This is a genomic window from Nocardia takedensis NBRC 100417, from assembly GCF_000308695.1.
Taxonomy (GTDB): domain Bacteria; phylum Actinomycetota; class Actinomycetes; order Mycobacteriales; family Mycobacteriaceae; genus Nocardia; species Nocardia takedensis.
Map to the genome: position 1 here is coordinate 113,101 of NZ_BAGG01000021.1, position 56,051 is coordinate 169,151.

Genomic DNA, 56,051 nt, shown 5'->3' on the forward strand with positions numbered 1-56,051 from the left:
CCGCCTCGGCGAGATCACCGTCTACGACCTCTCGGTCCCACCCACCACCCCGTGACACCCATCGTCGCCCGCCACTTCGAAGTCGATGTTCCGTCCAGCGAATCCGGATCAGTACCCCAGGGAATCCGCAGATACGCAGCCGCTCGACGGTTAGGGGTATCGCAAACGTGGATTCGGGTGGTTCACGTTGTGTGAGAATGTTTTGGGGTACGTGCCGCGAGGGCGTCGAGGGGGAGCGGATGTCGAGTTTCGATGATCGTATGGACTTGGCGGTCGATTGGTTCGGCCGTAGTCAGCTGTCCGACGGTTCCGGTGGCGCGGGGTGGGGCTGGGTAGCGGATGTCCCTCCGAATCCGCAGAATACGGCCGAGGTGGTGTGCGCGCTCAAAGCGGCCGACCGGGAAGTTCCCAGGGCGGCGGAAGTATTGAGATTGCTTCGACGGTCGGTGGTCGGTCGGCAGGGCGGGAGTGCGTGGGCTTTCGAGGCCCCGGTCGATATCGCGTGGCGGTTGCGGGCCTTGCGATGGCTGGGTGTTCGGGACGACGATCATGATGTCGTCACCTGTATCGAAGCACTGCTCGCCGCTCAGGACGCCGAGTCGGGAGGATGGCGGATGTCGGGCCGGGCGGGGCCGACTTCGATCACCGCGACCGCGGCGGCGCTGCACGCCCTGGGGGAGCTCGCGGTGGCGGAGGAGCGAGTTGCGCAGGTCGTCCTGCGTGGGGTGAGCTTCTTGGCGATGTCGATGGTCTCCGAGGATGTTCGGGCGCAGCCGATGTACGCGGCCGCGCATATCGCGGCCGTGTTGGCACGACCGGAGTTCGTGTCGGTGGGTGGTAGGAGGAGTCGACGTGCGACCGAACTCGCGGTCAGGCGACTGCTGGACGGACTGGCACGTGAGGAGGACAAGGTCGAGGAGGAACCGTTTCGACGCGGTGAGGTTTCCGATACCTGGCGGCACCTGAGTCTGCATCTGTCGGTGGGGGCCGTAGTGGCGGCCGACAGCGCTTCGATATTCACCCCGGCGATGCGCAAGTCCCTCGCCGAATTGCTCGACTTGCAGGAGATGACGCCCCGGCACGCGCACCGAGGTGGTTTCCGGACTTCGGCGGAGGGTTTCGTCACGTCGTACGCGACCACGCAGGCGCTGGAGGCGATGGCACAAGCCCGGCTCGCGGTCCACGAGAGCATCAATCCAGGGAGGGTGTTCGACATCATCTGCTCGATCGAGGGGCCCACCACAGCGATGGGCAGATCGTGCTCGGGTGGGGACGTAAGGCGGTGGTGATGAACAGCTACGCGGGGGCTGCCCTGCTCGCAATCGCCGCTCTTGCCGGGACGACCATCGCGACGTTGGCGGTCGCCTTCGCCGACGACTTGGGAAAGCCGGGCAGTCGAGCCCTGGTTGTCTGGGGGACATTGATCGTGGCGGTGGGAGCGCTCACGAGCCTGACCACCCGGTTCCCGTCGGTGTCGACCGCGCGGATCTCGGCGGGAGTATTCGCGGGGTTCACCGCGGTGGTGCTCCCCGTGATCACTTTCCTGCTGTCATGACGACCATCGGCCCGATCGGTCTGTTGGTCACGGTGACCCTGCTCTGGGGACTGTCGAGTGCCGCGCTCTCGACGCTGGAAGGAGCGCTCACCTCCATCGCGCTGGTCCCTGCCGGTGGCAGCGCGATGTTGCTGATCCTGGCGGTTGTTCGAGGTGACGATCCGAGGCGGATATTCGCGGCGTCGCCGCGCTTCTATCTGCGGTTGGGTGGTCTGGAAGCCGCGAATCTCGTTCTCTTCGTCGCGGCATTGCGAATCGGTCCGCTGCCCATGGTGGTCGCGTTGCATCTGACCGCACCGCTGTTGCTGATAGCCGCGCGGATAGTGCGCCGAGAAAGAAAGCTCACTGTCCTCGTCGTCTTCGAGATGTTTCTGGTCGGAGCCGCCATCTGGCTCGCCGCGGCGTGGCGTCCGACCGCCGTCGAACCGGAGAAGATCGTGCTCGGCTGCGTGCTGGCGGTCGGGAGCGCGGTGTGTGTCGCGATGTTGGTTTCGCTGGTCGCCCGGGAATCCGCGGTTCGTACCACGATCGCATCGGCGGGTCTGCAACTGCTGATCGCGAGCATGCTGAGCAGTGCGCTGATGGTGACCGCGCCGCCGCGTGCGGCGGTCGTCGGGTGGCTGTTGTTGATCGGAGCCACGCTGCTGGGTCCTGGTTTCGCCCTGTACTGGTATGCGATGCGGCGGTTGGACGCGACGACCGCGAGCATCGTCGGGTTGAACGAGGCCGTGATCGCTTCCATCGCCGGGGCGATCTTCACCGACAAGGGGATAACTCTCGGCGCCCTCGCCGCAGGTGTACTCGTGCTCAGTGCGGTAGCGATCGAGATGTGGTCGAGACGGGAGAGTCGTGTGCGGTAGCGACGAAGTCCCGGCAGGCTCGTGCGGCTTTGTTTCCCTCGGCGTCTTCGACGCCGCTGTTGACGTCGACAGCGAACGGGTGGACTTCGGCGATCGCGGTGCCGACATTCTCGGCGTTCAAGCCGCCTGCGAGTACCACGGGGCAGCCGACGCCCGCCAACGACGCCACGATCCGGGCGCTGATGGACCAGTCGTGGGTCAGACCGGTTCCGCCGAGTCGATCGTCCGTGCGGGAATCCAGTAGCACCGCGTCGCAATGTTCCGCGGCCGCTTCCGCTGCTTCGAGGGCATCGGGACCTGTCACGTGGACTGCGCGCAATACTTTGCGACCACCGGCCGCGGCCCGCACCGCGCCGACGGTCTCCAGCGCGACCAAGCCGTGGACCTGTATCGCATCGACCCCGATCTCGTCTGCCAGGTCGACGATGGCCGCCGCGTCCTCGAGATGGGTGACCAAAACCCGCGTGACGAACGGTGGGACCAAAGCGGAGAGTCGAGTCGCTTCGGGGCCGCTGAGACTGTCCTCGCTGAAGTGGGTCGTGCCGGAGATGAATCCGACCGCGTCGGCGCCCGCGGCCACGGCAAGTCGGAGATCGGAATCGGACCGGATTCCGCAGATCTTCGCTCGGACTGTCATCGAGACGACAGTACCGGTGACACGGGTTCCAGGCCCCACCCCCGCTGACCGGCGGCTATTGAAACGGCTGCGCTTTACTGCGCGGAAGGGGCGGAGTAGTGTTCCAGCACACAGTTATGTGAATCACAATTCTGCTGCCGTCGGCCCCGATCGATCCGGATGAGACCCGGGTCGCACGGTGGGTGTGCCGGGCGCGGGAACAGGACGGACGCGCCTCGGCCCGGCGCGATCCGCGGGAAGGACCATGGGAATCATGCAGCTTTCGGAGCGGCAGCGCGCGGCGCTCGAGTTGATCTGCGACACGTTCGTGCCCGGTGACGGGCTCGCGGCGCCTTCGGCAAGTGAACTGAACGTCGCGGATGTCGTGCTGCGACTGCTGGACCGCAACCCTCGGGAAGCCGACCGTAAACAGGTCGCCACGTTGCTCGGAATCTGGGACACCCCGCTCATGGGGTTGCTCGCCGGCGTGGGGCCGCGGCGCTTCTCGCAGCGTTCGCAGGCGGACCGGGAGAAGTTCCTGCTGGCGCTCGGCGAGTCCAAGGTGGCCGCCAAGCGCGCGATCTTCCAGGCGCTGAAATCCGCCGCGCTGCTGTCCTACTACACGACCCCCGGCCCGGACGGCGCGAGCCCGATCTGGAAGGAGATGGGCTACCCGGCCCCGCCCGGCGCGTCGGCCTCGGCCCCGCGTCCCGCGCTCAGCCCGAAGCGCGTGACCGAGGACGAGACACTGGACTGCGACGTCGTGGTGGTCGGTTCGGGCGCGGGCGGCGGCACGGCGGCCGCGGTGCTCGCGGAAGCCGGCCTGAACGTGGTGGTGCTGGAACGCGGCGGCTACTACGACGACGTCGATTTCGGCACCGACGAACTCGACAGTCTCACCAAGCTCTACGCGGCGGGCCCGCAGGCCACGGCGGAAGGGCAGCTCACCCTGGTCGCGGGCGGCTGTCTGGGCGGCGGCACCGTCGTCAACTGGACGACGTCGCTGCGCACGCCCGACAATGTGCGCGCCGAATGGGCGGGTATCGGCGCGCGGCAGTTCGCCGAGCAGGAGTTCACCGACGCCTTGGACGCGGTGGTGGAGCGCATCGGCGTGCGCGGTGACCGGTCGCCGCTCTCGGGCCGCGACGGCGTTCTGGAACGCGGTGTGCGGGCCCTCGGCTGGGATCTGGACACGTTGCCGCGCAACGTCTCCGAGATCTGCGACGCCGGACCCGAGTGCGGCCGGTGCGGTTACGGCTGCCGGTTGGGGGCCAAGCAGTCGGTCACCAAGACCTGGCTCGCCGACGCCGCCGCGAAGGGCGCGACCTTGGTCGTCGACGTCGACGTGCGTCGCATCGAGGTCCGCGCGGGTCGCGCCGAAGCCGTCGAGGCGGTCACCGCCGACGGCCGGAAGCTGCGGGTCACCGCGCGCGCGGTGGTCGTCGCGGCGGGCGCGATCCAGACCCCCGCGCTGCTGCGGCGCTCTGGGCTGAAGAACAAGAACATCGGCAACTACCTGCGTCTGCATCCGGCTTCGGCGGTGTTCGGCACGTTCGACGACGAGGTGCGTCCGTGGGAGGGCGCGCTCCAGGCGCGGATCTCCCGTCAGCACAGCGACCTGGCCGACGGCTACGGCGTCATCTACGAGACCGGCCCGTTGCATCCGGGCATGATGATCGGTTTCATGAATTGGCGTGGCGCGCAGCACAATCGCGAGGCGATGCTGGCGCTGGCCAATACGGCGGCGGTCGGTGTGATCACCCGCGACCGCGATCACGGCACCGTGGAGATCGCCCGTGACGGCGAGGCCGTGGTGAAGTACCGCATCTCCGAGCGCGACGCCGCGAGCATGCATCAGGGCATCGTGGGCGCGGCCCAGATCCTGGAGGCCGCGGGCGCGAAGCGCATCTTCTCCGGTCACCAGTCCGGGGCCGAATACGAACCCGGCGTGCGGGGTTCGCACGCCGAGTTCGCCGCCGCCGCGAAGAAGGCGGGTTACGCGCCCGCGCGGGTCGGCATGGGCGCGCTGCACATCATGGGCTCGGCGCGCATGGGCGGCTCCCGCACCGATTCGGCCACCGACCCCGACGGCGCGACCTGGGACGTGCCCAACATCGTCGTCGCGGACGCCTCCTGCTTCCCCACCTCGTCCGGGGTCAACCCGATGGTGTCGATCGAGGCGATCGCGTACATGAACGCCAAGCGCCTCGCGGACCGACTGACGTGATGACTCAGATGGCCTGAATGCCCTTGAGGACCGCGCGCAGCAGTTGGGTGTTGCGCGCGGGCGACTCCTGCACCGGCTCCGGCGAACGGTATTTCAGCAGACCGTCGTCGATCAGGTCGCCGACCAGGATCTTGGTGGAGGTCAGCGGCAGGTTCAGCTGCGCGGCCAGTTCCGCCACCGACAGGGCCGACCGGCTCAGCCACAGGATCCGCGCGTACTCCGGCTCCGGACGGCGCGGCTGCACGCCCACACCGGCGTTCACCACGAGGGTGAGCATGTCGAGTTTGTGGCGTGCGCCCCCGGAACGCCCCCTCGTGACGGCGTAGAGCCGCACGAGGGGACCCGCGTCCTCGTCGTACCAGGACTCGCGTGGGTCGTTCATGGCCGTCGGGTGCCGGCTTGGTCGAACGCGGGACGCGGATCGACCGACAGATGGTGCCCGACGCGTTGCACGGTCTGGTTCATCTCGTAGGCCACCATCCCCAGGTTCGCCGATTCGGAGGTCAACAGGGCGAGGCAGGCGTTGTCGCCCGCGGCGGTGATGAACAGCACGGCCAGGTCGAGTTCGACCACCGTCTGACAGACGCCGCCCGCCTTGAAATGCGCGCCCGCGCTGCGCGCGACGCCGTGCAGGGTCGAGGCCATCGCGCCGAAGCGTTCGGCGTCCGAGCGCGGCATCGCGGTGCAGTGGCCCAGCAGCAGGCCGTCGGTGGACAGCACCACGGCGAACTGGACGTCGGGCAGGCGTTCGATCAGGTCGTCGAGCAACCAGTCGAGGCTACGAGGTTTGGAAGTCGTCACCGGCACCTTCTTGTCGATCGTATTGCTGAGTGGGGTAGTCGCTCTCGACCCGGTTGAGTCGTCCCTGTCGCGTGCCGTTCTCGATCGCCGACATCAGGCTGCGCGCCTCGTCGGCCGAGCGCTGCCGCGGCATCCCCGTGGAGGTGGGATGTTCCTCGACCGCTTCGGGGGCGGTGCGGCGGCGACGCGGCAGCGCGGGCTTGTCCGGCGCGGCGGGCGCCGCGGGCGCGGGCGGCGGTGTCGGTGCGTAGGACTGCGGCGCGTAGGACTGCTGCTGCGGCGGATAGGACTGGGTCGGCGGCGGAGGCGCCTGCGGCGGGGCGGCCGCGGGCGGGGAGCCAGGCTCGACAGCGGGGTCCGGTGCGGCAGCGGCGCGGGCGGCGGTTCCAGGGCGGGCGGCGGCGGCGCGGCGGTGACGGCGGCGGCCATCGCCGGGCGCGGCGCGTAGTCGGTGCTCTCCCGGATCGGGTCCATCTGCTGCTGCGCGCCGTCGTCGGCGATCAGCGTGGTCGGCACCAGCACGATCGCGCGGACGCCGCCGTAATCCGATTCCGAGAGCCGCACCGAGATCCCGTGGCGCTGAGCCAGTTTGCCGACCACGAACAGTCCCAGGCGCGCGTCGCTGGACAGCGCCGCCACGCTGAAGTCCGGCGGGTCGGCCAGGATCGCGTTGCGTTCGATGAGCTCCTCGTGCGACATGCCGAGACCTTGGTCGGAGATCTGGATCGCCACACCCTTGCCGACGACGTTGCCGGACAGTTCCACCCGCGATTCCGGCGGCGAGAACGCGGTCGCGTTGTCGGTCAGCTCGGCGAGCAGGTGGATGAGGTCGGCCACGGCGCTTCCGGTGATCCGCAGTTCCGGCAGCTTGCCGGTCTGGATCCTGGTGTAGTCGAGGCTTTCGGCCACGGCGCTGCGCACCACGTCCATCAGCGGCACGGGATTGCGCCAGCGTCGGCCGGGCTTCTCGCCGCCGAGGATGATGAGGTTCTCGGCGTTGCGGCGCGCGCGGGTGGCGAGGTGGTCGAGCTGGAACAGCGTGTCCAGCTTGCCCGGGTTCTCCTCTTCGCGTTCGGCGCGGTCGAGCAGCGCGAGTTGCCGGTGCACCATGACCTGGCTGCGGTGGGCGATGTTGAGGAAGACCGCGTTGACGCCTTCGCGGGTCTTGGATTCGGCGACGGCGGCGTTGACGGCGGCGGTGTGCGCGCGGTTGAACGCGTCGGCGACCTGGCCGATCTCGTCGGAGCCGAAGTCCAGCGGGGCCAGGTCGGCCTGGTCGAGTTCCTTGCCCTGACCCAGCTTGCGGATCGTCTCCGGCAGGCGCTGGTCGGCCAGTTCCAAGGTCTGGGCCCGCAGTTTGCGCATCCGGCCGATGAGCCGGTTGGCCAGGAACAGCGCCGCCAGGAAGGCCAGCACGGTGATGCCGCCGATGGCCGCACCGCCCCACGCCGAATTCGACGCGGTCTGTTCGCCGTCGGCCTTGGCGTCGGCCTGGGTGTCGCGGCACAGGTCCAGCCACAGTTGCACCATCGCGGTCTGCACCTCGGTGCCCGCGGCCTGCCATTCGGCGGCCGTCATCGGCAGCGTCTCGGTCGGTGACTGGGTGCGCCGGTTCGCGCCGGTGGTCGCGCGCGAGGCGGAACTCGACGACGCATCCGAGCTCGACTCCTCGGATTCCACCACGCCGCGGCGCAGGAACGCGTCCTCCATCGCCACGATCCTGCGGTAGGCGTCGCTGTCGAGGATCGCCTTGTACTGGGCCACGCGCGGACCGGTCAGCACGGTCGACACGTGGGCGATCTCACCGCGGCCGTCGCCGACGTTGCGCGCGAATTCCACGAACTGGTCGCCGGAGATCTGTCCGGTCAGCAGGGCGGTCGCGCCGATGGTCGACGCGCGGGCCACCGATTCGCTGATCCGCAGCGTGTTCAGGGCCTTGTAGAGGTCGACGGCGGTCCCCGAGTCCGGCGCGACCTCCGCCGCGAGCAGCGAGGCGCCGACGATGGTGTCGATGACCGTCGAGTAGATCGTGAAGACCTGCGTGGCGGGGATGGCCCGCGCGTCGATGCCCGCGCGCAGCGGCGGCATCTGGTCGTAGAGCTGTTGGTAGCCGTCGATGGCGTTGGCCAGGTCGGGGCGCAGCGCCGCGGCCGCGTCGCCTTGGGCGCGCACGCCGACCAGCGCGGTGTCGGAGTTCTTGCGTGTCGGCGCGAGATTGGCGGTCGCGGTGGCGTCACCGGCCAGGTGCAGGATCGAGGCGGTCCGCTCGGCCTGGAAGGCTTCGATCATGTCCTTGGCGGGCTGGGTGGTGGCGCTGGCCAATTCGGCCCAGTCGGTGGCCTTGCGTCCGTCGTTCACCAAGTAGATCGAGGCGCCGACGCCGATCCCGAGCAGGGTGATGCTGGGGATGAGCACGATCGCGAGCAGGCGGGTCCTGACTCCTACCGGTCCGCGCCACCTCCATTTCGTCAAGGTGGTCTGCAAAGAGCTGATGAACTTGCTGCCATACACCGGTGATCGAGCCTACCTCTGGGAATTCCCACCCACATACACCCGGTCGCCGTAGACCGGAGACCGGTGCCGCACCGGTTGTGTTCCGTGTCACCTTAATGAGTGAAATCCCAGTTACGCAATATGGTTGCCCACCCCAAAACCTACGCAGGGCCGACGCTGAGAGCCGTCGGCTATCGCGCGGGCGCACGACTCTCATGATCAGAATCGTCAGTCAGTTATTGGCACACCGTCATTGCCTCAGGTCCGGACCTCGCGCGCGCCCGCGCGGCCGAAATGCGGTCCCGCGCAGTGCCACTTCCGCTATCAGTTGCTTGCCGCCGCGGTGTCGGAGACGGCGTGACCGATTCCCCTCTCGGCGACCGCGGAGGGGAGATCGTCCGCGCCGCAACGGTTAACGGACAGGTAGCCAGTGGCCGGTTCGTCACTCGCGCGGACGGCGCTCCGCCGAATCGCCTCGACGGAGCGCCGCTACGCGACGAGCGCGCGCCGGTTTACATCTGTGCCCACACCGTCTTGGTCTGGAGGTAGGTGTCCAGGCCTGCCTTGCCCGCCTCGTGGCCCCACCCGGACTGCTTGTAGCCGCCGAAGGGCATCGAGTGGTCGAACACCATCTGGCAGTTCAGCGACACCGTGCCCGCCTGGAGTTGCTTGGCCAGTCGGTGCGCGCGACCCAGATCCTTGGTCCACACCGTGGCGGCCAAGCCGTAGGTGGAGTCGTTGGCCAGCGCGACCGCCTCCTCCTCGGTGTCGAAGGGCAGCACGGTGACCACGGGACCGAAGATCTCCTCCTGGAACAGGCGGCTGGTCGCGGGGTCGACGTTGGTGACCACGGTCGGATGCACGAAATACCCCGTGCGGTCGAGGCGGTGACCGCCCGTGACCAGCTCGTTGCCGTCGGACTTGCCCTGGTCGATGTAGCCGAGAACCCGGTTGAGCTGCTTGGCCGAGATGAGCGGCCCGATCATCGAGCCCTCTTCCTTGGGGCCGCCGAGCTTGAGATTGTCGGCGATGTTGGCGATGCCCGCCACGACCTTGTCGTAGACCTTGCGGTGCGCCAGAATTCGCGACCCGCACACGCACGCCTGACCCGAGTGCACGAATGTTCCGAACCCGGCCATGGTGATCGCCATGTCCAGGTCGGCGTCGTCGAAGATCACCACCGGCGACTTGCCGCCCAGTTCGAGGGTGATCTTGTTGAGGTTGCTGAGCGCGGAGGCTTTGACGATCTCCCGCCCGACCTCGGTCGAACCGGTGAAAGCGACCTTGTCCACATCGGGGTGCGCGGTGATCGCCGCGCCGGAGGTGTGCCCGTAGCCGTTGATCAGATTGACCACACCGTCCGGGACACCCGCCTCCCGGACCAGACGGTCCAGCACCAGCGCCGACAGCGGTGTCTCCTCGGCGGGTTTGACCACCGTCGAGCATCCCGCGGCCAGCGCCGGGGCCAGCTTGGCGCAGTAGTTGAAGACCGGCCCGTTCCACGGGAAGATCAGCCCGACCACCGGATACGGCTCGCGCAGCGTGTAGACGTGCTGGTGCGATTCCACACCGGTGAGCCCGCCCGCGTTCACATCGTGGGCGATCCCGTCGATCTTGGTGCACCAGCCCGCGTAGTAGCGGAACCATTCCGAGCCGACCCCCACGATCAGCTCGGCCTGGTTCTGCGGGATGCCCGCGTTCAACGATTCGAGTTCGGCCAGGACGGTGGCGTTCTCATCGATCAGATCGGCGATCTTCCACAGCACCTTGGCCTTCTGGCTGCCCGCCAGGTTCTTCCACGTCCCCGCCTCGGAGGCGGCTTTGGCGGCGGCGACCGCGGCGTCGACGGCATCGGGGCCGCCGTCGGTGAACTCGGTGATCTGCTCCTCGGTCACCGGGTCGATGATCGGGATCACCGCACCGCTGCCGGGGCGCTCGCGGATCTCGTCCAACACTGACTGCACCGTCATGCTTTTCACTCCTCGCGCGTCTGCGACGTGCCCGTCCCGCGCGGTCCGGGAGTCCGCGCGAGCAGCGAGCGTTCGACCGCCCGGACGGCTCGCCCGGGACATCGGGGGTATGTGGCGATCTCCCCACCCGCGACGGTCACTCGTGCGCCGGGCCGGCGGGAGACTGATGAGAATCTTACTCTCATTTCAGTGCAATCAGAATATCTCTATCGGGAAATGGCGAAACCGCAGCGTGGCGGGCAGGGGGCATCTCGGCTCGACCGGACGCTCCCGCCGAGACGGTGTGCATCGGACGGCTGTGCATCGGACCGGCCGGTCGCGCACGGCTGAAGGTCGGCCGGAATCCTCGACAGTCGCCGGAATGAGGGCTACCGCCCGGTGCGCGCTAAGGGCGGGGGCTGCCCGGGTGCGGGGGATGCGGTGCGGCCCAGCGGCGCAGGTAGTCGCGCAGCGCGGCGCCGGAGCGGGGTGGCTGGCCCGGGTCGAGGATGAACGATTGCAGGGTGCGCAGCATGTGCTCGGTCAACTGGTCGAGATCCGCGCCGCCCCATCCGTGGCTCGCCCAGTCGACGTCGAAGCGTTCCACGATGTGCCGCCCGGCCTGCACGGCCGCCTCCGAGGTGACTTCGAGTACGAATCGGCCGTCCCCGGAATGCTGGAACAGCAGGGCGAAGCGCGGATTGGCGCGCAACCGCTCCAAGGTGACGGCGATGCCTTCGACCACGGCTTCGGTGGGGTCGGTGATCCCGCGCAGCGCGTCGGCCAAGCCGTCGAGGAATTCGGCGGTCGTGTCGTTGGCGGCGGCTTTGAGCAGCGCGTCGGTGCTGGGGAAGTAGCGGTAGACGGTCTGCCTGGTCACCCCGAGTCGTCCGGCGACCTTGGAGATCGACAGGTCCCGTTCGTCGGCGTCGATGATCGCGCAGGCGGCGCGCACGATGCGGGCGACGGCCTCGGTGTCGTCGGCCGGTGTGTCGCCCGCCCATCCGTGTGTCCGCACGCGCTCCCTCTGCCCTGGTGTCCTCGCTGTTCGTGACGAGCGTAGCCGGGGCGGCGCGGGTCCGATCAGACGTGCACGGTCAGCAGCACGATGGCCGCATGCCGCCGCACCACCGGCCACGGCGAGGACAGCGCGCGTCGAGCGGTGTCGATGTCGTCGCCGCGGATGGCGAACATGCTTGTGGGGGAGAGTTTTTCGAACAGGGCGTCGTGCAGGTCGCAGAACGTCGTCGGACAGACAGCGCGTGACGAGGTCCGCCGACTCGTCGATCGCCACCGCGACGAAACGCGGATCGACCCGTCCCGCGTCGACCAGTTCCCTCGTGGCGCGCCGGCACGCCGCCACGACCACGTCGAGGAAGCGCCGCACCGTCTCCGTCCAGCGCGGACCGCCGGTACCCGCCCGGGTGGTGAGCAGACCGGCCCACGTGTCGCCCGCGGGGGTGGGGTCGCGGTGCCACCGCCACGTCTCCGGACGCCAATCCTCGCCCCGCAGGTCGGCTCCGGTCGCGACGCTGATCGTCGGCCACAGGATCAACATGTTCGCGGCGTGGAAATCCGTGATCGCGACGGCGACCACCGCGTCCCCGTGCGGCGACCCGTCGACCGCCGCCGCGATCTCCGCCACGACGAAATCCGCCAGCGCGACCCAGTCCAGCACCGGTTCGGACCGACGGGACGCCGGAACCGTCGTCATCCGAGCGCGACGCCGAGTTTGTCGGCCATGACCCGGATCATGTGCTGCACACCGAGTTCGTTGCGTCCGATGACCATGTGCTCGTGCTGACCGTGCCGCACACCTTGACCGCACTGCGGCAGCATCGCGAAATCCTCGTCGCGCACCGCGGCGTGCACCTGCGCGAAGATCCCGTCGTACAACTCGGTCTGTTCGGGGGTGGTGGCCGGGTAGCGCGCCATCCAACTGTGTCGCACGCGGCACCGGGTCGCCGATTTCTCCGGCAATATGTCGATGACCTCCACCCCGACCGGGCTGTTGGCCAGGATGAGATTCGGATAGACCCAGTAGATGATGCCCATCTGCTGCACCGGATCCCAATTCTCCGCGGGTTCGGTGCCCGCCAGATCGGTGATCCAGTTGAACGGGAATCCGATCCGGTGGTGCGGGCCGAATTCGTCGTAGACGTGGGTGTTGGCCAGCGTGTTCATGCCGATGACGCTCTGCCCGTGCACGAACGGGAAGTGATATCCCTCCGCGAACGCCTCCAGCGCGCCTTTCCAGCTCACCTCCGATTCCAGCATGCGCTCGCCGTGATATCCGAAGTCCCGGTAATTCCACTGCTCGAGTTCCGCGCCGAGCGGGCCCAGGTGGGCGTCGAGATCGAACGGGGCGTCCGCCGTGAGAACCGCCCAGATGAATCCGTGCCGTTCCTCGTTGGGCAATTCCACCAGGCCGTAGCGGGAACGATCGATGTCGTCGAATCCGGCCTTGCCGGGAATCCCTTTGAGCTCGCCCTTCGTGTCGTAGACCCAGGCGTGATACGGACAGGTGAACCGTTTGGTGTTGCCCGCGCCGCAGGCGGGCATCGCCCCGCGGTGACGGCAATAGTTCAGGAACACATGGGCTTTCCCGTCCCGGTCCCGGGTGATCAGCAATGAATCCCCGATCACCTCACGCACCACGTAGTCGTGCGGGTCGGGCACCTGCGCGCTCGCCAGGACCGCGATCGGCGTCCGTCGCAGGATCGTCGCCTCCTCCACGGCGGCGAGGTCGTCGTCGCGGTAGTACCGCAGTGGCACCTTCAAGGTGCTCGCCGCCATATCGGTGTCCTTGGCCAGCGCCAAGGTCAACGCTCGTCGCGTCAGTTCCTCGTTCAGCGGAGTCGGCGCGTCGGTGCCGAGAGTCGAGGTCATCTGTCTGCCTTTCCTGACCGCGCCCACCCTCGTGCCGGGCGCGATCGGGCTGGATCGTCCGCCGGGGCAGGCTGTCGCGGCGTGCCGCCGCTCACCTAGACCATACAGAACGTGTTCCAAGTGTCTACCCGTGTTCGGCGGGTCGCGTCTTCGAACGCGGCCGGGGCCGGGGCCGGGGCCGGAGAGATCGTGATCTCTCCGGCCCCGGGTCTCGTGCCGGCGTTCTCGGCGCTCGACCACGCCGTGCCATGACGGCGGGGATGGTCGGCGGAAGCCGTCCCGACCTGGCGGTGGTCACCTGGTCCGGTGGTGCGCCAAGTCCGGTGGTGGGCCTGGTCCGGTGGTGGGCCTGGTCCGGTGGTGGTCACCTGGTCCGGCGCTGATCTGGTCTGGTGCCGGCGACTCGGTCCGGCAATGGCGGGGCCGTGCGGGCTTTGCGGTCGCCACGGCCAGGTGTCCGGTCAGTGCAGGTACTTCACCAGGTTGTCGGCGATCCCGACCGTCGAGGAGCAGGGATCGGCCAGCGCGTCCTTCTGCAAATTCCGTGTGACGAACAGGACGGAGCCGAAAGGCACCCGCAGGCCGACATAGCAGCCGATCCGATTCGTGTCCTGGAGCGCGCGGAACTGGAAGCCCGTCCGGCTGCCCATCGACACCGGCGTGAATTCCTGGTACTTACCGGTGGCCTGGATGCCTTCCACCGATGTCCGGGTCGACACGATCGTCAATTCCCAAGTGTCCGAGGGCGAGACCCACCGGCAGTTCCGGTCGTCCGTGGGGCCGGTGATCTCCGTCTCGCTCTCGGGGCGCAGACCCTGCGCGCCGATGTCCGCGGCCGAAATCGAGCAGGGATCCCAGAGCACCGGGGCCGGCTGCGACGGTTCGGTGACCCCGCACGGTGTGGCGCCGCAGGTGTCGGTGCCGCCGGGCGCGGGCGTGTCCGTGACCCCGCACGGGGTAGCGCCACAGGTGTCGGTACCACCCGGGGCGTTGGTCTGCGCACCTCCCGTTCCCGGTGTCCCGGCGCCGCCTCCGGCGTCCGAATCACCTCCGCCGCCCGGACTTCCGGGCGCCTGGGTCTGACCGCCACCCGACGGCGCGGTGGTGGCAGGTGCTTTCGAGACGCTGCTCGCGGTAGCCGCCGCCGTGCCGCCGGCCGCAGGCCCGGAACTCTCGTTCTCGACCGTGCACCCGGTCACGATCAACAACGGCGCGACGATGCCCAGCATCAGCCCGACGCCACCCCGACGTCCATATCCCAACTTCTGCGTGAACCGCATGTCTCCCCCTCGGTGTGTCCGCGTCCCTGCCCGAAACAGGCAGGTGCACAACGGATCCAGTTGTTTCGGACGGAGTCCGCCATCCCGACCCGGGAATGGTGAACACTCATGTTCACTGTCGGATGCCCCCTACGCCCCGTTACAACAATCTTCGCGACACACCGCCGCCGCGCCGAGGCAGCTCGACATCCGCTCGTCGGGCGCCCGAAGCGCGTCCCAGGAGAGGGCCGACCGAGTCTCCGCCGGCAGGGAGGTGTCGTCGACACGGCTCGTCCGACATACGAAGGCACAAACCGCTACAGAAGGAGTCCCATATGACCACGTCCAGCGCGCGTGAGTTCGATCACGACCCCGATGCCACCGAGCGGGCGGCGGCCGAAAGCCCGGCTGTCACGGATCGAGCCGAGCCCGCCGATCTTCTACTCTCACCCGCCGATACCAGCGGTCCGCGTGACAGTCGACGCCTGGCCGACGTGCTCAGAACGGACGAAGACATCGACTTCGAACCCGTGGTGTCGCGCGATCCCCCCGAGCAGCGGAGCTGTGAGCTGTCTGCTCGATCCGCCCACCGCGCTCGTCCACGGCCTCACTGTCGCCACTCGCAACATCCGAGATCTCGCGCTGCCCGTGATCAATCTGTGGCTCCTGTGGCCCACGCTGCTCGTGCCGGAGCGTCGCTGACGACAGCGTTGGCTTCACTCGTGCAGGTGATGGAAACTATCGCGGAACTGCGAAGATCTCTCCGTGGCCGATCGGGTCGCGACCATCGGCGACGTTCGATCGGAGTCCACGTCATCCGGGCTCGACGATCTTGCACAACGCCATCTCGGCTTCTCTCGACGGCAGCCCGTTCCACGCATGTTCTCGAAAATTCTCATCGGTGAGCAGAGTTCGATACTTCGGCCTTGGTGTTCCCCAATTGTTGACGTCCACGATCGCCGTTCGTGGGCCGAACTGGGTCTTCTTGATGACTTGTGCGATGTCGGTAGCCTCTGGGCGGAGATCATTCGGGCTGGTCGAGTCCGCCACATCCAGGTGCACTGTTATGTGCAACTTGTTCGGGTCGTCGCGTGCGTTGCCGATACTGACCACGAACAAGCAGCTGCCAGGAGGAAGCTGCAATTTCCCTATTGCCGCGGTCAAGGACTTCTCGTCGGATGGCTGCGATTCGGCGAACGGGGTGAGAGCACACGCAGGCGGGTGTGTCGTCACCACTGCGGGCGAGCTGGTTTCCGTCACCGCCGAATCGAATCTACCCGAATCGCACGCCGCCAGAAGTAGCGCGGCCGCCAAGGCCGCGGCGAGTCTCGGAACCGCGTGCACGGTGTCGAGCGCGCGCGGCGTGGGTTTCACTCATCAGGTCACTCCGTTCTGTTTCCAGATCTCTTTGACGTCGGGCTCATCGTCCACGCCACTGAGGTGATCTCACTCGGGCACAACTTCGTCCCAGTGCACGATCTTCGCGAAACACCACTGATGCGCCGGAGCATCACGAGAGATTGTCCACCAGAGGCGGAGTCACTGTCCGATTGCGCTGGTCGGTCCCGAACGGCCTCGTGCGCGGGCACTTGCGACTACCCTCATCTGAGGTCATTCGTGCCGACTCCGGTCTGCACGCGGTGGCGGCCAGGCGGGGGCGAAAGCGTGGAGGCGGCATCCGCGGACGTGGCCCGTCCAGCCGACCATCGGGTCGACGAACCATGAAAGCCACGGTGACCGATCTCGACCGATAGTGATGTCGCGGGGGTGGACAGTTGAATACGACCAGCGTTGACAGGAAGCGTCGCGCCACACTGCTCCAGGTGGCGCTGACCGGAATGATCACGAGCGCAGGCTTGGGACTGGGCGGCTTTCTCGCCGCAGAAGTCGAAGGCTCGCTGATCGCGGTCGCGATGGCGGTGACATTCGCGATCCAACTCGGTGGACTGGCGATCGGCTGGAGCAGACCGCCCTCGGGGGCCGTGCGCGGAGCGGTGTGCGGCGCATTCCTCGTGGTCGGGGTCGCGAATCTGGGGCTGCTGGGCGCCCTGTGGTCGACCGACGTCGGTCAGTTGTTGTCGCCCTTGTATCTCGGCAACCTCGTCTTCCTCCTCTTGCAGGGCTATCACTGCCTCTGGCGAGGGCGTGCGTGACTGTCCGAGTAGGCGCGGAAGGGCGGAGTCTTGCTGCGATGGTCTTCGCCCAGACTTCGAGTTCGACGCCAATCTGATATCCGTGGTTGCTTGATACCTCGCCATTCGCGTAATGAGCGGCGCGTCGGCCAACACCGTACGGAGCGCGATTCGGTATCGACAATCTTCCACAGCGCCATATCGGATTCCTGGGAGGGAATCCCGGCCCACGAATTCTTCTGAAAGTTCTCGTCCGTCAGGAGAGAGCGATAAGGTGACGTCGGTGCGCCCCAATTGGTGACGTCCAAAATTGATATGCGGGACGACGAGCCCGACGACTTGAGGATGTAAGCTATGTCGGTTGCCGCCTGCCGGAGGTCATTCGGACTCTTCGATGCGGGTGTATTGAGATCTATTGTGACAGAGAAGTTTCCGGGCTCGGCAACCAGCTCTATGACGTCAACCATGAACAGGCAGATGCCGATGGGAAGCGCAGCTTTCGTGATCGCCTCGGCTATGAGTTTCTCGTTCGGATCATCGCCGTAGTTCGTTGCGGGGCATACGGGCGCCGCCGCTTTCGTGACAGTCGACGAGCTAGATTCCGCGGTTGGTATGACGAAATCTCCGGTGCCGCAAGCTGTCGCAGCCACCATGATGGTTGCCATGGCGAGCATCGGTTTGGCACGTTCGAGGATAGTCGATAGTTTCGGGCCGGTGCTCGACCGTGCTGCGCCCATTCTTCGGCCCCGTCCTGCTTTCCAGTCGTCCGCACTGTCGTCGAACTGATCTCCCTGAGCCTTTGTAGCGGGGACAGGATTTGAACCTGCGACCTCTGGGTTATCACGGACCACGATGCACCTGCCTGCGATGCCTCCCTTTATGTGGGCGTCCGCAGCCAACCATTGGACCTCGCACCAATATAGGGCGGAGGTGCTCGAAGCTGCGGAGGGCTGACAGTCTACTCGGAGAACAAGATCGGCCGCAATGATCGAACAATTGTCAGGAAGCAAACGGGCCGGCCTACGCGAGTATTGAGCAGTTGGGGCTGGTCACGGGTCGGGACTCTCATGCGTGAATCGGAATCATGCGCCGACTTCAGATGGTGTGGATTCGACCTCTGCGGTAGGGATCACATCGTGTGGCACGATTTGCACATACGGTCAGCGATGCAGTTCGGAGCGCGGATTGGCGCTTGAGTTCACTGCTCAGTCGAGCCGATGAGTCGTTTGTGGCGCGGCGACATGAACTTCGACCGAGACTAGCCGGCGCGAATACTGTCGATTATCGGTCCGAGTTCGGCGTTCTGCACGAACGCCTCGATGCGGTCACCGGAAGGGGGGAGGTAGGGGCGGTATTCCGCGACGGCGAGGACATAGGTCCATGCTCGCAACCGAATCGAATCGAGGAGTGGATAGGCGGCGAGTTCCTCCAATCGCTGCTCGATCGTGGACGGCCCGTCTTGAATCGCCACCCAGAGTGCGGCTTCCGCGTTCAGGTCACCGACGGCGCCCAGGGGATCGATGGTCTGCCAGTGCGCCTCTCCTCGGAGGATGTTCTTGGCTTGTAGGTCTGCGTGTAAGACGACAGGTGTTCGCGTGGTCGCGAGAAGCAGTTCGAGGATGTGCTGTGCCTCGGCCAGTCGTTCGGGCGCACCGAAACGGGCCATCGCTGTCGCGTAGCGAGGATCGATGAAGCGTTCTCGCGCCCAATTCATTCGCATGGCTGCCACCTCGGACAGATCACGCAACTCAGGTAGATCGGAAAGACCGCCGCGATGAAGTCGATCGAGCAGTTCGCCGAATCGGACGGACTCGATGTCTGCCCCGCCGGGCCATGCGATATCGCCGGGTTCGATCCTGGTCATGAGGAAGACGCCGCTGTCGGGGTTTCGTTCGAGGATGGACGGTGTCGCACCCGTCTGTCCCCATCGCTCCAGCAGACGCATTTCCGTGGTGCCTGATTGTTCGTCAACGGGAATCTTGAGGACGGCGGCTATTCCTTCGCTGGTCGTGCAGTACACGCAGCACGACATAGCTCCGCTGTCGGCGACGCGATCCAGTTCGAGCTTCCACCGTTGCGCATAGCGAGTCAGGCGTTCGGGCAGTGCGTCGAGCCAGGCTCGGCCGTCCCGGTCACCTCGGAGGAAAATGATGGCCTTCTCGAGGCGGTCAGGGATGGGCGGGGCGATCATCGGCTGGGCACCTCCGCGAGTCGGTCCATGAGTCGATCAATGTCGTTGTGGTCGTTGTAGGTGTGCGTGGATATCCGTAGCAGAGTTCGGCCCGATGGTGCGGTTCCGACCCACACTCGTATCCCGGCGGGGCCGAGGATCGACTTCACGTCGGCGACGGTCGCGCGGTCGAAGAGGAAAGACCGCATCCTCGGTGCCCTGTATTCGGATTCCGCTACGGGACGCAGATCGAGTTCGACCAGCGCCGAGGTGAACTCGTCGGCGAGCGAGAGGCAGAAGTCCCATCGCCCGTTGTCGTGCCATCGGCTCCATTGCTCGATTGCCGCGGCTACGCACAGTCGAGGGGCAGGATCGAAGGTGCCGGGCCAAGAGAATCGCTCGACGAGACCTTGGCAGTGCCATGTGAGCGAGACCTCGGGCGGGCGAACCAACTCGATCAGTTCGGGTGCAAGCCAGAGGAATCCGATCGGCCGCGCGGTCGGTAGCCATTTGTGCAGAGTCCCGAACGCAGCGACGACTCCGGCCAATGCGGGTGCCATATCGAGGTGGCCTGGCCCGTGTGCCGCGTCCAGGACAACCTGTCCTCCCCTGGTCCTCGCCCATGCCGAAATCGGGTCGACAGGTATGCGCAATGCCGCCGACGAGGAGACCAAGCTCATCTGGAGATACCGGATATCGGTCGTTATTCGGGCGTCCAATTCGCCGAGGAGTTCCTCGACTCCGGGAAAAGGTAGCGGGACCTCCACGACATGAAGGCACGCGCCGACACGAGCGCATGCCACCCTCCATACCTCGACCACTGACGAGTACTCGGTATCGAGCACGACGACCGTGTCCGTGGGCCGTAGTGGCAGGGAAGCGATGATCGCTGTGGCACCGGACGTGGCGTTCGAGCACAGGGCGATCTGTTGTAGATCGAGCCCCAGGAACGTCGCCACCTCCGCGACGCTGAATCGGAGCTTGTCACGCAGTTCTGTTCCGAGGAATCTGGTCGGATCGGATTCGATGTGCCGCCGTACCGTCTCGGCCTCGGTCGCGACCCGGCGCGAGGTTACGCCGTAGGAGGCGTGGTTGAGTTGCACCAGATCCGGATCGAGGAGGAAATCCTCGTAGGCGTGGGGATTCACGATGCGACGCCGTCATTGCTTCGTATCGCCCGCAACTGCGGCAGGCTCGGAACGTCGAATCGGAAGATCGCGTCGGCGGCATGCGCGTCCTCGGGAGTCACATGGAATTCGGTGATGGCGAATACCACTGGATCCCAGCCACGCAACCTGCCGTCCAACACCCGCAGGTTGTTCGCGAGCCGCGTTCGTCGCTCCGGCGACAGAAACTCCGTCAGGCACACATCCCGAAGGTGCGCGAGCAATCGCTCTCCGGCGAGCGTGCCGTGCACTGTTTCCAGTTCGTGGATCTGACAAGCCAGAGTGGCTTCGGCCCGTCCCAGCGAACCGGGGATGACGAGGTCGACATATTGCGCGAAAGCCTCGGCGGCTTCGACGTATTGGTGTTGTAGAGCATGCACTCTGCTCGAATCACGCAGATGAGGCGGATTCTCGCTGGCGACTCCACTGTTACCCGACATGTGAGCCAATTCATCGAGCAGTTGCCGGGATCGGCCCAGTTCCAGGCACGCCATGGTCTTCTTGCTCAACCAGTGCAGTGCCTCGTACTCGGCGTACGGGTGTCCGGTCGAGCGAGCGGCTTCGATCGACCGAATGAGCCACTGCTCGGCGCTCACCGAATCGTAGGCCGCCAGATGGGCCAGGCCTCGATGTCCGAACGCCCTGGATCGCACTTCCGCGTTGACGGTGAGTGTCGCGACTCTCTCGCACAGGTCGATGCATCGCGCGGCGTCCTGCACCGGACCGCAGAGTGCGACCTCGGCTCGCAGCATGGTCGCTTCCGCGAGAATCTCATCGGCGCCGACATAGGTCGCCACGAGTTGATCCAGCACGTCGACGGTTTCGCCCCAACGGCCGGTCATGCGCAGGTTGCGCGCCCACAGCAGTCGGAAACGCGCTTCGTCTTCACCGGTGGCCGAGGCTGATGCGAGGTGGGTCAGGGCCGCAGCGCAGGCGTCGGTGGCGCCCAGGTGTTCCCCCTGGGCGGACAGGGATTCGGCCAGCAACGCGAAGTTCTCGAACGAAGGCGCGTGCTCTACCGCGATCCTGGCAAGGTCACATGCTTTGGACACCGCACCGAGCGCGAATTGCCGACGCGCCGCGACCGAGGCCAACATCCCAGCTTTGCCCCTGTCCTGCGCGGCTGCGGCGACCGCGGCCGCGCGGACATGCATCTCTTCGTCCCAATCAGGTTCGGCTTCGAGAATTTCCAGCAGACGAGCGTGGTGGCGCCGCCACCTCGGCGCGTTCGATGCGCCGCGTTCACGCAGGATCTGCGCGAACAGGGGGTGGTGTATCAGATATCGGTCGTGAGTCCCGCGTGGATCGGCTGGGCGGACCAGCCGGTGTTCCTCGAACAGCACATGCAAGCGGTCGTACACGTCATCAACGTCTACGCGGGCGAGGCGGGCGAGGTACTCGACTTCGAAGCTGTATCCGACCAGTGCCGCGATCTCCAGCAATCGCTGATCCGCGCCGTCGAGATAGGAAAGCCGTTCCTCCAGAACGGCGGTGATCTGCTGTGGAGCCTTGCCTTGCGCCCGATCACCCAATCGCACCAACGATTCGGCGAACAACGGATTACCCGCGCTCAGCCGCACGATTCTCGACACGATGTGCGGGGCCACGAGACCTTCCCCAGCAGCCTGGCGGATCAGCTGCTCGGTGTCGGCGTTCGACAGCCGAGGAAGGTCGATCAGCACCGTCTCGGGCCGGTATCGGCACAGCCGCAACACAGCACGCTGCAAGGGATGTGTTTGTTCGACCGAATGCAGATGGTCCGGGCGATAGGCCAGCACCATGATCAACGGCCCGTCGATGCGCAGCGCCATGGTGGTCAACAGGTCGATCGTCGCCGTATCGGCCCAGTGCAAGTCATCGAGCACGAGCAGGACTGGCCCGGCAGTCACGAGATCCTCGACGAGACGGAGCAATTGATCGAGCCTGCTGTCGATCTCGGAGGAATCCTGCCCTGACGCCGCGTAAGCCTGACCGGTCCGCAACCCTGCGGCGAGGAGGTGCCCCACTACGGGAACCGACTCGATCCAATCCGGGGCATGTTGTCGAAACGATGACGCCACCCGCCCCAGCCGCCCCGCTCCCGAGCGCTCCGCCGACGAGGTCAACGATCGCAGACACTCGCGAACAGCCTGAAATGAGTCCGAGGCAAGCGAATTCAACATCGCCTGCCCATATCCCGACAGCAATCCGATCTCATGGTGGCGTTGAACCGCTCGATGCGCGAAGTTCTGAAGCAGGCTCGTCTTGCCGACCCCCGCCTCGCCTCGCAGAACGAACACCGCCCCGCTCCCCGTTGCTACAGCGCCGTCGACATGCTCGAGCAACATCGCCAGCTCGTCGATCCTATCGACCAGCGCGGGTGGCTCAACCAACCGTGACACGTATCCCCCTACCGACATCGGTTGTGCAGTATGAGAATTTTAGATGACCGGCTCCAAGGGCGATGGTGCTCTTTGGGGGCTGCGGCCCCTCGCACATTGGACTGCATCGACGGTAGCGTCGCATCCGGATGCGCTCGGCCGCTGGTCGCAGGTGCAGCCGGAGATCAGCTGCAACAGAGATACCGCGTCTGGCTGCCGCCAGCCGTGCTGCGACGCTGCCCGGAGTTGGTCACCTCCACTCGCCAGGATGCCGCGTTCTCCGCACAAAACCCCTGAAGGACGACAAGCACGAAATGGCTCAGGCCCGAGAGGGAAACTCTCGGGCCTGAGCTTTGTAGCGGGGACAGGATTTGAACCTGCGACCTCTGGGTTATGAGCCCAGCGAGCTACCGAGCTGCTCCACCCCGCGTCGGTGATTCCAACAGTACACGCGGGATGGTCCGCACTCCTAATCGCCTGGTCAGGCTGGGTTCAGGCGAAGGTGATGCCTTGGGCGAGGGGGAGTTCGGCGGAGTAGTTGACGGTGTTGGTGGCGCGGCGCATGTAGGTCTTCCAGGAGTCGGAGCCGGATTCGCGGCCGCCGCCGGTGTGTTTCTCGCCGCCGAACGCGCCGCCGATCTCGGCTCCTGAGGTGCCGATGTTGACGTTGGCGATACCGCAGTCGGAGCCGTCGGCGGCCAGGAAGCGTTCGGCTTCGCGCTGGTCGGTGGTGAAGATCGAGGACGAGAGTCCTTGCGGCACCGCGTTGTGCAGGTCGATGGCGTGGTCGAGGTCGCGGTAGGTGAGGACGTAGAGCAAGGGGGCGAAGGTTTCCTCGCGCACGATCTCGGTCTGGGCGGGCATCCGCACGAGGGCGGGGCGCACGTAGTAGGCGTCGGGCCCGCCGACGGGGACGCGTTCGCCGCCGCAGAGCAGTTCGCCGCCGTCGTTTCGCGCGCGTTCGATCGCCGCGTCGAGGGCGGTGTGCGCGCGGGCGTCGATCAGCGGGCCGACGAGGACGCCTTCGTCCAGCGGGTTGCCGACGGGGAGTTGTTCGAAGGCGTGCCGCACCCGCTCGATCAGGAGATCGACGACGTCGGCGTGCACGATGAGGCGGCGCAGGGTGGTGCAGCGTTGGCCCGCGGTGCCCGCGGCGGCGAAAACGATGGCGCGCGCGGCCAATTCGAGGTCGGCGGACGGGGTGACGACGGCGGCGTTGTTGCCGCCGAGTTCGAGCAGGCACCGGCCGAAGCGGGCGGCGACCCGCGGTGCGACCTGACGGCCCATGCGCACCGAACCGGTCGCGCTGACGAGCGCGACCCGTTCGTCTTCGACCAGTCGCGCGCCGATCTCGGCTCCGCCTTGGATCAGTTGGTGCACTTCGGGATCCGCGTCGACGGCGGCCGCCGCGCGGCGCAGCAGCGTGTGGCAGGCCAAGGCGGTCAGCGGGGTGGTCTCCGACGGCTTCCAGACGACGGTGTCGCCGCAGACCAGGGCCACGGCGGTATTCCACGCCCACACCGCGACGGGGAAGTTGAACGCCGAGATCACCCCGACGACGCCGAGCGGATGCCAGGTTTCCATGAGCCGGTGGCCGGGCCGCTCGGAGGGCATGGTGCGCCCGTAGAGCTGACGGGACAGGCCGATCGCGAACTCGCAGATGTCGATCATCTCCTGGACTTCGCCGAGCGCCTCGGCGGTGATCTTGCCCGCCTCCAGGGTGACCAGTTCGCCGAGTTCGGCCTTGTGGGTGCGCAGCAGGTCGGCCAGCGCGCGCACGACGGCGGCGCGCGCCGGGGCGGGGACCGTGCGCCACCGGGTGAAGGCGTCGGCGGCGCGGGCGATCGCCGCGTCGGCTTCGGCGACGGTGTGCGGGGCCAGGGTCAGCAGTTGCCCGCCGGTGATCGGGGTGCGGGCGACGAGGTCGCCGGGCGCGGGCGGTTCGGCACCGAGCGCGCGCAGCAATCGTTCGGCACGCGAGGCGAGTTCGGGGGTGAGCCGGTCATCGAGGGTGTGTGTCATGTGTGCTCCGCTGGTTGCTCGCGCGGGCGTGTCCGCGCCGGTGGGAGGGGCTCCAATTCACTGATAAGTCATTGTTCCGCTGCGACTTTGGTTCGATCATGTTGCCGGATGTGAACGAGTCGACTTTTTCGCCACGAGCAGCGTCGGCTGGGTTAGCCTTCGCTGATGGCGGATACACCGGCAAGACCCGTTCTCGATGACATCGATCGCCTGCTGATTCGCGAGTTGATGTCCGATGGTCGCGCCACTTTGTCGAACCTGGCCGAGAAGGCGAGCCTATCGGTCTCGGCGGTGCAGTCGCGCGTGCGCAGGCTCGAGGCGCGCGGGGTGATCCGCGGCTACACCGCGCACGTCGATCCCGAGGCGCTGGGGCAGTTGCTGTCGGCATTCGTCGCGATCACTCCTCTCGACCCGTCCCAGCCCGACGACGCTCCGGCGGTGCTCCAGCACATCCCCGGCATCGAGGCGTGCCATTCGGTCGCGGGTGACGAGAGCTACGTGCTGCTGGTGCGGGTGGCCTCGCCGCGCCACCTCGAGCAGTTGCTCCAGGAGATCAGGGCCACCGCGAACGTGCGGACCCGGAGCACCATCATCCTCCAAACATTCTACGACAGATAGTTGATCACGGTAATTTATCCGACGATCTGTAGAGAATCCGTAAATCTTTCCGTACGCTACGGGTGTGACCCTCGAACTGGAGCGCACCCGAACGGGCGGTGACACGGCATCGGTCACCCCCGCCGCACGGGTACACGAGACGCTGTCGGCCCACATCCTCGCCGACGGCTTCGACCTGGTCCTCGACCTCCGGGAATCCCGGGGCCGGACCTTGGTCGACGCGCGCGACGGCCGCGCCTACCTGGACATGTTCGGCTTCTTCGCCTCCAACGCGCTCGGGATGAACCATCCCGCGTTGGCCGAGGACCCCGACTTCCGGGCGGAACTGGCCGCCGCGGCGATCAACAAACCGAGCAATTCCGACGTCTACACCGTTGAGATGGCCCGATTCGTAGACACGTTCGCCCGCGTCCTGGGCGACCCGCGCCTACCGCACCTGTTCTTCATCGACGGCGGCGCGCTCGCGGTGGAGAACGCCCTCAAGATCGCCTTCGACTGGAAGAGCCGCCACAACGAGGCCAACGGTCGCTCACCCGAACTCGGGACCAGGGTGGCCCATCTCACCGGCGCCTTCCACGGCCGCAGCGGCTACACCCTGTCGCTGACCAACACCGACCCGATCAAGACCGCGCGTTTCCCGCGTTTCGACTGGCCGCGCATCCGGACGCCGTACCTGGTCGAAGGGCGCGACATGGCCGCCGCCGAGGCCGCGGCGCTCGACGCCCTGCGCGCCGAATTCACCGAACATCCGCACGACACAGCGTGTTTCATCGCCGAACCGATCCAGGGCGAAGGCGGCGACCGGCACCTGCGCCCGGAGTTCCTGCGCGCTGTGCAGCGCCTGTGTCACGACAACGACGTGCTGTTCATCCTCGACGAGGTGCAGACCGGCGTCGGCACCACCGGAACCCCCTGGGCCTACCAGCAGCTCGGGCTGGCGCCGGACGTCGTCGCCTTCGGCAAGAAGGCCCAGGTCTGCGGGGTGATGGCGGGCGGCCGGGTGGACGAGGTCCCCGACAACGTCTTCGTGGTCGGCTCCCGGCTCAACTCCACCTGGGGCGGCAACCTCACCGACATGGTCCGCTCGCGCCGCATCCTCGAAGTCCTCGAACGCGACGACCTGATCGCCGCGTCCCGTCCGGTCGGCGACCATCTGCTCACCCGGTTGCGCGCACTGGCCGACGACCATCCCCGCGTCAGCGAACCGCGTGGTCGCGGGCTCATGTGCGCGATCGACCTCGCCACGCCGGACCTGCGCGACGCGGTCGTCACGGCGCTGCGGGAACGCGAGAACGTGCTGATCCTCGGGACAGGGGAGCGCGGGCTGCGATTCCGCCCGCCGCTCACCGTGACCGTCGCGGAGATCGACGCGGCGGTGGACGCCATCGAACGCGTGCTGGCGACCATCGACTGAGCCGTCAGCGCGGTGTGAGTCCGAGCGCGCCCTCGACGAATCGGCGCACCGTCGTCAGGCCGTCGGCCAGAGCGGATTCGTAGCCCGGACGGGCCCATCCGTCGACCTCGGCGGTGCCGTCCGCGCCCGGGACCACGCCGATCTCGGCGACCATCTCGGCGGTGGTCGGTTCGCAGACCGCCCAGGAGTAGTGGGTTTCGTCCGTCCACTGGCCGGCCCGGCGGGCGACGTAGTCGGCATCGGTGATGCCCCCGGCGGCGAGGGCAGGCCGGTCATCGATGCGATCGTCGGCCCGCAGGGCGCGCAGATACCAGCTACCCGCGTTGATCTCGATCGGCTCCATCGGTCCGTGCGTCCTCTCCTGAACTGACGCCCGCATTCTCGGCCGCGCCGCCGCAAGGCTAGCGTGACCGCTCCCGACCCGGACGCGCCGACTCGGCGACACACTCGAATCGGCGGTGCCGAAGGCGGGGACCGTCGCGCCGTGCGTACCACGAAGAGGCAGGGTCGAGCTGGCGAGAGGCGTCGCTCGAATCGGCGGTAGTCGAAGGCGGGGGAGTGTCGTGCCGTGCGCACAGCGAAGTGGTGGGGTCGACCCTGGCGAGAGGTGTCGCTCGAATCGGCGGTAGCCGAGGGCGGGGGAGTGTCGTGCCGTGTGCACAGCGAAGTGGTGGGGTCGACCTGGCGAGGGGGTGTAGCTGGAATCGGCAGTGGCCGAAGGCGGGGCTGTGTCGTGCCGTGTGCACAGCGAAGAGGCGGGGTCGACGTACGCATCCGGAAGGTACGCGTCGGGCAGCTCACACGATTGGTGCCGGCCGTGCGGGCGCGGCGGGGCTAGGCTGCGTGGGAGGCCGGTGCCGGGTGCGGTCACCGTGACCTGGACTTTCGTTGGCGCGGTCCGTCATTCGAGGTCCGGCCCACTCCGGCGGCACACCTGGCGGCGTCTATCGGGGTGAGCGGGAGGTTCACATGGGGGATACGCGGTTCGGCCGCTACCGGCTCGAACGGCTGCTCGGCAAGGGCGGCATGGGGCAGGTCTGGCTGGCTCGCGACCCCGACGGGACGCGGGTCGCGCTCAAACTGCTGCCCGTCCACCTGGCCGCCGACGACGAATTCCGCACCCGCTTCGAGCGCGAAGCCGAACTCGCCACCGCCTTGCGCGACCCGCATCTGGTGCCGATCCACCGGCACGGCGAGGTCGACGGACGGCTGTTCATCGAGATGGACTACGTCGAAGGCGTCGACCTCGGGGCTCGGATCGCCGAGAGCGGACGGCTCGAACCGCGGGCCGCCGTGGCGATCATCGCCCAGATCGCCGCCGCGCTGGACGCCGCGCACCGCGTCGGCTTGGTGCACCGCGACGTGAAACCGTCCAACATCCTGGTCCGGCCCGACGGGTACGCCTACCTGATCGATTTCGGGATCGCCCGCCGCGAAGGAGAAGCCGGCGTCACCGCCGCGGGCATGGCCATCGGCACCTGGGCCTACATGGCCCCGGAACGCTTCAGCGGCGTCTCCGACCCGCGCACCGACATCTACTCGCTGGCCTGCGTCACCTACGAATGCCTCACCGGACGCCGCCCGCACGGCGACACCGACCCGGCCCAGCAGATGCGCGGCCACCTCCTGCTCGACCCCGCGCTGCCCTCCGCCGCGAACTCCGCGATCCCCGCGACCCTCGACCTGATCGTCGTCCGCGGCATGGCGAAGGACCCCGCCGAGCGGCCCGGCACCGCCGGGGAGTTCGCCCGCGCGGCCTGCGTCGCGCTGGGAATACCCGCCCTGCCCGCCGCAGCCCCGACCTCCGTCCCGCCCGCCGCAACCCCCTCGCCCGTCCCGCCCGCCGCAGTTCGGACGTCCGTCCCGCCCGCCGCAGCTTCGCCCCCCGCCGCCCCGACCCCCGCTCCGCCCGCCGCACCTTCGTCGTCCGTCCCGCCTGCCGCAGGCTCGTCGCCCGCCCCGCCCGCCGCAGCTCCGCCCGCCGCAGCTCCGCCCGCCGCAGCTCCGCCCGCCGCAGCCCCGACGCCCACGAAGGTGCTGCCGGAACCCGGACCGCCCCCGACGCGAGTGGAGACCTTGCTACACCCGCCCGCCGCGCCTTCGCCGACCCCGGGCCGTCCCGGTCACGTGGAACCCGCTTCCTACCCCGTAGCGCCCGGTCCCGAAGGTTCCGCCTATCCCGCCGCCGGCCGCGGCGGTCCGCCCTCGGTGGGCAGTCACCCCGGGGCGGCCGGTCGGTCCGCTGCCGGTCGCGGGGGTCAGGCAGCGGCGGGAAATCACCCCGGTGCCGCCGCTTATCCGGTCGTGCGCCCCGCGCCGTCTGCCCGCCCGGGGCCGGCGCGCCCGGCGACGCCGCCCGCCCGACCCCCGGCCATGAAACCCCGTTCCGCTCCGGCGAACCGGGGCTGGGCACGGCGCGCGGGCTGGAAGCGCCCCCCGCCTCCGCCGCCCAGGCGCAGGCGCAAGCGCGGCGGCGTGCTGTCGAAGGTGATCGGTGCGCTGACGGTGATCTTCCTGGCACCGTTCGCGTTCGCGGCGGGCTGCTTCGCGCTCATCGCGACCGGTACCTCGACTTCGGACGACACCGCCGCCCCGCCCCCGGCGGTCACCGAGGCGAACCAACCTCCGCCGTGGGATTCCGTCGACACCCCCGCTCCGGCGGGGACGGCCGTGCGCGACGGCAAATTCGAGTTCGCGGTGACCGGCGTCGAGTTCGGGGTGAGCCGGATCGGGATGCAGTCGGCGCAGGGTTCGTTCGTGGTGGTCGGCCTGGACGTGCGCAACATCTCGGAGGAGAAGAAGTGGTTCCTGCCGTTCGGGCAGAAACTGGTCGACGGCGCGGACCGGGTGGTCGAGCACGACACCACCGCGACGGCGTGGCAGAACGTCCGCCACGGCAGCGACTACTCCTTCGAGCTGGCGCCGGGCCAGTCCGCGCGCACCCAGTTGGTGTTCGACGTGCCCGCCGACCTCACCCCGGACCACCTGGAACTGCACGATTTCGTGTGGTCCGGCGGTGTGGCCGTGCGGTTGTGAGCGCTCAGGCGGCGCTGACGGTGGTCGCGAGCGCCGTGTGGGTGGCGGCCCGGCCGATTTCCAGTGCCGAGAGCAGCAGGTCGGTGTCGCGGGAGGCGCTGTCGATGTCGGGGGAGCCGACCGGCGGATGGATCTGCATCGCGGCGGTGCCGAGGTGGGCGGTGAAGCTGTCCTCGGCGGCCTGCTGACCCGAGCGCGCCAGCCACGAGCGGTATGCGCCGGGCGCGGTCAATCGCAGGTAGCCGCCCGCGAAGATCTGGTGCAACCGCGGTGCGGGCGGGCGGAGTTCGTCGGTGCGGCGGGTGCGCAGGATCAGCGCGTGGGTCGCGCCGTCGCGCATCGCGATGCGGATCGGCACCGATTCCGACAGTCCGCCGTCGAAGTAGCGGGCGTCGCCGACGGTGATCGGCGGACCGGCCAGGATCGGCAGTCCGGCCGAGGCGCGCAGCGCGCGTTGCAGACTGCGCTGGTCGACGATGTGCGAGTGCAGGTCGACCGCGAGTCCGGTGCGGATGTCGGTGGCGATCGGGTGGAAGGTGGACGGGTTGGCCAGGATCGCGCGAAAGTTCATCGGCGCGATCCGCTCGTACACCTGGTGCACCAGGTAGCGCAGGTCGAAGGCCGCGCGGCCGCGCAGCATCCGACTCGGGGCGACGGTGCGGCGGAGGATCTCGGGATCGGTCCAGGTCCGCATGCCGGGCGCGGCGCCGCCGGACAGGAACCACGCGCCGTTCAGCGCGCCCGCCGAGGTGCCGTAGACCCCGTCGAAGATCGAGCCGAGCCCCATCTCCTCGAGCGCCAGCACCATACCGCCCGCGTACACGCCGCGACTGCCGCCGCCTTCGATGACGAGCACCACCCGGTGACCGTCGGGAGACTCCCGGTGGGACAGGCCACGACTCGCCGCATCGCGGCGGGCGCGGATCACCTCCGCCACACCGGGCGCGATGGGTGAGCTGGTCATCCGCTCACGATACGACAGCACGGTGACGCGTATCGGTCGCCCGGGAATCGGTTACGCGGCTCGCAGACGACGAAAGCGGGTGCCGACGCGCCGTCGGCACCCGCTTCCGCGATGAGCTACTTGATCTCGGCCAGGACGGTGCCCTGGGTGATGGCCGCGCCCGCCTCCACCGCGAGACCGGTTACCACACCGGCCTTGTGCGCGTTGACCGGGTTCTCCATCTTCATCGCCTCGAGCACCGCGATCAGGTCGCCGGCCTCGACGGTCTGCCCTTCCTCGACGGCGACCTTGACGACGGTGCCCTGCATGGGCGCGGTGACCGCGTCGCCGGAGGCCGCGCCGCCGCCCGCGCCACCGCGCTTGCGCGGCTTGGGCTTCTTGCGGATGACACCGGCGCCGTTACCCGCCGCCGCGCCGCCGCCGACGCTGAAGTTGCCGGGCAGCGAGACCTCGACCCGTCGGCCGCCGACCTCGACGACGACCTTCTGCCGGGGCAGGTCCTCGTCGTCGTCCTCGCTGACCCCGCCGGGGGTGAAGGGCTCGACGGTGTTGACCCACTCGTTCTCGATCCACTTGGTGTAGACGTCGAACTTCTCGCCGTCGCCGATGAACGCCGGGTCCGAGACGATCGCGCGGTGGAACGGGATGACCGTGGCCAGGCCGTCGACCTCGAATTCGGCGAGGGCGCGGCGGGCGCGCTCGAGCGCCTGGGTGCGGTTCTCGCCGGTGACGATCAGCTTGGCCAGCATCGAGTCGAACTGGCCGCCGATGACGCTGCCCTCGACCACGCCGGAGTCGACGCGCACGCCGGGGCCGGTGGGCTCGCGGTAGACCGAGACCGGGCCGGGGGCGGGCAGGAAGCCGCGGCCCGCGTCCTCGCCGTTGATGCGGAACTCGAAGGAGTGGCCGCGCGGGGTCGGGTCCTCCTTGATGGCGAGTTCGTGGCCTTCGGCGATGCGGAACTGCTGGCGCACCAGGTCGATGCCCGCGGTCTCCTCGGTGACCGGGTGCTCGACCTGCAGGCGGGTGTTGACCTCGAGGAAGGAGACGGTGTCGCCCTGGACCAGGTATTCCACCGTGCCGGCACCGTAGTAGCCGGCTTCCTTGCAGATGGCCTTGGCCGAGGCGTGGATGCGCGCGCGCTGGTCATCGGTGAGGAACGGCGCGGGGGCCTCCTCGACGAGCTTCTGGAACCGGCGCTGCAAGGAGCAGTCGCGGGTGCCCGCGACGATGACGTTGCCGTGCTTGTCGGCGATGACCTGGGCCTCGACGTGGCGGGCCTTGTCCAGGTACTGCTCGACGAAGCATTCGCCGCGGCCGAAGGCGGCGATCGCCTCGCGGGTGGCCGACTCGAACAGTTCGGGGATCTCCTCGATGGAGTGCGCGACCTTCATGCCGCGACCGCCGCCGCCGAAGGCGGCCTTGATCGCGACCGGGACGCCGTACTGCTCGGCGAAGGCGACGACCTCGTCGGCGTTCTTCACCGGGTCCTTGGTGCCCGCGGCCATGGGGGCCTTCGCGCGTTCGGCGATGTGCCGGGCGGTGACCTTGTCGCCGAGGTCGCGGATGGACTGCGGCGAGGGGCCGATCCAGATCAGGCCCGCGTCGAGCACGGCCTGGGCGAAGTCGGCGTTCTCGGAGAGGAATCCGTAGCCGGGGTGCACGGCGTCGGCGCCGGACTTGGCGGCGGCGTCGAGGAGCTTGTCGAACACGAGGTACGACTCGGCCGAGGTCTGCCCGCCGAGGGCGAAGGCCTCGTCGGCGAGTTTGACGAACGGTGCGTCGGCGTCGGGTTCCGCATAGACCGCGACACTGCCGATTCCGGCATCCTTGGCCGCCCGTATCACGCGCACGGCGATCTCGCCTCGGTTAGCTACGAGTACCTTCGTGATCCGCGCGCTGGCATGGCTGGGCACTGAGCCTCCTGTTGCAATCTCTTTACGTCGCTTCGCGGGGGTGGTGGCTGCGAAGGCTCCGTTCCCGTGGTCGACAACTTACGTCTCGGGGCAGTGTAGGCAGTGTGCCAACAGCCGCCGAACTCGGATAGACCTACTGATAAGTAGGTCGAGCGTCACACTAACCGGCCGGACGCGGTTCAACCACAGTTCAGCGGGGTGGGATCTACCGAGATCGGCCGCGCCGGGTAGTGACAGGCGCCACCCCGGGTTCAGTCCCCTTGGCAATGGGCATGCGCACCGAATTGCCCCATTCGATCCAGGAGCCGTCGTAATTGCGCACGGTCGCGAAACCCAGCAGACAGGTCAGCACGAACCAACTGTGGCTGGAGCGTTCGCCGACGCGGCTGTAGACGATCAGGTCGTCGCGCCCGGCGAGGTCGGCGTAGATCCCGTCCAGGTCGACGCGGGAGCGGAACCGTCCGTCGGCGGCGACGGCGCTGGTCCACGGGATGCTCAGCGCGGTGGGGATGTGACCGCTGCGCAGCGCGGGTTCCTCACGCCGGTAGGGGTCGGTGGCGGCCGCGCCCGTGTATTCGTCGGCGGAGCGCACGTCGATCAAGGGTTTGCCCAGGTGGGCGAGGACCTGCTCGCGGAAAGCGCGCTCGCGGGTGTCGTCACGGCGCACGGTGGGGTAGGCGCTGCGGGCCGGGGCCGGCGGCTCGAAGGTGGTGTCGCGTTCCTCGGAGATCCACGCTTCGCGTCCGCCGTCGAGTAGTCGCACGTCCTCGTGGCCGAACAGGGTGAACAGCCACAGTGTGTGCGCCGCCTGCGCGTTGTTCCGGTCGCCGTAGACGACCACGGTATCGTCACGCTCGATACCCCTGGCGCGCATCAGTTCGGTGAATCGAGCCCCGTCGATATAGTCACGGGTTACCGGGTCGTTCAGGTCGCCACGCCAATCGATCTTGACGGCTCCGGGAACGTGGCCTATGTCGTAGAGCAGGACGTCCTCGTTGGACTCGATGACCTTGAGTCCGGGCGTGCCGATGTTTGCCGACAGCCACTCCGTGGTTACTAGTCGGTGAGGATGTGCGTAGGTACCGAATGACGGATGAGGGTCCGGGGCAACGGGCACGATATGAGGTCCTTCACGCGAGGTAGTCGGGTGGTTACGGCGTTCGAGTCGCATCGCGATGGTAAGTGTGGGACGAAAGTGAAACTCGTTTCAGATCCACGAATCGGCTGAATGGGCGAATAAGTCGCACCTACATCCGATAAAGTCTCTCGGGAGGAGGGGTGAGCTATGTCCGATTCTTGGCCGCGGCGGCGACTGCTCGCGATCCTACGTGGCGCAGGTGAGCCCCTCGATGCCCAAGAACTGGCCAGAATTACCGGACAGCACGTCACCACGGTTCGATTTCACCTCGACGTTCTCACCAAGGATTCGCTGGTTCGTCAATTCCAGCAGCCGCCGCGCGGCCGCGGCCGTCCGCGGATCGGCTATACCGCGGTGCAGCGATCCGTCGGTTACCAGGAGCTCGCGCAGGTGCTCGCCGACCAACTCGGTCCCGACTCGCGCGCGCGGGCCGAAGCGGCCGCCACGGCCGGTCGGGCCTGGGGCGCGACGCTCGACGCGGGCGACCATCCGGTGGAGTCGTTGGAGGACGCCAAAGACGTCACAGTGACATTGCTCTCCGAACTCGGGTTCGCCCCCGAACGCGACCCGGCCGTCGACGGTGAGAACCAGGTCCAGGTCCGGATGACGGCCTGCCCGCTGCGCGATCTGGCGCGCACCCACTCCGAGGTGGTGTGCGGAGTGCATCTCGGGCTGATCCAGGAAGTGCTGGACCGCAACGGCGCGCGCGGCGAGGTCGGCGTGCGACTGCTCCCGTTCGTGGAGCCCGATCTGTGCGTGCTGCGCCTGGAACGCTCGGCGCAGCGCCGCGAGGCCGCCCCGGTGCCGCTGGGAGCCGACGAAGCCGTACGGGAACCGTCCCTCGCGCCGCCCTCAGGGGGCCGGGTGGCCCCACAGTTGCGCAATGCCGAGGCCAACGTCGCCAAGCAGTCGGCGCAGCAGTGGTAGCCCGATCCCGATGACGCTGGACGGGTCGCCCTCGATCCGTTCGACGAACCACCCGCCGCGACCGTCCAGGGTGAACGCCCCGGCGACCTGCAACGGTTCGCCGCTGGCGATATAGGCCTCGAGTTCGTCCGGTTCGGGTTTGGCGAAATGCACGGTGGTGGCGCTGCAATCGGTGGCCGTGCCGACGACGCGGCCCTCGCGGACCCGCAGGACGCAGTGCCCCGTGATCAATTCGGCGCTACGGCCCGCCATCGTGGCCCAGCGCGCCCGCGCCACCTCGGGGGTGTGCGGTTTGCCTTGGAGTTCGTCGTCGACCAGCAGCATGGAATCGCAGCCGACGATCACACAGTCCGCGCCGATCTCGCCGAGATCGGTGGCCGCGATCGAGGCGGCTTTGGCGGCGGCCAATTCGGTGACCACGCCGCGCGGCGGTGTGCCTGCGGGTAGGGCCGCCGCGACGGCGTCCTCGTCCACGTCGGAGATCCGCACCACGGGTTCGATTCCCGCGGATCGGAGCACCGCCCGGCGGGCGGGGGAGGCGGAGGCCAGGACGAAGTACGTCACCTCCGCGCTCCGCGAGCGCTGGAGCGGGGGACGGGCCGCACGGGCCCGGAAACGCGCGTGCGCTCGCGGAGTTTCACGTCAGCGCAGGTGCGACAACTGCGGGAAGGCGTACGGCGAGAACGGCGAGGTGCCGCGGTGCATGAGGGTCGGACGGCCCCACGCGTCGCCGGGACCGGAGTCGAGGACCGCTTCGCCGCCGCCCGCGCTGAGAACGCAGATTAGCGCCGCGATCTCGACGTCGGTGGGCGACCCCTTCACGATGCGAATGGCCGGCCGATCCCCCGCGCTGTCGGCGTCGGCGGTCTCGGTGACCGTCGCGACGTCCTCGGTGATCGGATCGACTGTGAGATCCAGTTCGGCGGCGGTCAACACATCTTCTTCTGCCACGGTCGTCACGGTGCCAGATCCTCTCTCTACCTCGATCGGGCGTGGGCCTGGGGCCTACGCCGGTCCTCGATGTCTCTGGATGACGCCGTCACCCTCGGATCCACCCATTGTCTCCGGATACCCGTGCGGGCGCGCCGCACGCGTGCCCCGACAACAAGTGTGCGCGGCTCACAGAGCGTATCGCGGAATCACAGCGGGATGTTGCCGTGCTTCTTCGGCGGCAGGGTGACCATCTTGCGCTCGAGCAGTCGCAGCGCGGAGACGATCTGACCGCGGGTGTGCGAGGGCGGGATGACCGCGTCCACGTAGCCGCGCTCGGCGGCGACGTAGGGGTTCACCAGGGTGTCCTCGTACTCGTTCTGCAACTCCAGACGCAGGGCTTCCACGTCGTTGCCCTCGGCCGCGGCCTGCTGCAACTGCTTGCGGTAGACGAAGCCGACCGCGCCGGAGGCGCCCATGACGGCGATCTGCGCGGTGGGCCACGCGAGGTTCACATCCGCGCCCATGTGCTTGGAACCCATGACGTCGTAGGCGCCGCCGTAGGCCTTGCGGGTGATGATGGTGATCTTCCCCACAGTGGCCTCGCCGTAGGCGTAGAGCAGCTTCGCGCCGCGCCGGATGATGCCGTTGTACTCCTGGCCGGTGCCGGGCAGGAAGCCCGGAACATCGACCAGGGTGATGATCGGGATGTTGAACGCGTCGCAGGTGCGCACGAAGCGCGCGGCCTTCTCCGAGGCGTCGATGTCCAGGCAGCCCGCGAACTGGGTGGGCTGGTTGGCGACGATGCCGACGCTGCGGCCGTCCACCCGGCCGAAGCCGACGATGATGTTCATCGCGCGCTCGGCCTGCACCTCGAGGAATTCGTCGTCGTCGAGCAGACGCGCGATGACCTCGTGCATGTCGTAGGGCTGGTTCGGCGAATCCGGGATGATCGTGTCCAGTTCCAGGTCCTCGTCGGTGAGCGAGTCCTCGATGGCGCCGGTGATCGGGTCGGTGGCCGGGAAGCGCGGCGCTTCGGCGCGGTTGTTGCTGGGCAGGTAGGACAGCAGATCCTTGACGTAGTCCAGGGCGTCCTGCTCGCCGGAGGCGACGTAGTGCGCCACACCGGATTTGGTCATGTGCGTGTGCGCGCCGCCCAGATCCTCCATGGTGACGTCCTCGCCGGTGACCGTCTTGATGACGTCGGGGCCGGTCACGAACATCTGGCTGGTCTGGTCGACCATGACGACGAAGTCGGTCAGCGCGGGGGAGTAGACGTGCCCGCCCGCGGCCGGGCCCATGATCAGCGAGATCTGCGGGATCACGCCGCTGGCCTGGATGTTGCGGTGGAAGATCTCCCCGTACAAGCCCAGGGAGACCACACCCTCCTGGATGCGCGCGCCCGCGCCTTCGTTGATGCCGACCAGCGGGCGGCCGGTCTTGAGCGCCAGGTCCATGACCTTGACGATCTTCTCGCCGTAGACCTCGCCGAGGCTGCCGCCGAAGACGGTGACGTCCTGGCTGAAGATGCAGACGTCGCGGCCGTCGATGGTGCCGTATCCGGTCACCACGCCGTCGCCGAGCGGGCGCTGCTTGTCAAGGCCGAAGTTGACCGAGCGATGCCGGGCCAGGGCGTCGAGTTCGACGAACGAGCCTTCATCCAGCAGGGCCAGGATGCGTTCGCGGGCGGTCATCTTGCCCTTGGCGTGCACCTTGTCGACCGCGGCCTCACCCATCGGGTGCTGCGCCTCTTCCAGCCGATTCCGCAGGTCAGCCAGCTTCCCGGCGGTGGTGTGGATATCGGGGGAACCCGCCGAACCTGCTGCGGGCTGCTGCTGGACACTCGTCATGTCCCGGAGTGTAACCAGAGACCGGGGGTCACCGGAACCCGGTACTGGCTACCCGCCAGTAGTAAAACCCCAGCTAGATACGGTTGCGGAAGGATTTCTGGCCGAAAATCGCTGGTCGATCAGGGGTCCGAATTCTTCGGTTCTCACAACGGATCCGGATCGTCGCTGTCGAATTTCCCTGGGCGATATTCGTCACTCCGAGCCCGCGACCGCGATATCCACCGCGGCGCGCGAACGCGAATTCGGCGGTGCGGACATTACCGTCCTCGTCGCACGCGCAGGCGCGAATCGCGCGACGACGCGCCGAGGGATTCGCGCCGATTTCCGCCCCGCGCGATCGGGTTCCGCACCGGGCGGGGGAATCCCGGCGGATCGCCCGATCCGGGTAGCGTGCCACGGGTGAGCTCCCCCTCCCCGCACTCCCCGGAATCCGTTCGGCAACCCGTCGACGTCGACCGGTTGCGTCAGGCCGTGGCCACCGCGCTGCCGCTGTTCGACAGCGTCGAGGTGGTCGAGTCCACCGGTTCCACCAACGCCGATCTGATGGCCCGCGCGGCCGCCGGGGAGCAGCGGTCCGCGGTCCTCGTCGCCGAAGCGCAGCAGGCGGGCCGGGGTCGGCACGCGCGCAACTGGGTCAGCCCGCCGCGCGCCCAGATCTCGCTGTCGATGCTGGTGCACCCGCGCGAGATCGATCCCGCCGCACTGGGCTGGCTGCCGCTGCTGACCGGAATCGCCGCGGTGGACGCGCTGCGCGGCGTCGCCGGGGTCGACGCGAAACTCAAGTGGCCCAACGACGTCCTGATCGGCGCGCGCAAGGTCGCGGGCATCCTCGCCGAGGTCGCGGTGTCCGGTCCGAGTCCGGCGGTGGTGATCGGCGTGGGGGTGAACGTCTCCCTGTCGGAGGCGGAGTTGCCGGTGCCGCACGCGATCTCGCTCGCGCTGGCCGAGGCGCGGACCCTGGACCGCACCGACCTGATCCTGGGACTGCTCACCGAATTCGACCGCCGCTTCACGGCTTGGCGCGCGGCGGACTGGGACGTCGCCGACCTCGCCGCCGCCTACCGCCCGCGCTGCGCGACCCTGGGCGCGCGCGTACGCGCCGAACTGCCCGGCGGCGAGGTCCTCACCGGCATCGCCACCGACATCGACGCGCACGGCCGCATCGTCATCGACTCGCGCGCCATCTCCGCGGGCGACGTCACCCACCTGCGCGCGGAGTACTGACGCCCGGCCCCCGAGCCGCGGCCGTACCGGGCCGGGCGATGCGGGGTTCGGGCGATGCGGAGTTCGGGTGGCACCGAGCCCAGGTGGCACCGAGTTCGGCGCGGCATTCACTTCCGGGCTGTGCCGAGCCCCGGGCGGTATCGAGGCTCGGCGCGTCCAGGACCGGGGATCAGACGGGCTGGGGGGCCTTGGCCCGCGCCGCCTCCCTGGCCAGCATCTTGTCGCGCTGCTCCTCGAACTTGACCACGTCCTGCTCGAGCTTCTCCAGGAACACCGCGAGTTCCTCGCGCGACTGCTCGCCGCGCGGCCCGAAATCGTCGCGGTCGAAGATGTTCCACTTCTTCAGCACCGGTTGCACCACCTCTTCGAGGTGCTGGCGCAGATCGTAGATGCCGTGCTTGGCCATCATGACGCCGTTGCGGCGGAAGTTCGGCATGGTCGCGCCCGGCATGACGAAATTGGTGAGCACCCTGGTCAGGGCCGCGACGGCCTGGTCGGGCACCAGGTCCAGGGCCGCGCCGCACAGGTTGCGGTAGAAGATCATGTGCAGGTTCTCGTCGGCGGCGATGCGCTGGAGCATCCGGTCGGCGACCGGGTCGTCGCAGACCTTGCCGGTGTTGCGGTGGCTGACCCGGGTCGCCAACTCCTGGAAGGTCACGTAGGCGACGTTGACCAGGAATCCGCCCCAGTCCTGCGGGGCGTTCGCGCCGGTGGTCATGTGGATCATCCGGGCTTGTTCCAGGGCCACCGGGTCCACGCCGCGGGTGACCACGAGGTAGTCGCGCATCACGATGCCGTGCCGGTTCTCCTCGGCGGTCCAGCGGCCCACCCAGGTGCCCCAGGCGCCGTCCTGGGAGAAGTTCTGCGCGATCTCGCGGTGATAGGAGGGCAGGTTGTCCTCGGTGAGCAGGTTGGTGATCATCGCGATCTTCGCGATCTCGCTCAGCCCGGATTGCTCGGGGGCCCAGTCCGTCCCGCCCATCGCCGCGAAATTGCGGCCCTCGTCCCACGGCACGTAGTCGTGCGGGTGCCATTCCTTGGCCATCGACAGATGCCGGTTCAGGTTCTGTTCGGCCACCGGCTCCAATTCGGTGAGGATCTCGAGTTGGGTCAGGTCCTTGCTCACGCGTGCCTCCACGTCGTCTAACCGTCGCGCCGTTGTCGACGGGTGGATTCGGGCAATATAAAACCCGGCGTGCCCGTGCGCTGGGGAACCGGACCATACTGTGAAAACGGACTGTCCGCGAGCGTCGGTGTGGGGCATGTGGACAGCGCTTCGAGGTAGGGTGCGGTCATGGGTTATCCGGAGGATGTGCTCGCGCCGGACGAGCAGTTGTTACTCCATCGCCATCCGCATTGGAAGATGTTGTTCTGGCCCGCCGTCACGTTGGTGCTCGCCACGGCGGTGGCCGGATTCGCCGCGGGCTACGTCTCGCGCACCACCGAGGGCACCACGCGCACCGCGTTGCTGGTGGTCGTGCTGGTGCTGTGGCTGGCCGTGATCGGGTGGCGCTGCGTCGCACCGATCGTCAGCTGGAAGTCGACGCATTTCATCATCACCGAACGCCGGGTGCTGATCCGCCAAGGGGTGCTGACCCACACCGGGATCGATATCCCGATGAACCGGATCTCCAGCGTGCAGTTCCGGCACGGGATCTTCGACCGCCTGCTGGGCACCGGCACCCTGATCATCGCCTCCTCCTCCGATGAACCCCTGGAATACGACGACATCCCGAATGTCCAGAAGGTGCACGCGCTGCTGTACCACCAGGTCTTCGAGGTGGATCGGGGCACCGTGGGCGGGCGCGGCGGCTATCGCGGCGACGGCGAGTACTGACCAGCCCATGATCGCCGACACCCCCGGGGCGCGCACCGTGCCGCCGCAGGCAGGCATCCGTAATCTGTGTCCATGACCGCCGTACTGCTGGCCGAAGACGACGAGGCCATCGCCGCGCCGCTCTCGCGAGCACTCGGCCGCGAAGGCTATTCGGTCACGGTGGAGAGCTTCGGTCCCGCCGTCCTGCGCCGCGCCCTCGAAGGCGATCACGACCTGCTGATCCTCGATCTCGGCCTGCCCGGGATGGACGGGCTCGAGGTGTGCCGTCAGGTGCGGGCGCGCGGGGCCGATCTGGCCGTGCTGATGCTGACCGCGCGCACCGACGAGGTCGATTTCGTCGTCGGACTCGACGCGGGCGCCGACGACTACGTCGGCAAGCCGTTCCGCCTCGCCGAACTGCTCGCGCGGGTGCGGGCGCTGTTGCGGCGCAGCGGAATCGGCGACGAAGCCGTGGAGGTCGGCGGCATCCGGCTCGAACCCGCGGCCCGCCGCGTGCTGGTCAACGGTGTCGAGATCGGGCTGGCCAACAAGGAATACGAACTGCTCAAGGTCCTCATCGACCGCGCGGGGCAAGTGGTGCCGCGCGAGACGATCCTGCGCGAGGTCTGGGGCGACGCGGAACTGCGCGGCTCCAAGACCTTGGATATGCACATGTCCTGGCTGCGTCGCAAGATCGGCGACGAAGGGCCGATGGCCGAACGCCGCATCGTCACCGTGCGCGGTGTCGGATTCCGACTGAACACCGACTGACGTGCGCCGCCGCATCCTGCGCTCGATGCTGACGGTGCTCACCATCACCACGATGGTGCTCGGCATCCCACTCACCTACACCGCGTGGCTGTGGGTGGAGGACATCACCCGCAACGACTTGCAGAACCGGTTGCAGCGGGTGGCGGCCGAGGTCATCGCCCAGGAACAGCCGGACGGGATGGTGCCCGGCGATCTCGACGTCCGCGCCGCGCAGGCGCTGGTCCCGATCGGCGGCAAGCTCACGATCGTCTACCCGTCTCCGCAGGACAACGCCACCCGGGTCGACATCGGAGTGCCCGAGGTCGACGATCCGCTGGTGGAGTCGCTGTCGATGGGCACACTCGGATCGCTGCGCTTGGAGGTGCCCTCCGCGCCGATGCACGCCACCCAGCGGCAGGCCGTCGCGGTGGTGGCGCTGGCGGTACTGGCCTCCCTCGGCGCGGCGGTGACGATCGCCGTGTTCACCGCGCGCCGGGTCGCCGACCCGTTGCGCGACGTGGCGGCCCGCGCCGCGCGCCTGGCGATGGGCGATTTCCGGCCCGACCCGCGCAGGCACGGCATCTCCGAACTCGACCGCGTCTCCGATGTGCTCGACTCGGCCACCGTCGAGATCGCGGGCCGTCTGCAACGCGAACACGCGCTGGTCGCCGACGTCTCCCACCAGTTGCGCAGTCGGTTGACGGCGGTCCGGTTGCGCCTGGACGAACTGTCCGCGCACAAGGACCCCGAGGTCGTGCACGAGGCCGAGGAGGCGATGGCCCAGGTCGACCGGCTCACCGAGGCGATCGACGACCTGGTGCGCGCCTCCCGCGACGAGGACGCCGCCGACCGCGACCCGATCCCGGTGATGAACGAACTGCGCGGCGTGGTCGAGGAGTGGAAGCATCCGTTCACCGAGGCCGGTCGCACGCTGGTGCTCACCGGCGACGATTCGCTCAGCGCGCCGATCACCGCGTCCCGCCTGCGCGAGGCGGTCACGGTGCTGGTTGACAACGCGCTCATGCACGGCGGCGGCACCTGCACCGTCTCGGTGCGCACGGTGCGGCCCGGCAACGCCAGGGAACCGCTGGTGTGCGTGGAGGTCGCCGACGAAGGGCACGGGGTGCGCGACGAACTGGCCCCGCACATCTTCGATCGCGGCTTCTCCGCGGGCGGGTCGACCGGTGTCGGTCTGGCCTTGGCGCGTGCGTTGATCGAAGCCGACGGCGGCAGGCTGGAACTGCAACGCCGCAGGCCCGCGCTGTTCGCGGTGTTCCTCGGCTCGTTCGCGCCGATCCGCCTCGGGGCCTCGGTGACCGAACCGCGTTAGCGGCGGTCCAGATGCTCCTCTTCGAGCATCTCCTCGAGATCCTCGACCATCTCGGTGATCTCGTCCGGGAACACCCATCGCCGCATCGCCCAGAACCGGAACGCCATCTGCAACAAGTTGCCGATCACGAACGCGCTGACGAAATCGGCGATGTTCTCCACGGTGAAACTCACCGCGGGCTGCCGCAGGTCGAAGACGTAACTCGAGATCCACAACGGGATATTGCTCAGCGCCACGCCCACACCGCTGACCACGAAGAACAGCAGCGCCTCGTGATGTTTCTCGCGTCCGCCGCGGTTCTTGAACGACCATTCGCGGTTGAACACGTAGGAGGCGATGACCGCGATCACGCCGGAGATGATCTTGGCGGTGACCGGTTTCTCGCCCAGAACGGTCCACTTCAGGGCGTAGAAGATGCCGCTGTCGATGACGAAGGTCGTCGCGCCGACGATCGCGAACTTGATCAGCTCGTGGTGGCGGTACGACAACTCCCGCAGGGGGCTGGGGAGGGCGTTGACCACGCCGTCGACAAAAGACACAAGGGCCGAGTGTACCGGTAGCCGTCATTACCACCTGACATGACAAGATTGGTGAACGTGACACCCCGATCCTTCGAATCCTCGGCGATGCCCACCGTCACCATGGTCGGCGGCGGTCAGCTGGCCCGGATGACCCATCAGGCCGCGATCGCGCTCGGTCAGCGGTTGCGCGTACTCGCCGAACACCCCGACGACCCGGCCGCCCAGGTGAGCCCCGACGTGGTCGCGGGCAGTCACACCGATCTGGCCGCGCTGCGCAAAGCCGCCGTCGGTTCGCACGCGCTGACCTTCGACCACGAGCACGTGCCCACCGAACACCTCGAGACGCTGGTCGCCGAGGGCGTGAACGTGCAGCCGCCGCCGAGCGCGCTCGTCTACGCCCAGGACAAACTGGCCATGCGCACGAAACTGTCGGCGCTGGGTCTGCCGGTTCCCGCTTTCGTGGCGGTCGCCGAACCCGAGGACGCGGTCCGCTTCGGCGACGAACACGGCTGGCCGTTTGTGCTCAAGACCGTGCGCGGCGGCTACGACGGGCGCGGTGTGTGGATGCCCGAGAACGCCGAACAAGCCCGCGACCTGGTCGTGGAACAGCTCGGCCGCGGCGCGCAACTGTTGGCCGAGGCCAAGGTGGACCTGCGCCGCGAACTGTCGGCGATGGTGGCCCGCTCACCGTTCGGGCAGGCCGCGACCTGGCCGGTGGTGGAGACGGTGCAGCGCAACGGGCAGTGCGCGGTCGTCATCGCCCCCGCCCCCGACCTGCCCGAGGATCTCGGCGCGCAAGCCGAGACGCTGGCGTTGAACCTGGCGCGCGAACTCGGCGTCGTCGGGGTGATGGCGGTGGAGTTGTTCGAGACCCGCGACGGCGCGCTGCTGGTCAACGAGCTCGCGATGCGCCCGCACAACTCCGGGCACTGGGGTATGGACGGCGCGCGCACCGGCCAGTTCGAGCAGCATCTGCGCGCGGTCCTGGACTATCCGCTCGGCGACACCGAGCCGCTGGCCCCGGTCACGGTGATGGCGAATATCCTCGGTGCGCCCGAAGCGCCCGCGATGTCGATGGACGAACGGTTGCACCACCTGTTCGCGCGGATGCCGTTCGCGAAGGTGCACCTCTACGGCAAGGGTGAACGGCCCGACCGCAAGATCGGGCACGTCAACATCCTCGGCGAGGACGTCGCGGTGGTTCGGGAGCAGGCAGAGCGGGCGGCGCACTGGATGTCGCACGCGATTTGGACCGACGGATGGGATCCGCATTCATGAGTACTCCGCTTGTCGGCCTGATCATGGGCAGCGACTCGGACTGGCCGACGATGGAGGCCGCCGCGCTGGCCCTGGCCGAATTCGACATCCCCTTCGAGGTGGGCGTCGTCTCGGCGCACCGCACCCCGCAGCGCATGCTCGATTACGCGCGCGAGGCCGCCGACCGCGGGTTGCAGGTCATCATCGCGGGCGCGGGCGGCGCGGCCCACCTGCCCGGAATGGTCGCCTCGGCCACCCCGCTGCCCGTCATCGGCGTGCCCGTCCCCTTGAAATACCTCGACGGCATGGACTCCCTGCTGTCCATCGTCCAGATGCCCGCTGGCGTCCCGGTCGCCACCGTCTCCATCGGCGGCGCCCGCAACGCCGGCCTCCTGGCCGCCCGCATCCTCGGCGCCACCGACCCCACCCTGCGCACCCGCATGCGCGATTTCCAGACCTCCCTCGAAACCCTCGTCCTCGAAAAAGACCAGGCCCTGCGCACCCGCCTCCTCGGCTGAGCGGAGCACTCGGTCGCGTTCCGGTCGCACCGTGGTTGAACGGGGGCGGGGGGTTCGGTCAGTACGGTGGGGCGGTGGTCACTGACGAGAACGGGCGGGGACGGGCGGGCGAGGACGCCGCGAGGTTCCGGTTGACGGTGGTGGAACAGGCGCTGCGACTGTTCGAGGAGAAGGGGTACGAGGCGACGACGGTCGACGAGGTCGCCGAGGCGGCGGGGATCTCGCGGCGGACCTTCTTCCGCCAGTTCCGGTCCAAGGAAGACGTGATCTTCGCCGATCACGAGTCGCAACTCGCGCTCGCGGCGGCCTATCTCGACGCCTCGCGCGAAGATCCGTGGGACGCGGTGTGCGCCGCGGTGGTGCAGGTGTTCGAGCGGTTCACCCAGTGGCGGGAGATCGCGGCGCGGCGCTACCGGGTGGTGCGCAAGGTGCCCGCGTTGCGCGACCGCGAGATCGTGACGGTGTTCCGCTACGAGCGACTGTTCACCGACTATTTGCGGGAGCGCCAGCCCGAGGCGTCGGATCTGGCCAGGGTCCAGTTCACGGCGGCGGTCACCGCGACCCACAACTACCTGCTGCGACGGATGGTGCGCGGCGAGTCCTCGGCGGATGCGACCGATTTGCGAGACGTTCTCGCCGAGATTCCGCGCGGCGGCGTCCCGCCACGTGACGCCGGTGAGGTGGTCGTGGCCGTCTTCCCTCGGGATATGCCGACCCGGCAGGTCGCCGATCTGGTCGCGCGTCGGCTGGGTACGCTGTCGGAAAGCGAATAGCAAGCTAATCTGACACTGGGTGCCACAGGGCATCCGCATGTAACGCAGGGGTGAGGGCGTACACTCGTGGATGTGTGGCACTGAGTGCCGACCGAGACCCACACCCGAGGAGCGTGCCCAATGGCGGGAAATCCGGATTTCGACCTGTTCCGGCTCGAGGACTTCCACGACGAGCTGCGCGCGGCCATCCGTGCCCTCGCCGAGAAGGAGATCGCCCCCTACGCCAAGGACGTCGACGGTAACTCGCGGTTCCCGGAGGAGGCGCTGTCCGCGCTGAACGCCTCCGGCTTCAACGCCGTGCACGTGCCCGAACAGTTCGGCGGCCAGGGCGCGGACTCGGTCGCGACCTGCATCGTCATCGAAGAGGTCGCCCGGGTCTGCGGGTCCTCCTCGCTGATCCCCGCCGTCAACAAACTCGGCACCATGGGCCTGATCCTCAACGGCTCCGACGAACTCAAGCAGCAGGTGCTGCCCGACATCGTCAACGGCGAGATGGCCTCCTACGCGCTGTCCGAGCGCGAGGCCGGTTCCGACGCCGCGAGCATGCGCACCCGCGCCCGCCGCGAAGGCGACGACTGGATCCTCAACGGCTCCAAATGCTGGATCACCAACGGCGGCAAGTCCTCCTGGTACACCGTCATGGCGGTGACCGACGCCGACAAGGGCGCCAACGGCATCTCGGCGTTCCTGGTCCACAAGGACGACGAAGGCTTCGTCGTCGGCCCGCTCGAGCACAAACTCGGCATCAAGGGTTCGCCCACCGCCGAGTTGTACTTCGAGAACTGCCGCATCCCGGGCGACCGGATCGTCGGCGAACCGGGCACCGGTTTCAAGACCGCCCTGCAGACCCTCGACCACACCCGCCCGACCATCGGCGCGCAGGCCGTCGGCCTGGCCCAGGGCGCGCTCGACGCCGCACTGGCCTACACCAAGGATCGCAAGCAGTTCGGCACCGCGATCGCCGACTTCCAGAACACCCAGTTCATGCTCGCGGACATGGCGATGAAGATCGAGGCCGCCCGCCTCATGGTCTACACCTCCGCCGCCCGCGCCGAACGCGGCGAGAAGAACCTCGGTTTCATCTCCGCCGCCGCCAAATGCTTCGCCTCCGACGTCGCCATGGAAGTCACCACCAACGCCGTCCAACTCTTCGGCGGCGCGGGCTACACCACCGACTTCCCCGTCGAACGCATGATGCGCGACGCCAAGATCACCCAGATCTACGAAGGCACCAACCAGATCCAGCGGGTAGTCATGTCCCGCGCCCTGCTCAAGGGCTGATTCCGCGGTCGACCGGGTGTTCCGCCCGGCAACGCCACCTCGTTCCGGCCGCTTGTAGGCCTTGGATGGTTTGATTGCCGGAGCACCCGGTCGATCACCGCACGGACGCAGCCGTCGCCGAAAGCGATTGCGCGATCACTGACTCAACCCGGCAAGCACACGAGGCCATGGTCTGGCTCAGCCGGTGCGGCGTCCGTGCGTTGGCGAATCGGCCAACTCGGGCAATTTTCGAGCACTCTCAGGGCCATTCGGCTTCGGCGGGAATCGCGAAAGACACATCCACTTCGATCGATTCCGGGTCGATCTCGTCGATGATCGAGATCAGATCTCGTGTCATGGGGTCGACCTCATGGCGGTCGCGAGCCTGGGTCCATTTGTCGATCTCGATGACGTGGACGAGCCAGAACTGTCCGTCGCGTTCGACTTCGGCGTGATAGATCACTGTCGCAGCCTGCTTTTCCGACACTCGGCACCGGCTTCCTCTGTCGCGAGTTCGATGGTTCCGTTCACGGGGTCGGGGTGGGGGGTGTGGTGGGCCAGTGGTTGGGGTTGAGGGGGAGGATGACCGGGCCGCCGGTGATCTGGGCGGGGCCGGGTGGGTCGTCGTAGTGGTCGGGGTCGGTGATGTAGACGGCGCCTGCCAGTAGGGCGAGCACGGCCAGTACCCCCAGTGTTTGTTCGATCCGTAGTGCGACGCGCTGCCACGGCTTGCTCATCCCCTGCTCCCATCCGCCTGCTATCCGGTCCATCGGGTGCGGGGCGGGTGGGTATTACACGGGAGTTGTGGGGGCGGAAGGGAAGTCGGGCGGTCGGTTTCGGGTGGAGAACGGAATCGGGCCGGGATCGAGGGATCCCGGCCCGATTTCGGTGTCGGTGTCAGGCGGCGTTGCTGGTGCAGACGACGTCGATGACCGACGCGCCGCTCAGCGCGGCGGAGCCGACGTTGGCGAGCGGGGCGGTGGGGGTGATCTTGCCGAGTCGGTCGTAGGCGTCGCGTTCGGCCTCGGCGCGGTTCGGGCCGGAGCCGACGGCCACGCCCTGCTCGCTCTCGATCAGCACGCCGCACCCGTTGGCCCAGGCCACCGCGATCTGGCAGTCGGCGGCGCCGCAGGAGGCCAGGGCCGCGGCGCGCGCGTCCTCGTAGCTCGCCTCGTCGACGCTGGTGCCGTAGGTCCATTCCTGGCCGCTGACCGCGATCGCGGCGTACAGGCCGGCCGCGTTGGCCGAACCCGCCCCGAGTACCGACCCCACCGCAAGGCTGCTCGCCGCGACGGCGAAGCCGACCTTACCCATCAATCCCATCGCACTGTCTCTCTCTAGGAATACGGTCCGGTACCGGACCACGGCAATCATGGCCGCTGGGAACGATTCCGTCCAAACCCAGCGGTATACCGACGCGCCCGGCGATGGGTCGCGCGGACGGCGGTCCGGTCGGGCATGCTGGCGGGGTGACCGATGGACAGAGGGTGCCCGAGACGGAGGCGGACGACCGACGGGTCCGGGTCTTCTTCGACCTGGACGTCGACGAGGACGGCTGGCCGCCGGTGGCGACCGAGACCATGTGGGCCAGGCCGACCGACGAACCGGACCTGTTCGTGCTGGACAACATCCCGTTCTTCGTGCGGGGCCTGTCCGACGGCGATGTGCTGCGGGCGGTGCGCGACGAGGACGGTCGCCTGGTGGTGACCGAGCACCTGGCGTCCTCGGGCAATTGCACGATCCGGGTGATCCCGCTGTCGGACGGCCCGCTGGCGGGGGACAAGCAGGCGGTGCTGGACGCGTTCGCGCCGCTGGGTGTGGAGGGTGAGGGGGTCGGGCAGTTCGACCTGGTCGCGCTGAACGTGCCGCCCGAGGCGGACCTGGACCGGGTGAAAGGTCTGCTGCTGCGCGGCGTCGAGGACGGGTCCTGGGATTACGAGGAGGGCTGCATCGGCGACGCGTGGGACGCCGCGGCGCCCCGCTGACCCTTCACCCGAGCGTCCGCTCGGTCGGTATCCCGGCAAACTATCTGCTTCTACCCGGGTGCGCACTGTTATCTCCCGCCCCGCTCCCGCACGCTGGTAGCGGGCCCGTCGCCGGGCCCGCGTAGCGCAGGGGAGGAATGGGGATGGACGCCAGATCGACAACGGGATCGCTGCCGCGGGTGACCGGCGGCGGCCCGTCCGACACGCCTGCCACGCGGCACGCGTTCTATCGCGACATCTGCGGCCTGCCCGCGGAATTGGACGCCGAGACCGGCCGCATCACTCTGCGCGCCCGCGCGGTGACGGGCATCGTCGCGCCCGCGGGGCTGGGGCAGATCGTGAAGGTCGACTTGGATCGGCGCGCGTTCGTCGGTGTGCCGATCGTGTCGCATCCGCGCAGCGCGACGTGGACGTTCCTGGTCCGCGCCGACGTCACCCGCGAGGTGATCGCGCGCGACGCGCCGTTGTGGCGCAACAGGATCACAGTCCTGGAGGGGGAGGCGGCGATCGCTCTGCCGTCGCCGACCGATCGGGGCGTGTTCCATCGCGCCTGGATCACGCCACTGCGGCCGGACCGGATCCCGTCGGGGCTGACCGTGGTCGATGCGATCCGATTCTGCCTGACGGCCAGGTCGGCTTGAGCGTCGGTCAGATTCCGGCGCGGGGCGCGCGGCTCGCGAGCAGGTCGGCGTAGCCGGGGTTGTCCTCGATGTATTTCTCGACGTACCAGCAGGTGGGGATGACGGTGAAGCCCTCGGCGCGCGATTCGTCGAGCGCGTAGCCCACGACCTGACCGGCGACGCCGCGGCCCCGGAACTCGGGGAAGGTCATGGTGTGGTGGAAGTCGCGGACCTTCGCGTCCTCGCGTTCGGCGTAGTCGGCGTAGCCGGCGAGGGTGTCGTCGAGGTAGATCTCGAAGCGGGTGTCGGCGGTGTTGTGCTCGAGCCTGGTGGTCATGTTCTGTCGAACTCCTGGGTCGGGGGATATGTTCCGGTCACAGCACCGCGCCGGGGTTGAGGATGCCGTGCGGGTCGAGGGCGTCCTTGACGCGCTTGGTCAGCGCCATCACTTCGGGGCCGACCTGGTCGGGCAGCCACGCCTTCTTGAGTCGGCCGACGCCGTGTTCGCCGGTGATGGTGCCGCCGAGTCGGATCGCCAGGTCCATGATCTCGCCGAAGGCGCGGTGGGCGCGCGCGGTGTGCTCGGCGTCGTCGGGGTCGTGCACGATCAGCGGGTGGGTGTTGCCGTCGCCCGCGTGCGCGATCACCGAGATCAGCACGTCGTTGCGCGCGGCGATGGCGGCGATCCCGGTGACGAGGTCGGCCAGGCGCGGCAGCGGCACGCCGACGTCCTCGAGCAGCAGCGGCCCGATCTTCTCCACGGCGGGGATCGCGAAGCGTCGGGCGGCGGTGAACGCCTCGCCCTCGGTTTCGTCCTCGGTGTGGAAGACGGCGTCGGCGCCGGCCTTCTCGCAGGCGGCGACCATGATCTCGGCTTCGCGGGCGGCGTAGTCGCCCGGGGCGTCCGACCGCGCGACGAGCAGGGCCGCGGCCGAGCGGTCCAGGCCCATGCGCAGTTCGTCCTCGACGGCGTTGATGGCGACCGAGTCCATGAATTCGAGCATGGAGGGCCGCAGCGCGCCGGTGATGGCGAGGATGGCGTCGGTGGCGGCGGTCAGGGTCGCGAAGGTGGCGACGACGGTGCTCTGCCGCGGTTGGGCGGGCAGCAGGCGCAGGGTCAGTTCGGTGATGACGCCGAGGGTGCCTTCGCTGCCGACGAACAGTTTGGTCAGCGACAGTCCCGCCGAATCCTTCAGGCGCGGACCGCCCAGCGCGACCACGGAGCCGTCGGCGAGCACCACCTGCATCCCGAGGACGTAATCGGTGGTGACGCCGTATTTCACGCAGCACAGTCCACCCGCGTTGGTGGCGGCGTTGCCGCCGATGGAGCACATCTCGAACGAGGACGGGTCCGGCGGGTACCAGAGGCCGTGGGCGGCGGCGGCCCGTTTGACCTCGGCGTTGAGCAGGCCGGGCTGGGCGACGGCGGTCCTGGTCACCGGGTCGACGGTGATCTCGCGCATCTTCTCGGTGCTGAGCACGAGTCCGCCGTCGACCGCGCCCGCCCCGCCCGACAGTCCCGAGCCCGCGCCGCGCGGCACCACCGGCACCCGGTTCTCGTTCGCCCAGCGCAGGGTGGCGGCGACCTCGGCGGTGCTCGTCGGGCGGATGACCGCCAGTGGTGTGCCGGCGTCGGGGTCGCGCGCCCAATCGTGTCGGTATCCCGCCAGCACGTCGGGGTCGGTGAGCACCGTTCCCGGGGGCAGCAGTGCGATCAGGTCAGCCACGTCCACGCCGTCCAACGGTAGTCGCCGGGCGGCGGTGCGCCGGGGACGCGCCGTGATCCGCGTCTCCGGGGACGCTCCGGTTACGCGGCGGCAACGTGCCGGGGTTACCGTGGCATCGACGCGGTGTCGACCGCGCGGCAGGGGTGCACGGGGGCTGGTGTCGTGCCCGAGGGGCATTCGTGGAAGGGCAGGTCCGATGGCGAGCGCAACGCCGGAATATCGTGAGTTGGTCGCCGCGGCCTTCGCGCAGGAGGTGGCCGACGGGGGACTGGACGAGGCCGCGCTGCGCAGGTTGCGCGAGGGCGAGGTCCGGGAGTGGACGGACGCGCTGGACCGGTCCGGTCTGTTCGGCAAGCAGGCGGTGAGTCGCCTCGAACGGCGCTGGCGCGAGGATCCGGAGGATCTGCTCGACGCGATCCTGTCCGGCGCCGACGCGGTCACCGAACGTCGCTGGCGGCAGGTGTGGGCGGGCCTGCGCGATCGGGGACTCGAGACCGGACTCGGCTGACCGGCGGGGTTCACCTGACGGACACCTGCGCCGGGCAAGCTGGCCTCGTGCTCGATCCGGCGGCCACCACCGACACGACCATCACCGACACCCTCGTCGTCCGGTTCACCCGTCTCTGCGAGACCGTCGTGCAACGGTTGCCGTTCGGGCTGGATCGTGTCGTCCCGCCGACCCTGCTCGGGTTCGCGGTCATCAACAGCTTCACCTTCGGCGTGGACCTGCTGCTGCTCACGCTGTTCCACGGCGTGCTGGACTGGCCGGTGTGGCTGTCGGTCACCCTCGGCTACCTCTGCGCGTTCGGCTTGGCCTTCGTGCTGAACCGCACCTTCAACTTCCACTCGCACGCGCCGATTGGCCGCCAGGCGGCGATCTACGTCGTGGTGGTGGTGATCAACTATCTGGCCTTCCTCCTCGGCGTCGGCACCGGGTTGGCCGCGCTCGGCGTGGAATACCACCTCGCGCGACTGCTGGCGGGCGCGTGCGAGGCCGTCTATATGTACAGCGCGATGCGGTGGGTGGTCTTCCGCAATCGGGAGCGCGTGCTGCCGTTCTGAACGCCCAGGTCAGCGCAGCACCTCGACCTTGTCGCCGTCGACCACCACGACTTCGTCGTCGGTGAGTCCCCAGTGCGGTACGCCGCGGGCCCGCAGGTCGGCGGCGAGGCGGTCGCCGAAGCCGTCGGGATCGGTGGGCGAATCCAGATGCGGCACGATCGGGCGGTCCACCAGGCCGAGTCCGTCCCAGCGCGGGGCGACTCCGCAGGTCGGTTCGACCTCGCCGGGATCGTCGCTGGTCTCCAGGCCGTGCAGGTCGGGAGTCAGCAGGCACGCGCCCGCGCTGTAGCCGGCGTAGACCAGCGCGTCCTCGGCGAGCAACCGGGGCAGCACCAGATCGGCTCCGCTGCGGGCGAATTGGGCGCGCAGCACGAAGGTGTTGCCGCCCCGCACCCAGAGCAGCGGGAATTCGGCCATCCGGCGGGCGAGGCTGTCGGGCTCGCCGATGTAGTCGCGCAGGTCGAGCACCTCGGGCCGGAAACCCATCGCGCGCAGCGGGCCGAGATCGCTGGTGACCGCGCCCTGCCACATCGCGGGCCAGGCGTCGCAGGCGTTCGGGATCACCGCGACCCGTCCCGGCGCGCCGACCATGTCGAGCAATCGGTCCCGGTGCGCGCCGAAACGGTAGGAGGACAGGAACAGTCGCACTGTCAGATGGTGAAGGCGAGGTTGCGGACCAGACGCAGGCCGAGTTCCTCGTCCCCGCCCAGGGTGATGTCGTCCAGGTGGGTGTCAGCGGTGGTGCGTCCGCCGCACAGGCGCGCCAGCAGTCCGGAGTCCAGGCCGAGGGTCACCGTGGGCGGTTCGTCGAATCCGTCGACGTAGCGGGCGCGGCCCTGCACGGCGATGTCGAGGGTGCGCGCGAGCGGGCCGGTGAGCTCGAAACGGATGCGCGAACCGTCCGGCGCGCCACCGAGTTTCACCAGGACGCGGGGCAGGCCACCGGTGATCTCGCCGAAGGCGGCGTCCCCGCGCGGGCCGCCTTCGGCGACCGTGCGGTCAAGGGCGTCGGCGATGTCGAGTTCGTGCAGCCAGCAGTCGAACAGGCGCACCCGCATGAACCGGCCGTAGGGCACTTGCCCGATCGGCGAGGCGGTGGGTTCGTTCCACTGCTGCTCGTCCATCTTCGCCAGCGCGGTGCGGCGGGCGTCGGTGACCTCCTCGAAGCGCGCCAGCAGCGCTTCGCCGGTCAGCGGGCGCAGGCGTTCGAGCCAGATCTCGTTCTGCACGCCGAATTCGTTGCGCACGTGCGGCAGCGTGGTGACATCGATCTTCTCGCGCGCGGGATCGCGCGCCGGCAGCGGTTCGCCGAGCAGCCAGGATTCGATGGCGACCAGGTGCGCGAGCACGTCGAAGACGGTCCAGCCCGGCAGCGGAGACGGTGCGCGCCAAGTGTTCTCGTCCAGATCCCGGACCAGGGCCGCGTTGCTCGCCCACTGCTCCGACAGCAGCGCGCTCAGTTCGGCGCGGTCCGGCGTGTCCGTACTCATGACGGTGTTCCTTCCCTGTCGGTGTCCCCGGCGTCCGGTGGGTCCAGGGCCGCGAGTCCGGCGCCGAGGGCGGCGGCGGTCGCGATCGGGTCGTGCGGCCTGCGCAGCAGGAATCCCTTGGCGAAGGCGAAGGTATCGCCCCGTCGTCGCGGGATGACGTGCAGGTGGATGTGCGGCACGGTCTGGAAGGCCGCGCGGCCGTCGTTGAGGACGAGGTTGGCCCCGTCGGCGCTCAGGCCGCCGCGGCGCGCTGCCAGTGCCAGCCGGTGGCCGAGTCGGAAGATCCGCGCGCCGAGGTCGGGGGCGAGGTCGTCGAGTTCGGCGGCGTGGCTCTTGGGGATGACCAAGGTGTGCCCGCGGGCGATGGGCCGGATGTCGAGGAACGCGCACAGCGTGTCGTCCTCGTAGACCTTCGTCGCCAGAGCTTCGCCCGCCACGATGCGGCAGAAGACGCAGTCGTTCACACCCGCGACATTACGGCGTACGGTCGCCGCGGAACAGCCCGAATCGGGCGACTCGAATGATGTGGTCGGCCGCGTCGCTGTGTGACGCGCCACTGGGTCGCGCGGTCCCGGCGCGGCTGCTGCGGGGCCCGCCGCGTGCGGTTTCGCCGGTGCCACCAGCGTTGTCGGTGTTCGCGGCGCGGGTGCTCGAACCCGCTCGGGCCATGTGAATCAGGTCCTGGGCCGCCGCGCCGTCGCTCCGGGGTCGTCCGCGGACCGACTGCGGTTCGGGCATGTGACGGGCATCTCAGCTACGCTCACCGCGACCCAGGTACAGTTGCGAGGATTCGGGCTAACTTACCCGTCGGTAACTTAGTCTGTCCGTCGTTCGATGGCTAACGGCCAGCACGAGAAGGAAGTCTGACAAGTGGAGACAACGCAGAGCGCGGGCGACTCGTCGCCGCGCGGAGCGCGTGTCGGTGTCGTTCGCGAGTCTCACGCGGGCGAACGGCGTGTCGCATTGGTGCCCAAGATCATTCCCGCGCTGCTGAAACTGGGCGTGGACGTGGTGGTGGAATCCGGCGCCGGACTGGGTGCGCTCATCCCCGACGAAGCCTACGCCGAGGCGGGCGCGACCATCGGCGACCCCTGGTCGGCCGAGGTCGTGGTCAAAGTGGCCCCGCCCACCGACGCCGAGGTGGCGAAACTGTCCTCCGGGCAGACCCTCATCGGATTCCTGGCCCCGCGCAACGCCGAGAACTCGATCGGCGCGCTGAAAGCGGCGGGCGTGCAGGCCTTCGCGGTCGAGGCCATCCCGCGCATCTCGCGGGCGCAGGTCATGGACGCGCTGTCCTCGCAGGCCAACGTCGCGGGCTACAAGGCCGTACTGCTCGCGGCCTCCGAATCGACCCGCTTCTTCCCGATGCTCACCACCGCGGCGGGCACCGTCAAGCCCGCCACCGTGCTCGTGCTCGGCGTCGGCGTCGCGGGCTTGCAGGCGCTGGCCACGGCCAAGCGCCTGGGCGGCCGCACCACCGGCTACGACGTGCGCCCCGAGGTCGCCGACCAGGTGCGCTCGGTCGGCGCGCAGTGGCTCGACCTCGGCATCGACGCCGCCGGTGAGGGCGGCTACGCCCGCGAACTCACCGACGAGGAGAAGGCCCAGCAGCAGAAGGCGCTCGAGGACGCGATCAAGGGTTTCGACGTGGTGATCACCACCGCGCTCGTGCCCGGCCGCCCCGCGCCGCGCCTGGTCACCGCCGCCGCGGTCGAGGGCATGAAGCCCGGCAGCGTCATCGTCGACCTCGCGGGCGAGACCGGCGGCAACTGCGAACTCACCGAACCCGGCGAGATCGTGGTCAAGCACCAGGTCACCATCGCCTCCCCGCTCAACCTTCCCGCCACCATGCCCGAACACGCGTCGGAGCTGTACTCCAAGAACATCTCCGCCCTGCTCGAGTTGATGGTGGTCGACGGCAAACTCGCCCCCGATTTCGCCGATCAGGTGCTGGCCGACTCCTGTGTGACCCGTGAGGCAGAAACCGAGGTGCAGGGCTGATGTACACCGAACTCCTGGCGAATATCGCGATCCTGGTGCTGTCCGGGTTCGTGGGCTTCGCGGTCATCTCCAAGGTGCCCAACACCCTGCACACGCCGCTGATGTCGGGTACCAACGCCATCCACGGCATCGTGGTGCTCGGCGCGCTGGTCACCCTCGGCAAGATGGACGACCCGTCCATCGGCATCCAGATCATCCTGTTCGTCGCGCTGGTCTTCGGCACGCTGAACGTCGTCGGCGGCTTCGTGGTCACCGACCGCATGCTCGGCATGTTCAAGGGCAAGAAGGCCACTCCCGCCGCGGGCGCCGAGAAGGCGGGGAAGTAGACCATGGACAATCTCGTCAACATCCTCTACATCGTCGCGTTCGCGATGTTCATCTACGGTCTGATGGGCTTGACCGGCCCGAAGACCGCGGTGCGTGGC

General features: G+C 68.3%; 58 protein-coding genes and 1 tRNA gene (2 of these 59 only partly in view). 27 read left to right on the plus strand and 32 right to left on the minus strand.

The window, feature by feature from the left end; translation table 11 throughout:
• The 4 genes from ON30_RS42005 to ON30_RS05480 all read left to right on the plus strand — a co-directional run.
• On the plus strand, positions 1 to 55 hold the 3' end of the coding sequence (locus tag ON30_RS42005; protein ID WP_051028960.1) for a glycosyltransferase family 39 protein. The gene continues 2,501 nt to the left of window position 1, outside the view; only the last 55 of its 2,556 coding nucleotides appear in the window; its start codon lies off the left edge, out of view; its stop codon occupies positions 53 to 55.
• Between the two features lie 559 nt (positions 56 to 614).
• Entirely contained in the window at positions 615 to 1,289 is a 675-nt protein-coding gene (locus tag ON30_RS38820; protein ID WP_157183614.1) for a hypothetical protein, read from the plus strand.
• Complete coding sequence (locus ON30_RS05475; protein ID WP_157183615.1) at positions 1,289 to 1,555, plus strand: hypothetical protein; 267 nt, start codon at positions 1,289 to 1,291, stop codon at positions 1,553 to 1,555. The genes ON30_RS38820 and ON30_RS05475 overlap by 1 nt, the downstream gene beginning before the upstream one ends.
• Entirely contained in the window at positions 1,552 to 2,415 is an 864-nt protein-coding gene (locus ON30_RS05480; RefSeq protein ID WP_040704670.1) for a DMT family transporter, read from the plus strand. Before ON30_RS05475 ends, ON30_RS05480 begins: the two co-directional genes overlap by 4 nt.
• On the opposite strand, the gene ON30_RS05485 is transcribed toward ON30_RS05480, so the two are convergent.
• Positions 2,363 to 3,052: a phosphoribosylanthranilate isomerase gene (locus ON30_RS05485; protein WP_040704671.1), complete on the minus strand. Its 690-nt coding sequence runs from the start codon at positions 3,050 to 3,052 to the stop codon at positions 2,363 to 2,365. The two genes, ON30_RS05480 and ON30_RS05485, sit on opposite strands and share 53 nt — an antisense overlap.
• Positions 3,053 to 3,305: 253 nt before the next feature.
• On the opposite strand from ON30_RS05485, the gene ON30_RS05490 reads away from it, so the two are divergent.
• Complete coding sequence (locus tag ON30_RS05490) at positions 3,306 to 5,258, plus strand: GMC family oxidoreductase N-terminal domain-containing protein (protein ID WP_040704754.1); 1,953 nt, start codon at positions 3,306 to 3,308, stop codon at positions 5,256 to 5,258.
• Positions 5,259 to 5,262: 4 nt separating this feature from the next.
• Here ON30_RS05490 and ON30_RS05495 read toward each other — a convergent pair whose 3' ends face one another.
• From ON30_RS05495 to ON30_RS05520, 6 genes are all read right to left on the minus strand, one after another.
• Positions 5,263 to 5,640 carry a DUF742 domain-containing protein gene (locus tag ON30_RS05495; RefSeq protein WP_040704672.1) on the minus strand — a complete coding sequence of 126 codons (378 nt, stop codon included), beginning with the start codon at positions 5,638 to 5,640 and terminating at the stop codon, positions 5,263 to 5,265.
• Complete coding sequence (locus tag ON30_RS05500) at positions 5,637 to 6,059, minus strand: roadblock/LC7 domain-containing protein (protein ID WP_040704755.1); 423 nt, start codon at positions 6,057 to 6,059, stop codon at positions 5,637 to 5,639. Before ON30_RS05500 ends, ON30_RS05495 begins: the two co-directional genes overlap by 4 nt.
• Before the next feature lie 93 nt (positions 6,060 to 6,152).
• Positions 6,153 to 8,570, minus strand: a complete 2,418-nt coding sequence (locus ON30_RS05505; RefSeq protein ID WP_063719827.1) for a sensor histidine kinase — start codon at positions 8,568 to 8,570, stop codon at positions 6,153 to 6,155.
• Between the two features lie 494 nt (positions 8,571 to 9,064).
• Positions 9,065 to 10,522 carry an aldehyde dehydrogenase family protein gene (locus ON30_RS05510; protein ID WP_040704673.1) on the minus strand — a complete coding sequence of 486 codons (1,458 nt, stop codon included), beginning with the start codon at positions 10,520 to 10,522 and terminating at the stop codon, positions 9,065 to 9,067.
• Between the two features lie 385 nt (positions 10,523 to 10,907).
• Entirely contained in the window at positions 10,908 to 12,215 is a 1,308-nt protein-coding gene (locus tag ON30_RS42010) for a TetR/AcrR family transcriptional regulator (RefSeq protein WP_306307326.1), read from the minus strand.
• Complete coding sequence (locus ON30_RS05520) at positions 12,212 to 13,390, minus strand: aromatic ring-hydroxylating oxygenase subunit alpha (RefSeq protein ID WP_051028968.1); 1,179 nt, start codon at positions 13,388 to 13,390, stop codon at positions 12,212 to 12,214. Before ON30_RS05520 ends, ON30_RS42010 begins: the two co-directional genes overlap by 4 nt.
• Positions 13,391 to 13,638: 248 nt before the next feature.
• Here ON30_RS05520 and ON30_RS41660 point away from each other — a divergent pair, with 248 nt between their 5' ends.
• Positions 13,639 to 13,773, plus strand: coding sequence for a hypothetical protein (locus ON30_RS41660; RefSeq protein WP_281004714.1), 135 nt, complete (start codon positions 13,639 to 13,641; stop codon positions 13,771 to 13,773).
• Positions 13,774 to 13,851: 78 nt separating this feature from the next.
• Here the strand turns inward: ON30_RS41660 and ON30_RS42190 are convergent, their stop codons facing one another.
• Entirely contained in the window at positions 13,852 to 14,670 is an 819-nt protein-coding gene (locus ON30_RS42190) for a DUF3558 domain-containing protein (RefSeq protein ID WP_040704674.1), read from the minus strand.
• Positions 14,671 to 15,213: 543 nt separating this feature from the next.
• Between ON30_RS42190 and ON30_RS38825 the strand changes: the two genes are divergently transcribed.
• Positions 15,214 to 15,351, plus strand: a complete 138-nt coding sequence (locus tag ON30_RS38825) for a hypothetical protein (protein ID WP_157183616.1) — start codon at positions 15,214 to 15,216, stop codon at positions 15,349 to 15,351.
• Positions 15,352 to 15,462: 111 nt separating this feature from the next.
• On the opposite strand, the gene ON30_RS38830 is transcribed toward ON30_RS38825, so the two are convergent.
• Positions 15,463 to 16,023 carry a hypothetical protein gene (locus tag ON30_RS38830; RefSeq protein WP_157183617.1) on the minus strand — a complete coding sequence of 187 codons (561 nt, stop codon included), beginning with the start codon at positions 16,021 to 16,023 and terminating at the stop codon, positions 15,463 to 15,465.
• 449 nt (positions 16,024 to 16,472) lie between these two features.
• Here ON30_RS38830 and ON30_RS05530 point away from each other — a divergent pair, with 449 nt between their 5' ends.
• On the plus strand, positions 16,473 to 16,802 hold the full coding sequence (locus tag ON30_RS05530) for a hypothetical protein (RefSeq protein ID WP_040704675.1): 330 nt from the start codon (positions 16,473 to 16,475) through the stop codon (positions 16,800 to 16,802).
• Here ON30_RS05530 and ON30_RS38835 read toward each other — a convergent pair.
• The 6 genes from ON30_RS38835 to amaB form a co-directional block, all read right to left on the minus strand.
• On the minus strand, positions 16,775 to 17,632 hold the full coding sequence (locus ON30_RS38835; RefSeq protein ID WP_157183618.1) for a hypothetical protein: 858 nt from the start codon (positions 17,630 to 17,632) through the stop codon (positions 16,775 to 16,777). The genes ON30_RS05530 and ON30_RS38835 overlap by 28 nt on opposite strands.
• Positions 17,633 to 18,039: 407 nt before the next feature.
• A complete protein-coding gene (locus ON30_RS05535; RefSeq protein WP_040704676.1) occupies positions 18,040 to 18,972 on the minus strand; it encodes an aminoglycoside phosphotransferase family protein in 933 nt (310 codons plus the stop codon).
• Positions 18,969 to 20,099 carry an aminotransferase class V-fold PLP-dependent enzyme gene (locus ON30_RS05540; protein ID WP_040704677.1) on the minus strand — a complete coding sequence of 377 codons (1,131 nt, stop codon included), beginning with the start codon at positions 20,097 to 20,099 and terminating at the stop codon, positions 18,969 to 18,971. Before ON30_RS05540 ends, ON30_RS05535 begins: the two co-directional genes overlap by 4 nt.
• Entirely contained in the window at positions 20,096 to 22,489 is a 2,394-nt protein-coding gene (locus ON30_RS05545; protein ID WP_157183619.1) for an ATP-binding protein, read from the minus strand. The genes ON30_RS05540 and ON30_RS05545 overlap by 4 nt, the downstream gene beginning before the upstream one ends.
• Positions 22,490 to 22,833: 344 nt before the next feature.
• A tRNA-Met gene (locus ON30_RS05555) sits at positions 22,834 to 22,907 on the minus strand.
• Between the two features lie 62 nt (positions 22,908 to 22,969).
• Positions 22,970 to 24,499, minus strand: a complete 1,530-nt coding sequence (amaB, locus tag ON30_RS05560; RefSeq protein ID WP_040704680.1) for an L-piperidine-6-carboxylate dehydrogenase — start codon at positions 24,497 to 24,499, stop codon at positions 22,970 to 22,972.
• A 165-nt stretch (positions 24,500 to 24,664) separates the two neighbouring features.
• Between amaB and ON30_RS05565 the strand changes: the two genes are divergently transcribed.
• Both ON30_RS05565 and lat read left to right on the plus strand, forming a co-directional pair.
• Positions 24,665 to 25,117, plus strand: a complete 453-nt coding sequence (locus ON30_RS05565) for an Lrp/AsnC family transcriptional regulator (protein ID WP_040704681.1) — start codon at positions 24,665 to 24,667, stop codon at positions 25,115 to 25,117.
• Between the two features lie 64 nt (positions 25,118 to 25,181).
• Positions 25,182 to 26,531, plus strand: a complete 1,350-nt coding sequence (lat, locus tag ON30_RS05570; protein ID WP_040704682.1) for an L-lysine 6-transaminase — start codon at positions 25,182 to 25,184, stop codon at positions 26,529 to 26,531.
• Between the two features lie 4 nt (positions 26,532 to 26,535).
• On the opposite strand, the gene ON30_RS05575 is transcribed toward lat, so the two are convergent.
• A complete protein-coding gene (locus ON30_RS05575) occupies positions 26,536 to 26,874 on the minus strand; it encodes a hypothetical protein (RefSeq protein ID WP_040704683.1) in 339 nt (112 codons plus the stop codon).
• Between the two features lie 626 nt (positions 26,875 to 27,500).
• Here ON30_RS05575 and ON30_RS35890 point away from each other — a divergent pair.
• Positions 27,501 to 29,567, plus strand: coding sequence for a serine/threonine-protein kinase (locus ON30_RS35890; protein ID WP_051028961.1), 2,067 nt, complete (start codon positions 27,501 to 27,503; stop codon positions 29,565 to 29,567).
• A 4-nt stretch (positions 29,568 to 29,571) separates the two neighbouring features.
• Here the strand turns inward: ON30_RS35890 and ON30_RS05585 are convergent, their stop codons facing one another.
• The 3 genes from ON30_RS05585 to ON30_RS05595 all read right to left on the minus strand — a co-directional run bounded on the left by ON30_RS05585 (position 29,572) and on the right by ON30_RS05595 (position 33,564).
• Entirely contained in the window at positions 29,572 to 30,531 is a 960-nt protein-coding gene (locus ON30_RS05585; protein ID WP_040704684.1) for a patatin-like phospholipase family protein, read from the minus strand.
• Between the two features lie 116 nt (positions 30,532 to 30,647).
• Positions 30,648 to 32,447, minus strand: coding sequence for an acetyl/propionyl/methylcrotonyl-CoA carboxylase subunit alpha (locus ON30_RS05590; protein WP_040704685.1), 1,800 nt, complete (start codon positions 32,445 to 32,447; stop codon positions 30,648 to 30,650).
• Between the two features lie 205 nt (positions 32,448 to 32,652).
• Entirely contained in the window at positions 32,653 to 33,564 is a 912-nt protein-coding gene (locus tag ON30_RS05595) for a sulfurtransferase (protein ID WP_040704686.1), read from the minus strand.
• A 168-nt stretch (positions 33,565 to 33,732) separates the two neighbouring features.
• On the opposite strand from ON30_RS05595, the gene ON30_RS05600 reads away from it, so the two are divergent.
• Positions 33,733 to 34,512, plus strand: a complete 780-nt coding sequence (locus ON30_RS05600; RefSeq protein ID WP_040704687.1) for a helix-turn-helix transcriptional regulator — start codon at positions 33,733 to 33,735, stop codon at positions 34,510 to 34,512.
• Here ON30_RS05600 and ON30_RS05605 read toward each other — a convergent pair.
• The 3 genes from ON30_RS05605 to ON30_RS05615 form a co-directional block, all read right to left on the minus strand.
• The gene (locus ON30_RS05605) at positions 34,438 to 35,076 is read right to left on the minus strand and encodes a Maf family protein (protein WP_040704688.1); all 639 of its coding nucleotides are present in this window, start codon (positions 35,074 to 35,076) and stop codon (positions 34,438 to 34,440) included. The genes ON30_RS05600 and ON30_RS05605 overlap by 75 nt on opposite strands.
• Positions 35,077 to 35,154: 78 nt before the next feature.
• On the minus strand, positions 35,155 to 35,472 hold the full coding sequence (locus tag ON30_RS05610) for an acyl-CoA carboxylase subunit epsilon (protein ID WP_040704689.1): 318 nt from the start codon (positions 35,470 to 35,472) through the stop codon (positions 35,155 to 35,157).
• Positions 35,473 to 35,651: 179 nt separating this feature from the next.
• The gene (locus tag ON30_RS05615) at positions 35,652 to 37,292 is read right to left on the minus strand and encodes an acyl-CoA carboxylase subunit beta (protein WP_040704690.1); all 1,641 of its coding nucleotides are present in this window, start codon (positions 37,290 to 37,292) and stop codon (positions 35,652 to 35,654) included.
• A gap of 390 nt (positions 37,293 to 37,682) precedes the next feature.
• On the opposite strand from ON30_RS05615, the gene ON30_RS05620 reads away from it, so the two are divergent.
• Entirely contained in the window at positions 37,683 to 38,516 is an 834-nt protein-coding gene (locus ON30_RS05620) for a biotin--[acetyl-CoA-carboxylase] ligase (protein ID WP_373282499.1), read from the plus strand.
• A 169-nt stretch (positions 38,517 to 38,685) separates the two neighbouring features.
• Here the strand turns inward: ON30_RS05620 and ON30_RS05625 are convergent, their stop codons facing one another.
• Positions 38,686 to 39,642, minus strand: coding sequence for an acyl-ACP desaturase (locus ON30_RS05625; protein ID WP_040704759.1), 957 nt, complete (start codon positions 39,640 to 39,642; stop codon positions 38,686 to 38,688).
• Positions 39,643 to 39,810: 168 nt separating this feature from the next.
• On the opposite strand from ON30_RS05625, the gene ON30_RS05630 reads away from it, so the two are divergent.
• From ON30_RS05630 to ON30_RS05640, 3 genes are all read left to right on the plus strand, one after another.
• Positions 39,811 to 40,353, plus strand: a complete 543-nt coding sequence (locus ON30_RS05630; RefSeq protein WP_040704692.1) for a PH domain-containing protein — start codon at positions 39,811 to 39,813, stop codon at positions 40,351 to 40,353.
• A gap of 72 nt (positions 40,354 to 40,425) precedes the next feature.
• Positions 40,426 to 41,103, plus strand: a complete 678-nt coding sequence (locus ON30_RS05635; protein ID WP_040704693.1) for a response regulator transcription factor — start codon at positions 40,426 to 40,428, stop codon at positions 41,101 to 41,103.
• 1 nt (position 41,104) lies between these two features.
• Positions 41,105 to 42,412, plus strand: coding sequence for a sensor histidine kinase (locus ON30_RS05640; protein ID WP_040704694.1), 1,308 nt, complete (start codon positions 41,105 to 41,107; stop codon positions 42,410 to 42,412).
• On the opposite strand, the gene ON30_RS05645 is transcribed toward ON30_RS05640, so the two are convergent.
• On the minus strand, positions 42,409 to 42,951 hold the full coding sequence (locus ON30_RS05645) for a GtrA family protein (protein WP_040704695.1): 543 nt from the start codon (positions 42,949 to 42,951) through the stop codon (positions 42,409 to 42,411). The genes ON30_RS05640 and ON30_RS05645 overlap by 4 nt on opposite strands.
• A gap of 87 nt (positions 42,952 to 43,038) precedes the next feature.
• Here ON30_RS05645 and ON30_RS05650 point away from each other — a divergent pair, with 87 nt between their 5' ends.
• The 4 genes from ON30_RS05650 (at position 43,039) to ON30_RS05665 (ending at position 46,762) form a co-directional block, all read left to right on the plus strand.
• Positions 43,039 to 44,211, plus strand: coding sequence for a 5-(carboxyamino)imidazole ribonucleotide synthase (locus ON30_RS05650; RefSeq protein ID WP_245553951.1), 1,173 nt, complete (start codon positions 43,039 to 43,041; stop codon positions 44,209 to 44,211).
• A complete protein-coding gene (gene purE, locus ON30_RS05655; protein ID WP_040704697.1) occupies positions 44,208 to 44,708 on the plus strand; it encodes a 5-(carboxyamino)imidazole ribonucleotide mutase in 501 nt (166 codons plus the stop codon). Before ON30_RS05650 ends, purE begins: the two co-directional genes overlap by 4 nt.
• Positions 44,709 to 44,782: 74 nt before the next feature.
• Positions 44,783 to 45,481 carry a TetR/AcrR family transcriptional regulator gene (locus ON30_RS05660; protein WP_040704698.1) on the plus strand — a complete coding sequence of 233 codons (699 nt, stop codon included), beginning with the start codon at positions 44,783 to 44,785 and terminating at the stop codon, positions 45,479 to 45,481.
• 120 nt (positions 45,482 to 45,601) lie between these two features.
• Positions 45,602 to 46,762 (plus strand): acyl-CoA dehydrogenase, encoded by a 1,161-nt coding sequence (locus tag ON30_RS05665; RefSeq protein WP_040704699.1) that lies wholly within the window; start codon positions 45,602 to 45,604, stop codon positions 46,760 to 46,762.
• A 238-nt stretch (positions 46,763 to 47,000) separates the two neighbouring features.
• Here ON30_RS05665 and ON30_RS05670 read toward each other — a convergent pair whose 3' ends face one another.
• The 3 genes from ON30_RS05670 to ON30_RS05680 all read right to left on the minus strand — a co-directional run bounded on the left by ON30_RS05670 (position 47,001) and on the right by ON30_RS05680 (position 48,064).
• The gene (locus tag ON30_RS05670; protein ID WP_040704700.1) at positions 47,001 to 47,204 is read right to left on the minus strand and encodes a hypothetical protein; all 204 of its coding nucleotides are present in this window, start codon (positions 47,202 to 47,204) and stop codon (positions 47,001 to 47,003) included.
• Between the two features lie 64 nt (positions 47,205 to 47,268).
• Entirely contained in the window at positions 47,269 to 47,478 is a 210-nt protein-coding gene (locus ON30_RS05675) for a hypothetical protein (RefSeq protein WP_040704701.1), read from the minus strand.
• Between the two features lie 160 nt (positions 47,479 to 47,638).
• Positions 47,639 to 48,064: a DUF4189 domain-containing protein gene (locus ON30_RS05680; protein WP_040704702.1), complete on the minus strand. Its 426-nt coding sequence runs from the start codon at positions 48,062 to 48,064 to the stop codon at positions 47,639 to 47,641.
• Between the two features lie 146 nt (positions 48,065 to 48,210).
• Here ON30_RS05680 and ON30_RS05685 point away from each other — a divergent pair, with 146 nt between their 5' ends.
• Together ON30_RS05685 and ON30_RS05690 are read left to right on the plus strand one after the other, a co-directional pair.
• On the plus strand, positions 48,211 to 48,726 hold the full coding sequence (locus ON30_RS05685) for a DUF4265 domain-containing protein (RefSeq protein WP_063719828.1): 516 nt from the start codon (positions 48,211 to 48,213) through the stop codon (positions 48,724 to 48,726).
• A 143-nt stretch (positions 48,727 to 48,869) separates the two neighbouring features.
• Positions 48,870 to 49,367, plus strand: coding sequence for a hypothetical protein (locus tag ON30_RS05690; protein ID WP_063719829.1), 498 nt, complete (start codon positions 48,870 to 48,872; stop codon positions 49,365 to 49,367).
• 7 nt (positions 49,368 to 49,374) lie between these two features.
• Here the strand turns inward: ON30_RS05690 and ON30_RS05695 are convergent, their stop codons facing one another.
• Positions 49,375 to 49,683, minus strand: coding sequence for a GNAT family N-acetyltransferase (locus tag ON30_RS05695; RefSeq protein WP_040704705.1), 309 nt, complete (start codon positions 49,681 to 49,683; stop codon positions 49,375 to 49,377).
• Positions 49,684 to 49,720: 37 nt separating this feature from the next.
• Entirely contained in the window at positions 49,721 to 51,079 is a 1,359-nt protein-coding gene (locus tag ON30_RS05700; protein WP_040704706.1) for an FAD-binding oxidoreductase, read from the minus strand.
• A gap of 190 nt (positions 51,080 to 51,269) precedes the next feature.
• Between ON30_RS05700 and ON30_RS05705 the strand changes: the two genes are divergently transcribed.
• Together ON30_RS05705 and ON30_RS05710 are read left to right on the plus strand one after the other, a co-directional pair.
• Positions 51,270 to 51,581 carry a hypothetical protein gene (locus tag ON30_RS05705; protein ID WP_040704707.1) on the plus strand — a complete coding sequence of 104 codons (312 nt, stop codon included), beginning with the start codon at positions 51,270 to 51,272 and terminating at the stop codon, positions 51,579 to 51,581.
• Positions 51,582 to 51,628: 47 nt separating this feature from the next.
• On the plus strand, positions 51,629 to 52,135 hold the full coding sequence (locus ON30_RS05710; protein ID WP_083911157.1) for a GtrA family protein: 507 nt from the start codon (positions 51,629 to 51,631) through the stop codon (positions 52,133 to 52,135).
• A 9-nt stretch (positions 52,136 to 52,144) separates the two neighbouring features.
• Here the strand turns inward: ON30_RS05710 and ON30_RS05715 are convergent, their stop codons facing one another.
• Genes ON30_RS05715 through ON30_RS05725 form a run of 3 tightly spaced genes read right to left on the minus strand, consistent with a single transcriptional unit; the run spans position 52,145 to position 54,089 of the window.
• Positions 52,145 to 52,783, minus strand: coding sequence for a Type 1 glutamine amidotransferase-like domain-containing protein (locus ON30_RS05715; RefSeq protein ID WP_040704708.1), 639 nt, complete (start codon positions 52,781 to 52,783; stop codon positions 52,145 to 52,147).
• Positions 52,784 to 52,785: 2 nt separating this feature from the next.
• Positions 52,786 to 53,625 (minus strand): maleylpyruvate isomerase family mycothiol-dependent enzyme, encoded by an 840-nt coding sequence (locus ON30_RS05720; protein WP_051028962.1) that lies wholly within the window; start codon positions 53,623 to 53,625, stop codon positions 52,786 to 52,788.
• Positions 53,622 to 54,089: an HIT family protein gene (locus ON30_RS05725; RefSeq protein WP_040704709.1), complete on the minus strand. Its 468-nt coding sequence runs from the start codon at positions 54,087 to 54,089 to the stop codon at positions 53,622 to 53,624. The genes ON30_RS05720 and ON30_RS05725 overlap by 4 nt, the downstream gene beginning before the upstream one ends.
• 406 nt (positions 54,090 to 54,495) lie before the next feature.
• Here ON30_RS05725 and ON30_RS05735 point away from each other — a divergent pair, with 406 nt between their 5' ends.
• The 3 genes in view from ON30_RS05735 to ON30_RS05745 are tightly spaced (at most 3 nt apart) and all read left to right on the plus strand, a layout consistent with a single transcriptional unit that may run on beyond the window.
• The gene (locus tag ON30_RS05735; RefSeq protein WP_040704711.1) at positions 54,496 to 55,626 is read left to right on the plus strand and encodes a Re/Si-specific NAD(P)(+) transhydrogenase subunit alpha; all 1,131 of its coding nucleotides are present in this window, start codon (positions 54,496 to 54,498) and stop codon (positions 55,624 to 55,626) included.
• Entirely contained in the window at positions 55,626 to 55,952 is a 327-nt protein-coding gene (locus tag ON30_RS05740; RefSeq protein ID WP_040704712.1) for an NAD(P) transhydrogenase subunit alpha part 2, read from the plus strand. Before ON30_RS05735 ends, ON30_RS05740 begins: the two co-directional genes overlap by 1 nt.
• Before the next feature lie 3 nt (positions 55,953 to 55,955).
• Positions 55,956 to 56,051, plus strand: partial view of an NAD(P)(+) transhydrogenase (Re/Si-specific) subunit beta gene (locus tag ON30_RS05745; RefSeq protein ID WP_040704713.1) — the beginning only. Its footprint extends 1,326 nt past the window's final position; the window shows 96 of its 1,422 coding nt (coding positions 1-96); its start codon is at positions 55,956 to 55,958; the stop codon falls past the right edge of the window.

Bases quoted from the DNA above. Each gene is read 5' to 3' on its own strand.
- ON30_RS05510 (WP_040704673.1), bottom strand. From the start codon at position 10,522: ATGACGGTGCAGTCAGTGTTGGACGAGATCCGCGAGCGCCCCGGCAGC.
- ON30_RS05635 (WP_040704693.1), top strand. From the start codon at position 40,426: ATGACCGCCGTACTGCTGGCCGAAGACGACGAGGCCATCGCCGCGCCG.
- ON30_RS05630 (WP_040704692.1), top strand. From the start codon at position 39,811: ATGGGTTATCCGGAGGATGTGCTCGCGCCGGACGAGCAGTTGTTACTC.
- purE (WP_040704697.1), top strand. From the start codon at position 44,208: ATGAGTACTCCGCTTGTCGGCCTGATCATGGGCAGCGACTCGGACTGG.
- ON30_RS38820 (WP_157183614.1), top strand. From the start codon at position 615: ATGTCGGGCCGGGCGGGGCCGACTTCGATCACCGCGACCGCGGCGGCG.
- ON30_RS05565 (WP_040704681.1), top strand. From the start codon at position 24,665: ATGGCGGATACACCGGCAAGACCCGTTCTCGATGACATCGATCGCCTG.
- ON30_RS05720 (WP_051028962.1), bottom strand. From the start codon at position 53,625: ATGAGTACGGACACGCCGGACCGCGCCGAACTGAGCGCGCTGCTGTCG.
- ON30_RS05650 (WP_245553951.1), top strand. From the start codon at position 43,039: ATGCCCACCGTCACCATGGTCGGCGGCGGTCAGCTGGCCCGGATGACC.
- ON30_RS05480 (WP_040704670.1), top strand. From the start codon at position 1,552: ATGACGACCATCGGCCCGATCGGTCTGTTGGTCACGGTGACCCTGCTC.
- ON30_RS05495 (WP_040704672.1), bottom strand. From the start codon at position 5,640: ATGAACGACCCACGCGAGTCCTGGTACGACGAGGACGCGGGTCCCCTC.
- ON30_RS05665 (WP_040704699.1), top strand. From the start codon at position 45,602: ATGGCGGGAAATCCGGATTTCGACCTGTTCCGGCTCGAGGACTTCCAC.
- ON30_RS05520 (WP_051028968.1), bottom strand. From the start codon at position 13,390: ATGACCTCGACTCTCGGCACCGACGCGCCGACTCCGCTGAACGAGGAA.
- ON30_RS05490 (WP_040704754.1), top strand. From the start codon at position 3,306: ATGCAGCTTTCGGAGCGGCAGCGCGCGGCGCTCGAGTTGATCTGCGAC.
- ON30_RS05690 (WP_063719829.1), top strand. From the start codon at position 48,870: ATGGACGCCAGATCGACAACGGGATCGCTGCCGCGGGTGACCGGCGGC.
- ON30_RS42190 (WP_040704674.1), bottom strand. From the start codon at position 14,670: ATGCGGTTCACGCAGAAGTTGGGATATGGACGTCGGGGTGGCGTCGGG.
- ON30_RS05695 (WP_040704705.1), bottom strand. From the start codon at position 49,683: ATGACCACCAGGCTCGAGCACAACACCGCCGACACCCGCTTCGAGATC.
- ON30_RS35890 (WP_051028961.1), top strand. From the start codon at position 27,501: ATGGGGGATACGCGGTTCGGCCGCTACCGGCTCGAACGGCTGCTCGGC.
- ON30_RS05575 (WP_040704683.1), bottom strand. From the start codon at position 26,874: ATGGAGCCGATCGAGATCAACGCGGGTAGCTGGTATCTGCGCGCCCTG.
- ON30_RS05705 (WP_040704707.1), top strand. From the start codon at position 51,270: ATGGCGAGCGCAACGCCGGAATATCGTGAGTTGGTCGCCGCGGCCTTC.
- ON30_RS05675 (WP_040704701.1), bottom strand. From the start codon at position 47,478: ATGAGCAAGCCGTGGCAGCGCGTCGCACTACGGATCGAACAAACACTG.
- ON30_RS05485 (WP_040704671.1), bottom strand. From the start codon at position 3,052: ATGACAGTCCGAGCGAAGATCTGCGGAATCCGGTCCGATTCCGATCTC.
- ON30_RS05475 (WP_157183615.1), top strand. From the start codon at position 1,289: ATGAACAGCTACGCGGGGGCTGCCCTGCTCGCAATCGCCGCTCTTGCC.
- ON30_RS05680 (WP_040704702.1), bottom strand. From the start codon at position 48,064: ATGGGATTGATGGGTAAGGTCGGCTTCGCCGTCGCGGCGAGCAGCCTT.
- ON30_RS41660 (WP_281004714.1), top strand. From the start codon at position 13,639: ATGACGGCGGGGATGGTCGGCGGAAGCCGTCCCGACCTGGCGGTGGTC.
- ON30_RS05615 (WP_040704690.1), bottom strand. From the start codon at position 37,292: ATGACGAGTGTCCAGCAGCAGCCCGCAGCAGGTTCGGCGGGTTCCCCC.
- ON30_RS05585 (WP_040704684.1), bottom strand. From the start codon at position 30,531: ATGACCAGCTCACCCATCGCGCCCGGTGTGGCGGAGGTGATCCGCGCC.
- ON30_RS05600 (WP_040704687.1), top strand. From the start codon at position 33,733: ATGTCCGATTCTTGGCCGCGGCGGCGACTGCTCGCGATCCTACGTGGC.
- ON30_RS42010 (WP_306307326.1), bottom strand. From the start codon at position 12,215: ATGACGACGGTTCCGGCGTCCCGTCGGTCCGAACCGGTGCTGGACTGG.
- ON30_RS05535 (WP_040704676.1), bottom strand. From the start codon at position 18,972: ATGATCGCCCCGCCCATCCCTGACCGCCTCGAGAAGGCCATCATTTTC.
- ON30_RS05740 (WP_040704712.1), top strand. From the start codon at position 55,626: ATGTACACCGAACTCCTGGCGAATATCGCGATCCTGGTGCTGTCCGGG.
- amaB (WP_040704680.1), bottom strand. From the start codon at position 24,499: ATGACACACACCCTCGATGACCGGCTCACCCCCGAACTCGCCTCGCGT.